The organism is Streptomyces coeruleofuscus, from assembly GCF_039532725.1.
Classification (GTDB): domain Bacteria; phylum Actinomycetota; class Actinomycetes; order Streptomycetales; family Streptomycetaceae; genus Streptomyces; species Streptomyces coeruleofuscus.
Map to the genome: position 1 here is coordinate 229,694 of NZ_BAAASE010000008.1, position 55,610 is coordinate 285,303.

The following is a 55,610-nucleotide window of genomic DNA, read 5'->3' on the forward strand; positions in this document are numbered from 1 at the left end:
TGAACGACATGATCCCCGCGAACCCGTCCCGGGCCAGGACGCGTTCCAGCAGCGCCCGGCACCGCACGGACTTGCTGGCGACCCGGACGGGCTTGCCCCCGGCGCGACGGACCAGATCGGCGGCGTTGGCGTCGAAGGCGTCCAGGTCCACGATCGCGAGTGGGGCGTCGAGATGGGCGGTGGCCCGGTCGTAACGGGCCCGGTCGGAGGCGCGCGCAGTCATGAACGCAGCCTGCCAGACAGGATTACCGCAGGGTAGGGGGACGTTCCGGGCAGATGCCCCGGGCTCGTGGACTGGTTCCCGTTCGCGCAGGAACAAGCCGTAGAGTGACGCGCACGTACGGCGGAGCGGCGCCGGCCGGACTTCGCGCTGGGATGACGCTCCATCCGTACGGGTATGTGTGCCCGGGACGAGTCAGTGCCGGGCCTCGGGCAGGACGACACGGCCCGCGCGGTACGCAGCGGCCCGGGTACGAGGAAACGGGGGGTGCATGAGCACGGAAGCGCAGCGTGCCTCTTTCCCCCCACGTCCCAGCACTCCACCGCGCCCTTCGCACCCCCCGACCTCGCCTGAGGACGCCCGGACGGCATCGTCCGACGCGGCCACGGGTGACAACCCGTCGGGCGAGGACGAGCGGGGGCGTTCCGGCGTGTGTGGGCCGAGTGCGGGGACGCGGCGCCCGTCGCCGGATCGGGACACGAACTCGTCGGGGTCTGCTGCCGCCGGGCAGGAAACGGCTGCTCGCGGTGGTGCCGCGGCCTCCGGCGGGGCCGATGGATCGAACGGCCGCCCTCGTTTCCCCAGCTTCGGCGACACGCTGGCCCGTCGTACCGAGCCCGCCGCACCCCGTCGTACCGAGCCCGCCGCACCCCGTCGTACCGAGCCCACCGCCCCGCCCCCGCCCCGCGCCTCCGACCGCTTCCCGGACACGCGGCCCGGCGTCGGCCGTGCGACGCGACCCGAGTCGAACAGGCCGTCCGCCCCGCCGGACGCCCCTCCGCGACCGCGTCACCTCCCCACGCCGGGCTCGTCCGGCCGGCCGGGGTACGCCCCCACGTCACGCCGTACCGGCGCCCCCGCCGAGAACTCCTCGGAGACGACCGCCCGCCTGCGTCCGGTCCCCGCCGACCCGTCAGCCGCCGAGCGAGCCGAGCGCCCGTCCTCCGAGCCTGCTGAATCCTTCGGCCGCCCCAGTCCCGCGCGGCCCGGTGTTCCGCCGCGCCCCTCGCGGGAGCCGCGGGCCGGTGCCGACGCCGACACCGCTGCCACCACCGGGCGTGGCATGCGCATGCCTTCGTCACCCGCCCCCCGGCCCGCCCCCGGCCGACAGCCCGCCCAGAACCCGGCCGACGTCTCTCCCGACCCGTCCCTCTCCTGGAGCGCCCCTCTGACCCCCGGTCCCGCTCCCGTCGGCACACGACCCGTCGTGTCCTTCGGGGAGCCCGAGGGATACGACGCCGACGCGCGACCCCGGCCGCTCGGGCGGCGCGGGGCGTCCCAGGCCGCCGCAGCCGCCGTCTGTCTCGTGCTCGGACTGGGGCTCATCTCGGGCGCGGTCACCGGGAGCTGGCTCCTGGGGGACTCGGGGGAGGAGGGCTCGCGCACCACCTTCACCGCGGCCGGCAGCCTCTGGCACAGCGTTCCCGTCGACCAGCTCTTCCCGCCCACCGTGCAGGGCCAGGGCGCCGGCCCCGGCGGTGCCGACCGCACCTGGACGCGTATCGCCGTCGCCCCGGACAGCGGCTGCAAGGACGCCTTCGACCCCCTGCTGCGCAAGGCCCTCGCGCCCGTCGGCTGCGAGCGGCTCCTGCGGGCCACCTACACCGACGCCACCGAGAGCTACGTGACCACCGTCGGCCTGCTCTTCACCAAGGCCGACGCCGCGGGCATGACCTCCCTCGCGAACCGTTTCCGCAAGGAGCGCCTGGACCGCCGCAGCGACCTGATGCCCCTGCCGTACGCCGCGAAGGACACGCCCGCCGCCGACTTCGGAGCGGAGCAGCGCGCCGCCTGGACGGTCTCCGTGCTGACCGAGGCCCCGGTCGTCGTCTACGCCGTCTCCGGCTGGGCCGACGGCCGCACCGTCGACGACCCGCAGCCCGCCGAGGACGCCATGGAGTCCGGCGCCACCACCGCCCCCGCCCAGGCCGGCCTCGGCAACGAGGCACAGGGTCTCGCCGACCGCGTCGAACGCGGCCTGCGCAAGAACGTCCGCTCGGCCACGGAGCAGCCGTCGTGAAAGCCGTCATGTCCCGCGCGGGCGGGTTCCTGAGTGTTCTCCTCGCCGCCGGTCTCGTCCTGGTCCCCTCCACCGCCGCACACGCCGACGGCATCCGCGCCCAGCAGTGGGCCCTGGAGGCCATGCACACACAGGAGGCGTGGCAGACCACCAAGGGCGAGGGCGTCACCGTCGCCGTCCTGGACACCGGCGTCGAGGAGGACCACCCCGACCTGACCGGCAACGTCCTCACCGGCGAGGACCTGGTCGGCTTCGGAGCCGAACCCGGCGACCGCGCCTGGGCCCGGCACGGCACCGCCATGGCCGGCATCATCGCCGGGCACGGACACGGCCCGGGCAACGCCGACGGCGTCCTCGGCATCGCCCCCGAGGCGAAGATCCTCCCCGTCCGCGTGATCCTGGAGGACGGCGACCCCTCCCGCGCCAAGGCCCGCAGCACCCGCGGCAACGCCCTCGCCGAGGGCATCCGCTGGGCCGCCGACCACGGCGCCGACGTCATCAACCTCTCCCTCGGCGACGACTCCGCCTCCGCGCACCCGGAACCCGGCGAGGACCAGGCCATCCAGTACGCCCTGAAGAAGGGCGTGGTCGTCGTCGCCTCCGCCGGCAACGGTGGCGAGAAGGGCGACCGCATCTCCTACCCGGCCGCCTACCCGGGCGTCGTAGCCGTGACCGCCGTCGACCGCTCGGGAACCCGCGCCCCCTTCTCCACACGCCGCTGGTACGCCACCGTCAGCGCCCCCGGCGTCGACGTCGTCATCGCCGACCCCGACCGCAAGTACTACGAGGGCTGGGGCACCAGCGCCGCCGCCGCCTTCGTCTCGGGCGCCGCCGCCCTGGTCAGGGCCGCCCACCCCGATCTGACACCGGCCCAGATCAAGTCGCTCCTGGAGGACACCGCCCGCAATGCCCCCGCCGGGGGCCGCGACGACTCCCGCGGCTTCGGCTTCGTCGATCCGGCCGCCGCCATCCAGGCCGCCGACCGGCTGAAGCCCCAGGGCCTCCGCTCGGCGTCGTACGGCGCGAAGTACTTCGGCAGCGGCCCGGACGCCACCGGCTCCGACGACGACACCGCCGACTGGGCCGCCCCCCTCGCGGGCGGCGCCGGCGGCGTCCTGCTGGTCGCGGCCGTGGTCCTGTGGCGCGGCCGCCGCGCGAGCCACGACGAGTTCTAGCGGCGGGCCCCAGGACCGCCCGCCGAGGCGGCGGCATCCGGCCGATAGGGTCGATGACCGTGGCGAACAAGAACATCCCCGACTCCGGCTTCTCCGACGACGACGGCTCCGCCGACCCCCGGCTGAGCGCGGCACTCGCCGCCTGGTCCGAGGACCGGGGGGCGGTGGGCCCGGTCCTCGACGCGCTCAAGGGCGCCCGGCTGCTCGTCCCCGTCGTGGCCGTGCTCGGCGAGGTCGAGGAGGACGAGCGGGGACTGCGCCGCGAGAAGACCAGCGACATGGCCGTACCGACGCTGAAGGCCGGGAACCGCACCGCGCTCCCCGCCTTCACCTCCACCGACTCGCTCGCCCGCTGGGACCCGGCGGCCCGGCCCGTCGCCGTACCGCTTCACCAGGCCCTCCAGGCCGCCGCGCACGAGAAGGCGGACACGGTCGTGCTCGACCTGGCCGGGCCCGTGCCCTTCGAGCTGACCGGCCCCGCCCTGCTCGCCCTCGCGGAGGGCCGTACGACCACCGACCCGCTCGCCGACCCGGCCGTCGTCGAGGCCGTACGCGCTGCCGTGGCCGCAGAGCCCGCCGTTCTGCGCGCCCACCTCGGACCCGGTCAGGCCGACGGCACCCTCGCCCTGGTCCTGGACCCGTCCGCCGCCCCCGCCGAAGCCGCCCGGGCGGTCGCCCGGCGCCTCGCGGACGACGAGACACTGAGGGCCCGCCTGGTGCGCGGCCTCGACCTGGCACTGCTGCCGGCCGGGGCGACGCCACCGGGCGAGCCCTTGTACGAACGCTGAGGAGCCTGTGCGGGCTAGCCGTAGACCGGGCCCGTGTACTTCTCGCCCGGGCCCTTGCCCGGCTCGTCCGGGACGAGTGACGCCTCGCGGAACGCGAGCTGGAGCGACTTCAGGCCGTCGCGCAGGGGTGCCGCGTGGAACGAGCTGATCTCGGTGGTGGACGCGTCCAGCAGACCGGCCAGCGCGTGCACCAGCTTGCGGGCCTCGTCCAGGTCCTTGTGCGTGTCGCCCTCCTCGGTCAGACCGAGCTTCACCGCGGCGGCGCTCATCAGGTTGACGGCGACCGTCACGATGACCTCGACCGCCGGGACCTCGGCGATGTCGCGGGCCATGGCGTCGAAGTCGGGGGACTCAGGAGGGGTCTCACTCATGCCCCACACGATAGGCGCAGGCGGGGCGTGCGCCGTACCAGGCCCCGGGGCGCCGCAATTAGCCGTTCCTGGCCAATGCTGGTAATCTCGTGTAACGACCGGTCGGACCCGTATGCCTAGCGGCCCACGAGCCCGACCCACAAGTGGAGGCTTTCGAACTCCCACCTGACCGCCCCCAGGGCGTCGGGTCACCGGTCAGACGGTCCCGTCCCAGCGGCGGCGATCCGTCCGAAAGCGCGCCCCGCGGTTCCCCGCGACGGTGCTCCGGTAGTTCGAGGAGCCCCGCCTGGGAATCGTCCGGGGCATTTTTTGTGCTTCGGCGCGGTTAGGTCTATCGAAAAGAGACGTTACGCGGCCGTCCGCCAGACCGTCGCGTGGTGCTACCGAGGAGGATCCATCAGCGCCGAGCCCCGCATCAACGACCGGATTCGCGTTCCCGAGGTGCGACTTGTCGGTCCCAGTGGCGAGCAGGTGGGCATCGTCCCCCTGGCCAAGGCACTGGAGCTTGCGCAGGAGTACGACCTGGACCTGGTCGAGGTCGCGGCGAACGCCCGTCCGCCCGTGTGCAAGCTCATGGACTACGGGAAGTTCAAGTACGAGTCGGCCATGAAGGCCCGTGAGGCGCGCAAGAACCAGGCGCACACGGTCATCAAGGAGATGAAGCTCCGGCCGAAGATCGACCCGCACGACTATGACACCAAGAAGGGTCACGTCGTCCGGTTCCTCAAGCAGGGCGACAAGGTCAAGATCACGATCATGTTCCGTGGTCGCGAGCAGTCCCGGCCCGAGCTGGGCTACCGACTGCTCCAGCGGCTCGCGGAGGACGTCGCAGACCTCGGTTTCGTCGAGTCGAACCCGAAGCAGGACGGCCGAAACATGATCATGGTTCTCGGTCCGCACAAGAAGAAGACCGAGGCGATGGCCGAGGCTCGCCAGGCGCAGGAGGCCCGCAAGGCTGAGGCGAAGGCCAACCCCGGCAAGTCGCAGAACGCCGCTGAGGCCGACCTCGCCGAGGACTCCTCCGAGGCTCCGGCCGAGGCGTCCGCCGACGCGTGATCCCGGGGGACGCGAGTCCCCGAGGACGTAACCGATACAAGAGCGACGCTCCACCGTGCCCGGTTTCACGACCGGGCATCGGAGCGCCACCACGAGGAGAGAACGGCGCTATGCCGAAGAACAAGTCGCACAGCGGGTCCAGCAAGCGCTTCAAGATCACCGGCTCCGGCAAGGTGCTCCGCGAGCGTGCCGGCAAGCGCCACCTGCTCGAGCACAAGTCGTCCCGTGTGACGCGTCGCCTCACCGGCAACGCCGAGATGGCCCCGGGCGACGCCAAGAAGATCAAGAAGCTTCTCGGCAAGTGACGTCCCGGCGCGTCAGCGCCGCACGTCAGGACCGGGACCCAATCGATACCGGGCCGTGTGAAGACCACCGCGGCCCCGCTACAAGGAGTTAAAAAGTGGCACGCGTCAAGCGGGCAGTGAACGCCCACAAGAAGCGCCGGGCGATCCTCGAGCAGGCCTCCGGCTACCGCGGTCAGCGTTCGCGCCTGTACCGCAAGGCCAAGGAGCAGGTCACCCACTCGCTGGTCTACAACTACAACGACCGCAAGAAGCGCAAGGGTGACTTCCGCCAGCTGTGGATCCAGCGCATCAACGCCGCTGCCCGCGCGAACGGCATGACCTACAACCGCTTCATCCAGGGTCTGAAGGCCGCGAACGTCGAGGTCGACCGCAAGATCCTGGCCGAGCTGGCCGTCAACGACGCCGGCGCCTTCGCCGCGCTCGTCGAGGTCGCCCAGAAGGCGCTGCCGAGCGACGTCAACGCCCCCAAGGCGGCCTGACGCCGGCTCCGAGCCGATGTGACGGAAGGACCCGCAGGCCGAGCGGCCTGCGGGTTCTGCTGTGCAGCCAGCTACTGAGAAAGCGAACGGAATGCCCCCCGCCACCCCCGAGCTCATCTCCCCCCGCTCCCCCCGCGTCGCCGCCGCGCGGCGGCTGGCGAAGCGGAACTTCCGGGGGAAGGAGCGGCTGTTCCTCGCGGAGGGGCCGCAGGCGGTCCGGGAGGCGGCCGGGCACCGGGCCGGGGACGCGGCCACGCTCGTGGAGCTGTTCGCCACGCTGGAGGCGGCCGAGCGGTACGCCGACATCGTGGGGGAGGCCCGGGACGCCGGCGCCCGGGTGCACCTCGCCTCCGAGCAGGTCATCGCCGACATCTCCACCACGGTCACGCCGCAGGGCCTCGTCGGCGTCTGCCGGTTCCTGGACACGCCCTTCGAGGAGGTCCTCGCGGCGCGCCCCCGGCTCGTCGCCCTCCTCGCCAACGTCCGTGACCCCGGCAACGCCGGGACCGTGCTGCGCTGCGCCGACGCCGCCGGTGCCGAGGCCGTCGTCCTGACCGACGCCTCCGTCGACGTGTACAACCCCAAGGCCGTCCGCGCCTCCGTCGGCTCCCTGTTCCACCTGCCCGTCGCCGTCGGCGTCCCCGTGGAGCAGGCGGTCGAAGGGCTGCGGGCCGCCGGTGTCCGGGTCCTCGCCGCCGACGGGGCCGGCGACCGCGACCTCGACGACGAGCTCGACAAGGGCACCATGGGCGGGCCGACCGCCTGGGTCTTCGGCAACGAGGCCTGGGGTCTGCCGGAGGAGACCCGCGCCCTCACCGACGCCGTCGTCCGCGTCCCGATCCACGGGAAGGCCGAGAGTCTGAACCTCGCCACCGCCGCCGCCGTATGTCTCTATGCGTCGGCGCGTGCACAGCGCGCCGCCGGAGGGTGCCGCTCCGTCACCGGGAACTAGTAGGGTGACCAGCTCAGGGACCCCTCTGCGGAGCCTTGGAGGTGGGGTACGGGGATGAGCGTCGGCACGAGCAGCGCACCAGGGGCCCAGGACGCCGGGAGCCCGCCCGCCGCGTCCCGGCCACCCGGTGATCTCGCCGGCCTCGGCATCGACCCCGACATGCTGCCCGACGGACTCGTCGTCGCCGACGAGCAGGGCCGGGTCGTCTGCTTCAACGCCGCCGCCGAGCGCATCACCGCCGTCCGCGCCCGGGACGCCCTCGGGCAGAGCCTGGAGAAGGCCCTGCCATTAGAGGATCTGGAGGGGCGACGCTGGTGGCAGCTGACCGACCCGTACGGCGGTCTCGCGATCCGGGTCGGACAGCCCGAGCGCAACCTCCTCCTCCCCGGCGGCCGTGAGGTGCTGGTCTCCGCGCGCTACGTCCGCACGCGGCCCACCGGGCCCCTGTGGCGCCTGGTCGTCACCCTGCGCGACACCGAGGCCCGCCGCCGCACCGAACGCAGCCACGCGGAGCTGATCGCCACCGTCGCCCACGAGCTGCGCTCCCCGCTCACCTCCGTCAAGGGCTTCACCGCCACCCTGCTCGCCAAGTGGGAACGCTTCACCGACGACCAGAAGCGGCTGATGCTGGAGACGGTCGACGCCGACGCCGACCGGGTCACCCGGCTCATCGCCGAGCTGCTCGACATCTCCCGGATCGACTCCGGCAGGCTGGAGGTGCGGCGCCAGCCCGTCGACATCGGCGCCGCCGTCGGACGGCACATCCAGGCCTACGTCGCCGCCGGGCAGCCCGCCGACCGGTTCCTGCTGCGCGTCCAGCAGCCGCTGCCCGACCTGTGGGCCGACCCCGACAAGATCGACCAGGTGCTCAGCAACCTCCTGGAAAACGCCGTGCGGCACGGCGAGGGAACTGTCACCATCGACGTCACGGCCACGGCGTCCCCCCGCGAGGGTGAGGACACCGGCACGTCGGTCACGGTGAGCGACGAGGGGCCCGGCATCCCGGAGGAGTCCATGAACCGCGTCTTCACCCGCTTCTGGCGGGGCAGCAAGCGCGGCGGCACGGGCCTCGGGCTCTACATCGTCAAGGGCATCGTCGAAGCCCACGGGGGCACCATCACGGTCGGCCGCGCGCCGGGCGCCGGCGCCGAGTTCCGATTTACGTTGCCCGTGGCGGCTCCGGCGTATCTCGCCTGAGGACCACGGGCGCATTCGTATACCTCCACCCCGTTAGACTCGGCCATTGGCACCTTTGTGTCCCGCAGACGGCCATCGGAGTCGGTGACGGGGACCTTCAGCCAGCCAATCGGAAGCACGGGAAGAGATGTCGGCACCGAATAAGTCGTACGACCCTGTAGAGGTCGAGGCGTTGAAACCGGAAGAGATCGAGCGCATGCGGGACGAGGCGCTCGCCGCCTTCGCCGCCGCGGACTCCCTCGACGCGCTCCACGAGGCCAAGGTCGCCCACACCGGCCCCGCCTCCCCGCTGGCCCTCGCCAACCGCGAGATCGGCGCCCTGCCCCCGCACGCCAAGGCCGACGCCGGCAAGCGCGTCGGACAGGCCCGCGGAGCCGTGAACAAGGGCCTCGCCGCGCGCCAGGCGGAACTGGAGGCCGAGCGGGACTCCCGTGTGCTGGTCGAGGAGGCGGTGGACGTCACGCTGCCCTACGACCGCGTACCGGCCGGCGCCCGGCACCCGCTCACCACGATGATGGAGCGGGTCGCGGACGTCTTCGTGGCCATGGGCTACGAGGTCGCCGAAGGGCCGGAGGCCGAGGCGGAGTGGTTCAACTTCGACGCCCTCAACTTCCTGCCCGACCACCCGGCCCGGCAGATGCAGGACACGTTCTTCGTGCAGGGCCCCAAGGGCACCGAGGAGTCCGGGTCCGGCGTCGTCCTGCGCACGCACACCTCCCCGGTGCAGGCCCGCGCCCTGCTCGACCGTGAGCTGCCGGTCTACATCGTCTGCCCCGGCCGGGTGTTCCGCACCGACGAGCTGGACGCCACGCACACGCCCGTCTTCCACCAGATCGAGCTGCTCGCCATCGACGAGGGCCTGACCATGGCGGACCTCAAGGGCACCCTGGACCACATGGTCCAGTCCCTGTTCGGCGAGGACATGAAGACCCGGCTGCGGCCGAACTACTTCCCCTTCACCGAGCCGAGCGCCGAGATGGACATGCTCTGCTACGTCTGCAAGGGCGAGTCCATCGGCAACCCCGACCGGCCCTGCCGCACCTGCTCGTCCGAGGGCTGGATCGAGCTCGGCGGCTGCGGCATGGTCAACCCGCGGGTGCTCACCGCCTGCGGCGTCGACCCCGAGAAGTACAGCGGCTTCGCCTTCGGGTTCGGCATCGAGCGGATGCTGATGTTCCGCCACAACGTCGAGGACATGCGAGACATGGTCGAGGGTGACGTCCGGTTCACCCGGCCGTTCGGGATGGAGATCTGATGCGGGTCCCGCTTTCTTGGCTGCGGGAGTACGTCGACCTGCCGGCGACGGAGACCGGCCGAGACGTCCAGGCCAAGCTCATTTCGGCCGGTCTGGAGGTCGAGACCGTCGAGCAGCTCGGCGCCGACCTCAAGGGCCCCCTGGTGGTCGGCCAGGTGGCGACCATCGAGGAGCTGACGGAGTTCAAGAAGCCGATCCGCTTCTGCACCGTCGACGTCGGACAGACCAACGGCACGGGCGAGCCCCAGGAGATCGTCTGCGGCGCCCGCAACTTCGCCGTCGGCGACAAGGTCGTCGTGGCGCTGCCCGGCGCCGTCCTGCCCGGTGACTTCCAGATCGCCGAGCGCAAGACCTACGGCAAGATGTCCCGCGGCATGATCTGCTCCAGCGACGAGCTGAACATGGGCGACGACGGCACCAAGGGCATCATCGTGCTGCCCCCGGAGACCGAGGTCGGCAAGGACGCGGTCGAGCTGCTGGAGCTGGTCGACGAGGTCCTCGACATCGCCGTCACGCCCGACCGCGGCTACTGCCTGTCCATCCGCGGTGTCGCCCGCGAGACCGCCATCGCCTACGGCCTGCCGCTGCGCGACCCGGCCCTGCTCGACGTGCCCGCCCCGAACGCTTACGGCTACCCGGTGCGGATCTCCGACCCCACCGGCTGCGACCGCTTCACGGCCCGCACGGTGACCGGCCTGAGCGCCGAGGCGCGTTCCCCGATCTGGCTCCAGCGCCGGCTCCAGAAGGTCGGCATGCGCCCGATCTCGCTCGCCGTCGACGTCACCAACTACGTGATGATGGAGCTCGGCCAGCCGCTGCACGCCTACGACCGCGGCCTGGTCCAGGGCACCATCGGCGTGCGCCGGGCCGAGCCGGGCGAGAAGCTCACCACCCTCGACGGCGTCGAGCGCACGCTGGACGCCGAGGACCTGGTGATCACCGACGACCGCGGCCCGATCGGGCTCGCCGGTGTCATGGGCGGCGCCAACACGGAGATCGCCGACCACGACAGCGTGGAGAACGCCACGGCGGACGTCGTCATCGAGGCCGCCCACTTCGACGCGGTGTCGATCGCGCGCACGGCCCGCCGCCACAAGCTGTCCTCCGAGGCGTCCCGGCGCTTCGAGCGCGGCGTCGACCCGCAGGCCGCCGCTGCCGCCGCGCAGCGCACGGTCGACCTGCTGGTCCTCCTCGCGGGCGGCACCGCCGAGGCCGGCGTCACCGAGGTCCTCGCGCCGACCGCGCCGCGCACCATCACCATCCCGGCGGACCACCCGGACAAGGTCGCGGGTGTCGCGTACGGCCGGGAGACCGTCGTACGGCGGCTCCAGGAGATCGGCTGTGACGTGTACGGGCAGGACGAGCTGATCGTCACCGTGCCGTCCTGGCGCCCCGACCTCACCGACCCGAACGACCTGGCCGAAGAGGTCATCCGCCTGGAGGGCTACGAGAACCTGCCCTCCACGCTGCCCAAGCCGCCGGCCGGCCGTGGCCTGACGCACCGGCAGCGGCTGCACCGCCGCGTCGGCCGGGCCCTGTCCGGTGCAGGGTACGTCGAGGCGCTGAACTACCCGTTCATCGGCGAGCAGGTCTTCGACCAGCTCGGCCTCGAAGAGGGCGACCCGGCCCGCCGTGTCGTCAAGCTCAGCAACCCGCTGAGCGACGAGGAGCCCGCCCTGCGCACGACGTTGCTGCCCGGCCTGCTGGCCGCTCTTCGGCGCAACGACGGCCGGGGGTCGCACGACCTCGCGCTGTTCGAGACCGGTCTGGTCTTCAAGCCGCGCGAGGAGCAGCGGATCGCCGCGGTGCTCCCCGTCGACCGCCGCCCGACCGACGAGGAACTCGCCGAGCTGAACGCCGCGCTGCCCGAGCAGCCGCGGCACGCCGCCGTCGTCCTCGCCGGCGCCCGCGAGCAGGCCGGCTGGTGGGGCAAGGGCCGCCCGGCCGACTGGGCCGACGCGGTCGAGGCGGCGCGTTCCGTCGCCCACGAGGCGGGCACCGAGCTGATCATCCGCAAGGGGCAGTACGGGCCGTGGCACCCCGGGCGGTGCGCCGAGCTGGCGATCGCCGTGGACGGTGCCGAGCGGGTCGTGGGCCACGCGGGGGAGCTGCACCCGCGCGTGGTGAAGGCACTGGGGCTGCCGGCGCGTACCTGCGCGATGGAGATCGACCTGGACGCGGTGGAGTCGGCCGGTGAGGCCACGGTGAAGGCGCCGCGGATCTCCACGTTCCCGGTCGCCACGCAGGATGTCGCCTTGGTCGTCGACGCGGTGGTTCCGGCGGCGGAGGTCGAGGAGACCCTGCGTGCCGGTGCCGGGGAGCTGCTGGAGTCGATCCGGTTGTTCGATGTGTACGAGAACGCCGAGCAGTTGGGCGAGGGGCGGAAGTCGCTCGCGTACGCGCTGCGGTTCCGGGCGGCCGACCGGACGCTGACGGTGGATGAGGCGTCGGCGGCCCGGGACGCGGCGGTTGCCCTTGCGGGAGAACGCGTAGGGGCCGAGTTGCGGAGTTAGCGTCGCGGGGGACTGCGTTGTTGTGCCGGCTGCGAGTTGGTGGTGGCTGGTCGCGCAGTTCCCCGCGCCCCCTACGGGGCGGGGCCGGCGGTGCCGTCCGCCCCGCCACGGAGTGTCGGGCAGGCGGCTGGGCGGACGGCGGAAGCGGGCCGCCGCACTGTACGAGGGGGAGCCGGCGGCCCGGCCGGCCTCTTTCGAGGCATCTCAGTCAACTGGCCGGCGACTGTGAGCGACAGTGCGCGCACAGTGCGGATTCGAGCACTCCGTTCACACCCCGTGTGAAGGCGGAGCCACTAATCTGGCGGCACCGAGCCACCGGGGGGCCCACATGCAGCCCAACACTCTGCTCGACGCGATCCTGGACGAGGCCGGGATCTCGCACGCGGGGCTGGCCGCACATGTCAACCAGGCGGGACGGGCGCGCGGCCTGTCCCTGAGGTACGAACACACCGCCGTCGCCCGGTGGTTGAAGGGGCAGCGTCCCCGGGGCCAGGTGCCCGACCTGATCTGCGAGGTGCTCGCCGCCCGGTTGCGGCGGCAGGTCACCCTCGACGACATCGGCCTGGGCGTGCCCGGGGAGCCGTCCGCTCCGCACACCGGCTCGCTGTCCGGCTTCGTCGAGCGGGCCACCGCCCTGTGGCGCTCCGACCAGCAGCAGCGTCCGCACATCCTGGGCGCGCCCGCGCTCACCGGCACGCCCGCCGTCATGCCGGTGTGGGAGTGGGAGAACCCGCCGGAGGACGTGGACGTCTCCCGCGGCGGCAGACACCGGGTCACCCCGGGCGACCTGGAGATGCTGCGGGCCGCCCGTACGCACTACGAGCAGATGTACCGCAAGGCCGGGGGCATCGCGACACGGGCGCGCATCGTCGGTTTCCTCAACGCCGAGGCCGCGCCGCTGCTGCGCGGCAGCTACACCGACGAGACGGGGCGTCAACTGCACCGGGCCACGGGCGGTTTGGTGGCCGTCGCCGGGATCTGCGCCTACGACTCCGACGCGCACGGCCTCGCGCAGCGCTACTTCCACCAGGCCCTGCGGCTCGCCAAGGCCAGCGGCGACCGGGGGCTCGGCGCCTACATCATCGCGCTGCTGGTCAACCAGTCGCTGTTCATGCGGGAGCACCGGCAGGCCGTCGCCTTCGCGGAGGCCGCGCTGCGGGCCGCCGGCAAGCACATCACCCCGGCGCTCGCCTCCGACCTGTACGCGATGCAGGCCAAGGCGTACGCGCATCTCGGCGACGGCACGAGCGCCCTGTCCTGCATCCGGCGGGCCGAGCAGGCCGCGTCCCGCATCCGGCGTGGCTACGAGCCCGATGAGACCGGCTATGTCCAGCCGGGGCTGGTCAACGTCCAGGTGGCGGAGGCGCTGCTGAGTCTCGGGGAGATCGCGGCCGCCGGGGAGCATGCCGCGGCCGCGGTCGACAACCCGGCGCACGACCGCGGCCGGGTGCACCGGCTGGCCATGCTCAGCACGATCGAGCTGCGTCAGGGCAACGCGGACAAGGCCGTGGCCATCGCCGTGCAGATGGCCGAGCAGGCCCGCGGCATGGAGTCCCAGCGGCTGCGCGACCGTTTGCGCGCGGTGCGGGAGCACCTGGTGCGCAGCGGCTGCTCGGGCACGGCCCAGGCCGCGGAACTCATCGACGGGGCACTGCGCGTACCGTTGTAGACCCGGGCGACGGGCGCCCGCGTCATCCCGAGCGACTTCCCGTGCGCCTGCTGTCACTCCATCCCTGCTGCGATATTGCCACTTACTCGACGGAAGGTGGCAGAACCGTGCAGTGGACGAAACACAACGAACAAACTGTGTACTCAAACCGCTGGTTCAGCGTCAATCTCGCGGATGTCGAACTGCCGGACGGCCGGCACCTCGACCACTTCCTCATACGGCTGCGGCCCGTTGCCGTGGCCACGGTCGTGAACGAGGCCAACGAGGTGCTGCTGCTCTGGCGGCACCGCTTCATCACCGACAGCTGGGGGTGGGAACTCGCGGCGGGCGTCGTCGAGGACGGCGAGGACATCGCCCGCGCGGCCGCCAGGGAACTGGAGGAGGAGACCGGCTGGCGGCCGGGACCCCTGCACCACCTCATGAGCGTGGAGCCGTCCAACGGGCTCACCGACGCCCGGCACCACGTGTACTGGGCGGACGAGGGCGAGTACGTCGGGCACCCCGTGGACGACTTCGAGTCGGACCGCCGGGAATGGGTTCCCCTCAAGCTCGTCCCCGACATGGTCGCCCGCGGGGAGGTCCCGGCCGCCAACATGGCGGCCGCGTTACTGCTGCTGCACCATCTCAGGCTCGGTCAGGACACGTTGCCCTGAGCTAGGGTCTGTCGTTTGGATCAGGCCGCAGGAAATCGACGGTGCTGTTCAGCGCCGGTGAGCGGGGTCTGGTGCGTGCAGCTGCAAGGCGGAGGAGGGCGTCGACGCGGAGCGTCGGCAACCGACGACAACGCGGCAGATGCGCGTGCCAGACCCCGCGTCTGCGGTGTGATCCAAACAACAGGCCCTAGCGTCCCAGTGCCTGCCAGATCGCCACGACGAGGGCACCCACGGCGGTGAGGGCGGCGACCGCGGGCAGCGGCCAGCGCGCGTGTTCCAGTGAGTTGATCCGGGTGTTGAGCTCGTCGAGTTCCTTGGCGGTCTCCTCGGTGCGGTGGCTGAGCAGTGCCAGCCCGCCCTCGACACGGGCGTACGCCACGTCGAGGCGGCGTCGTAACTCTGCGAGTTCTCCATGAACGACCGGATGCTCGGGATCGACGGTCACGAGTCCGCTCCTTTCCGTAGTCGTTGCGCATCCCTTGCATGCGCACTGGGAGTCAACTCGCCTGGTGGACGCCTGGGGAGAGTGTGCGACGGGCATATGCGAGCCCGGCGCGCACACGGTGTGTGAATGCCACGGGCCCGGCACCCATTCCGGTGCCGGGCCCGTAGGTTGGCCGGATTCTGACCGTCAGTAATCAGCCTCGGGGGTACTCGTGGCGCATGACGAAGTGGCAGAAGAACGCGGCGTACGCGCTGGCGCTCTACGCACTGTCGGTCGTGGTGCTCCGGTTCTCCTCCGGCGGGCAGGGGTGGGGCACGGCGCTGCTGCTCGCTCTCGTGACCACTCCGCTCGCCCTCTGGATGGGCTGGCTGCGCAGCCGCCTCGACGAGCAGGCGGCCGAATGGGGACGCCGCCGGTTCCGGCCGTGGCCGGAGGAGCGGCGGCGCTGAGATGCCGGTGTCAGCCGGGCGGTCAGTCGTACGTGTAGAAGCCCGACCCCGTCTTGCGGCCCAGCCGGCCCGCGTCGACCATGCGCTGGAGGAGCGGGGGAGCGGCGTACAGGGGCTCCTTGTACTCCTCGTACATCGACTGGGCCACCGAGGCGACCGTGTCCAGGCCGATGAGGTCGGAGAGCTTCAGCGGGCCCATCGGGTGGGCGCAGCCCATCTCCATGCCGTTGTCGATGTCCTCGCGGCTGGCGATGCCCGTCTCGAACATCCGGATCGCGGAGAGCAGGTAGGGGATCAGCAGCGCGTTCACCACGAAGCCGGAGCGGTCCTGGGCGCGGATCGCGTGCTTGCCCAGCATCTTCTCGGTGAACACCTGGGCCCGGCTCAGCGTGCCCTCGGACGTGGTGAGGGCCGGGATCAGCTCGACGAGCTTCTGCACCGGTGCCGGGTTGAAGAAGTGGATGCCGATGACCTGGTCGGGCCGGGAGGTCGCCACCGCCAGCTTCACCAGCGGGATGGAGGAGGTGTTGGAGGCCAGGATGGCGTCGGGCCGGGTCACGACCTGGTCGAGCACCTGGAAGATCTCGGTCTTGACCTGCTCGTTCTCGACGACGGCCTCGATCACCAGGTCGCGGTCGGCGAACTCGCCGAGGTCCGTGGTGAAGCTCAGGCGGGCCTGCGTGGCCTCCAGCTCCTCCTCGGTGATCTTGCCGCGCTCGGCCGCCTTGGCCAGGGAGTTGAACAGCCGGGTCCGGCCGATCTCCAGGGCCTCGCCGGTGGTCTCGGCGACCATGACGTCCAGACCGGACCGGGCGCACACCTCGGCGATCCCCGCGCCCATCTGACCGCAGCCCACGACTCCGACGCGTGCAATGTCTCCCGCTGGGGTGTCCGTCACATCGTCCCTTTCGCCGCTGATCCGCTTCCGGGCAGGTGCTCCGGATTCCGGTGCCTGCTCCGTTCGTGCACGTTACTCCCAAGTATCGATGATCGATCGCGGGGGTCGGGTCCGCTTCGGGCATGCTGGGCGCGGAGCGATCCGCGACCGGGCGGATCCGCGGCTTTTTGGGGCATGCGGATGGGACGAGTGTCACGCAGGGCGTTCGCGGTGGCGGCGCTGTCGGCTTTCACGATGATGCCTCCGGCGTCGGCCGCGCCCAAGCGGGACGGCGGTGGTGACGGCAAGGGCGGCGGCCGGGCGGCCTCCGGGATGCGAGGCGTGTGGCTGGCCACCGTGGCCAACCGCGACTGGCCGTCGAAGCCGGGGCTGAGCGCCACCCGGCAGCGGGCCGAGCTGATCACCCACCTCGACAGGGCGGTCCGCGACGGGCTCAACACCGTGATCTTCCAGGTCCGGCCCACGGCGGACGCCCTGTGGCCCTCGCCGTACGAACCGTGGTCGCAGTACCTCACCGGCACCCAGGGCAAGGACCCCGGCTGGGACCCGCTGGGCACGGCCGTGGAGGAGGCCCACGCCCGCGGTCTGAAGCTGCACGCCTGGTTCAACCCGTACCGGGTCGCCGGCCACGCCGACCCGGCCCGGCTCGCCGCCGACCACCCCGCCCGGAGGAACCCGGACTGGGTGGTGACGTACGGCGGGAAGCTCTACTACAACCCCGGGCTGCCCGAGGTCCGGGGCTTCGTGCAGGAGGCGATGCTCGACGCGGTGGCGAAGTACCCCGTGGACGGCGTCCACTTCGACGACTACTTCTACCCGTACCCGGTGGCGGGCCAGACCTTCGACGACGACACGGCCTACGACGAGTACGGCGCCGGCTTCCCGGACCGGGCCGCGTGGCGGCGGGACAACATCGACAAGCTGGTCCGGGAGACGGCGGACCGCATCAAGCAGGTCCGGCCCGGCACCCCCTTCGGCATCAGCCCCTTCGGCGTGTGGCGCAACGCCGCCACCGACTCGCGCGGCTCGGACACCCGGGCGGGCGTGCAGACGTACGACGACCTGCACGCGGACACGCGCAAGTGGGTGCGCGAGAGCTGGATCGACTACATCGTCCCGCAGCTGTACTGGAACATCGGCTTCGCCGCCGCCGACTACGCGAAACTGGTGCCCTGGTGGGCGGAGGTCGCGCGCGGCACCTCGACGCGGCTCTACGTGGGGGAGGCGCTGTACAAGGCCGGTGACCCGGCGCAGCCCGCGGCCTGGCAGGACCCGGCCGAGCTGTCCCGGCACCTGACGCTGGCCGGGAGGCACGCGCAGGTGCGCGGGCACGTCTTCTTCGCCGCCAAGGACGTGGCGGCCGATCGGATCGGGGCGATGGCGAGGGTGGTCGCCGACCACTACGGGCAGTCGGCGCCGCCGCGCTGAATCACGGCCCGGTCGTGGTCTCCCGGTGCCGGATCTCGGTGTCGGGTCCCGGTGAGCACACGCCCTCGTGCCCGTCCTCGAACCGGACGCGGTACGGCGGGTTGCCCTCCTGGCCCAGCACTTCGACGATCTCGCCGACCTTGTCGTGCTGACCGACCACCCTGCCGTGCTGGACAAGCTGGTCGCCCACGGTTGCGCGCATCTGGGGCCTCCTCACGAGGTGTGGAGCAGCGGTCCGTGGCCTTTGAGTCTACGGCCGGGGGCGCCACTCGGCAGGGGCCGTGCGCGCCCCGCTCAGCCGCGCGCCCGTTGTGTGACGGCGATGCAGACCAGCACCGCCGCGGCTGTCAGCGGGGCGGCCACCGTGAGGTGCTCGCCCAGCAGCAGCACCGACCACACCAGTGTGAGCAGGGGCTGAGCGAGCTGCAACTGGCTGGCCTTCGGGATGCCGACGGCCGCCATGCCCCGGTACCAGACGACCAGTCCGAGGAACTGCGAACCCGCCGCGACCCAGAGCAGCCCGGTGACGCTGTGCGCGGTGAGGTGCACGGGCTCCTGCGCCAGCGCGAACGCGGCGACGGGCACGGTCAGCGGCAGGCACAGCACCAGCGCCCAGCCGATGACGTGCCAGCCCGGCATGACCCGGGCCAGCCGGCCGCCCTCGGTGTAGCCGGCCGCGCACACCAGCAGAGCCACGAAGAGGTACACGTCGGCCGTGCTCAGCGCGCCGCCGCTCTGCTGCACGGTGAAGGCCAGCACCGCCGCCGCGCCGGCGAGGGCCGCCGCCCAGAAGGTGCGCGAGGGACGGGTGCCGACGCGCAGGGCGGAGAAGAGGGCGGTGGTCAAGGGGAGCAGTCCGACCACGACGGCGGCGTGCGCGGTGGTCGAGGTCTCCAGTGCGAGCGTGGTGAGCAGCGGGAAACCGAGCACGACACCGGCCGCGACGACGCCGAGGCCGAACCAGTGGCGGCGGGCGGGCAGCGGCACCCGCAGTGCCAGCAGAGCACCGCCCGCGATCACCGCGGCCAGGACACTGCGGACGGCGACCAGCGACCAGGGCCCGAAGCCCTCCAGACCCCAGGCGGTGGCGGGGAAGGTGAGGGAGAAGGCGATGACGCCCAGGGCGGCCTGGAGGGTGCCGAGACCGGGCCGGTCCCGCTCCGCGGCGACTGCTATCCGTGATGCGGTAGTAGCGCTACTCTGTACTCTCATGCAAGAGCGTAGCAGCGTCGGTGAACTGGCGGAACAGTTGCGGCGAGAGCTCGACCGCTACTCGCCAGGTGGAAAGCTGCCGTCGAGTCGGGCCCTGGTCGAGCGGTTCCGGGTGAGCCCCGTGACCGTGTCGCGGGCGCTGGCGCAGCTCGCCGCCGAGGGGCTGGTCGTCACCCGGCCCGGCGCTGGCGCGTTCCGCGCGCAGGCCCGTACGGCACCGGCCCCCGCCGGGGACACCTCCTGGCAGGAGGTCGCGCTCAGCGCCGACGGTGCCGCCGATCTCGTACCGCGCTCGGTGGACGCCTCCGGGGTGCTGGTCTCGCTGGCCGCCCCGCCGCCCGGCGTGATCGAGTTCAACGGCGGCTATCTGCACCCGTCGTTGCAGCCGGAGCGCGCGATGGCCGCCGCCCTGTCACGCGCCGGACGCCGTCCCGGCGCCTGGGGACGCCCGCCCGTGGAGGGGCTGCCGGAGCTGCGGGAGTGGTTCGCGCGGGGCATCGGCGGGTCCTTCACGGCCGCCGAGGTGCTGGTCACCGCGGGCGGGCAGTCCGCGCTCACCACCGCCCTGCGCGCCCTCGCCCCGTCCGGCGCCCCCGTCCTCGTCGAGTCGCCGACCTACCCGGGCATGCTCGCCATCGCCCGTGCCGCGGGCCTGCGCCCGGTGCCCGTCCCGGTCGACGCGGACGGCGTGAAACCGGCGTTGCTCGCCGACGCGTTCCGGGCCACCGGCGCCCCGGCCTTCGTCTGCCAGCCGCTGTTCCAGAACCCCACCGGTGCCGTGCTCGCGCCCGAGCGGCGCCGCGAGGTGCTGCGCATCGCCCGCGCGGCGGGCGCGTTCGTCGTCGAGGACGACTTCGTGCGGCGGCTCGTGCACGAGGACGCGGGGCCGCTGCCGCGCCCGCTGGCCGCCGACGACCCCGACGGTGTCGTCGTCCACGTCTGCTCGCTGACCAAGGCGACCTCGCCGAGCTTCCGGGTGAGCGCCCTGGCCGCGCGCGGACCGGTCCTGGAGCGGCTGCGCGCCATCCAGGTCGTCGACACCTTCTTCGTGCCCCGGCCCCTTCAGGAGGCGGCACTGGAACTCGTCGGCTCGCCCGCCTGGCCGCGCCATCTGCGAGCGGTGTCCGCCGAGTTGAGAACGCGCCGGGACGCGATGACCGCCGCCCTCGCGCTGCACCTGCCGGAACTCGCCCTGCCGCACGTGCCGTCCGGCGGCTACCACCTGTGGCTGCGCCTGCCGGACGGGACGGACGAGCCGGCCCTCGTGGCGGCCGCCTTGCGTGCCGGCGTCGCCATCACCCCCGGCCGCCCCTACTTCAGCGCCGAGCCGCCGGCGCCGCACGTCCGGCTGAGCTTCGCGGCGGTCGCCGGGACCGGGGAGATCGCGGAGGGGGTACGGCGGCTGCGCGCGGCCTGTGACGAGGTGCTGGGATAAGCGTTCGACGCATGGCCCGTGACCTGCGAGCATCCCGTCATGACCGACACGCCGAGCCTGCCCGAGGGCTACGAGATCTCCACCGACCCCGCCCGTGTCGACGCCGAGCGGGTCCACCACTGGCTGTCCACCGACGCGTACTGGGCGCTGGGCCGCCCGCGCGACAAGCAGGACCGGGCGATCGAGGGGTCGCTCAACTTCGGCGTGTACGAGACGGCGTCGGGCGAGCAGGTGGCGTACGCCCGGGTCATCACGGACCGGGCGACCTTCGCGTGGCTGTGCGACGTGTACGTCGCCCCGTCGGTGCGTGGCAAGGGTGTCGGCAGCGCGCTCGTCGCGGCCGTACGGGACGAGCTGCGGGAGTACGGGGTGCGGCGGGTCCTGCTCGCCACGCACGACGCGCACGGCGTCTACGAGAAGCTCGGGTTCGCGGCACTGGAGCGGCCCGAGCACTGGATGGCTCTCATCTTCGGCCAGTGAAGGTCGGTGCACCCTGGGTAACTCCTGGGTAACACCTCTTGACCTGCGCACTTGCGGCACCCACCATCGCCGCATGCCACTTCGGGTCACGTTCGTCGCCGCCGCGCGCAGCTCCCCGCTGCTCGCCGAGCGCTTCGAGGACGACCGGCCGCTGGACCAGGCCGGCTGGGGTGAGGTGGAGCGCGTCGCCCACGAGCTGCTGCCGCTGGCCGCGGCCGAACTGCGCTACTGCTCGCCGACCCCGCGCAGCCGTGCGACGGGGGAGGGGCTCGGGTACGCGCCGCTCGTGCAACTCGGCCTGCGGGACTGCGGCATGGGCCGGTGGCGGGGGCTGACCCTGGGCGAGGCGATGGCCCGGGAGCCGGAGGCGGTGGACGCCTGGCTCGCCGACCCGCGCGCCACACCGCACGGCGGTGAGTCGCTGGTGGACTTCATCACCCGCGTCGGCGGCTGGCTGGACACCCGGCCCGTCGAGGACGGCTGCCGGGTCGTGGCGGTCGCCGAGCCGTCCGTGATCCGCGCCGCCCTGGTGTACGCCCTGAAGGCACCGCCCTCGACGTACTGGAACATCGACGTCCGCCCGCTGTCGACGACCTCCGTGACGGGCCGTGCGGGGCGCTGGAACCTGCGCTTCGACGGGGTGTCGGCTCAGGCTTCGCGGGCGTAGCCGGCTCGGACCGGCTCGGGCGTGGCGTGCGCAGCCGGTCCAAACGCCGCGTGCGCAGCCGGTGTCAGACCTCGCGGTCGTAGCCGGTGCGCAGGACGAGGTCCTTGGCCGGACCGCGTACGTGCCACACCGTCCGCCAGTGGTCCGCGTCGCGGACGGTGAACTCGCCACGGTAGAGGTCCGCCGCGCAGGGGTGGTCGGCGACGTGCCGCCCGGATGTCAGGTCCAGGTCGTGGAACGGCCGCCCGTCCGCGAACCGCACGTCCGCCGTGCCGCCCGGGCCCGGCAGGAACCGCAGCGTCCGCTCGGCGGGCCGGGCGACGCCCTGCCAGACGAAGGTGCCGGACTCGTGGTGCAGCAGCCCGCCGTCCTCCTCCGGGGAGAAAACGGTGGTTCCGGAGAACTCCCCCTGCTCGCCGCTCGCGAGATCCCGCACCGACCGGGCCACGCGCCAGCGCCCGGCCAGGTACGCCAGCACGTCCGGCACTGGCCAGAACTCGCCCATCCCTTACCGCTCTCCGTCCCAGCCGTTGCTGCGCGACCCATTGACGCGCATCCGCCTCCTCCCTATCTTGCCGTTCGAAGTGCTGATCAATGTCTGATATTTCGAACACTCCTCTATCAGAGAGCCGCGGAGTATCCATGCCACGCACCGCCCGCACCCGATGGAGAGTCGGCCTCACGGCCACGGCCCTCCTGACGGCAGCAGCCCTCGTACCGGCCCCCGCGCACGCCGAGGACGTCACCGACTACGCGATCACCGTCGACCCGTCCGCCAAGGGCGCGGCGATCGACGACACGATGTACGGCGTCTTCTTCGAGGACATCAACCGGGCCGCCGACGGCGGTCTGTACGCCGAGCTCGTGCAGAACCGCTCCTTCGAGTACTCCACCGCCGACAACGGCTCCTACACGCCCCTGACCTCGTGGGCGGTCGGCGGCACGGCTGAGGTCGTGAACGACTCGGGCCGCCTCAACGAACGCAACCGCAACTACCTCTCCCTGGGCGCCGGTTCCTCCGTGACGAACGCCGGCTACAACACCGGCATCCGGGTCGAGCAGGGCAAGAGGTACGACTTCTCCGTGTGGGCCCGCGCCGAGAGCGGCAGCACGCTCACCGTCTCCCTCAAGGACACGGCGGGCACGCTGGCGACCGCCCGGCAGGTGGCCGTCAAGGGCGGCTGGGCCAAGTACAAGGCCACCTTCACCGCGACCCGCACCAGCAACCGCGGCCGCCTCGCCGTGGCCTCGGCGAACGCCGCCGCGCTCGACGAGATATCGCTCTTCCCGCGCGACACCTACAAGAACCAGCCGAACGGCCTGCGCAAGGACCTCGCCGAGAAGATCGCCGCCCTGAAGCCCGGCTTCGTGCGCTTCCCCGGCGGCTGCCTGGTCAACACCGGCTCCATGGAGGACTACAGCGAGGCCTCGAACTGGCAGCGCAAGCGCAGCTACCAGTGGAAGGACACCATCGGTCCGGTCGAGCAGCGCGCCACCAACGCCAACTTCTGGGGCTACAACCAGAGCTACGGCCTCGGCTACTACGAGTACTTCCGCTTCTCCGAGGACATCGGCGCCATGCCGCTGCCCGTCGTCCCCGCCCTGGTGACCGGCTGCGGCCAGAACAAGGCCACCGACGACGACGCCCTGCTCAAGCGCCACATCCAGGACACCCTCGACCTCATCGAGTTCGCCAACGGCCCGGCGACCTCCAAGTGGGGCAAGGTCCGGGCGCAGATGGGCCACCCCAAGCCCTTCCACCTGACCCACCTCGGGGTCGGCAACGAGGAGAACCTCCCCAGGGAGTTCTTCGCCCGCTTCCAGCAGTTCCGGGCCGCCATCGAGGCCGAGTACCCGGACATCACCGTGATCTCGAACTCGGGCCCGGACGACGCCGGCACGACCTTCGACACCGCCTGGCAGCTCAACCGCGAGGGCGACGTCGACATGGTCGACGAGCACTACTACAACAGCCCGAACTGGTTCCTCCAGAACAACGACCGCTACGACTCCTACGACCGCAAGGGCCCCAAGGTCTTCCTCGGCGAGTACGCCTCCCAGGGCAACGCCTGGAAGAACGGCCTCTCCGAGGCCGCCTTCATGACCGGCCTGGAGCGCAACGCGGACATCGTCAAGCTGGCCTCCTACGCCCCGCTGCTCGCCAACGAGGACTACGTCCAGTGGCGGCCGGACATGATCTGGTTCAACAACCGGGCCTCCTGGAACTCGGCGAACTACGAGGTCCAGAAGCTGTTCATGACCAACGTCGGCGACCGCGTCGTCCCGTCGAAGGCCACGACCACGCCGGACGTCAGCGGCCCGATCACGGGGGCGGTCGGCCTGTCCACGTGGGCGACCAGCGCCGCGTACGACGACGTGAAGGTCACCTCGGCGGACGGCTCGACCCTGCTGAGCGACGACTTCTCCGGTGACGCCTCGAAGTGGACCACCAGCGGCCGGGGCAGCTGGAGCATCCAGGACGGGCAGTACGTCCAGACCGACACCGCCGCCGAGAACACCATGGTCACGGCGGGCGACCCGGCCTGGAAGGACTACGACCTGCATGTGAAGGCCACCAAGAAGTCCGGCAAGGAGGGCTTCCTCGTCGCCTTCGGCGTCAAGGACACCGGCAACTACTACTGGTGGAACCTGGGCGGCTGGAACAACACCCAGTCCGCGATCGAGCAGGCCGTGGACGGCGGCAAGGGCACGCTGATGACGAAGGCCGGGTCGATCGAGACGGGCCGCGCCTACGACATCGACATCAAGGTCCGCGGCCGCCAGGTCACCCTGTTCCTGGACGGCAAGGAGTGGGGCAGCTTCAAGGACGACAAGCCGGCCGAGCCGTTCCGCCAGGTCGTCACCAAGGACGCCAGGACCGGTGACCTGATCGTCAAGGTCGTCAACGCCCAGTCCGCCGAGGCCCGCACGGCCGTAGACCTGGGTGGCGCGAAGGTCGCCTCCACGGCCCGCGTGACCACGCTGGCCGCGGAGGAGGACGCCGTCAACACGGAGACGGACACGCCGGTGACGCCGGTGACGTCCACCTTCCGGGGCGTGGCCGCGAAGTTCACCTACACCTTCCCGGCGAACTCCGTCACCTTCCTGCGGATCAAGCAGAGGTAGCGGGACCCGCGTGGGCCGCCGCCCCCGACGCGGCGGCCCACGACGTGGCGCGTCATCCGTGGCAGAGCCCGTCGCGGGACCCGGTCCCCTTGGCCTGGGCGGGCGTCACGCCGGGACGGGCGGACCGCCACCGGCCGATGTGCTCGATCCGCAGCGCGCCGCGCGCCTCGGCGGGCAACGCGGCGAACACCGCCCGGCCATGTCGCTGTAGTGGGTCGGCGGCCGTCGTCGTGTGGGCGTACCCACTCCTGGGCCGCCGCCGCGTCCTTGTCCTTGCGAGCCGACGCGCCCTCGGCACGCGCCTGCCCGAGGGCACGCGGCCCCTTCACCGAGGAAGCCTCCCCACTTCCTCGAACGGGCGTGCGCCGCATCCGTATGCTCCGGGCATGAGACTCTTTCGGCCGCGCGGCCGGATCAGCGGTGGGCAGTCGAAGCGATCCCCCATGGCCCAGGCCATCGCCCTCTACGAGGCCGGGCGCTATTCCGAGGCGGAGGCCGAGGCCCGCGCCGTGGCCGCGGCCCGGCCCCGGCTGCGCGACGACGTGCACGCACCGCTCGCGCTGGGCATCGCGGCGCTGGCGACGGGCGCCCAGGGCCGCCACGCCGAGGCCGTCACGGCGTACGACGCACTGGTGCCGGTCTTCGGCAGGGTATTCGGCGCCGAACACCCGCAGACCCTGAAACTGCGCTCCGACCGCGCCCAGGAGCTGAGCGCGCTCGCCCGGTACACCGAATGCGAGGCGGAGTGCGCGGCCGTCGCCCAGGCGGCGACCCGCGGCACGGGGCCGGAGATGCCGCGGATAACGGCGGCCGCCCGCAACGGGCTGATCTATGCCCTCAACGCACAGGGCCGCCATCCGGAGGCCGAGACGCTCGCCCGTGAGGCCCTCGCCGCCCATCGCGCACCGGACCGGTTCGGTCTGGTCCTGCGGCTCGGCCTGGCCCGCAGTCTCCAGGGCCAAGCCCGCCACGAGGAGGCTCTCGCCGAGGCGGAGCGCGCCGGCGAACTGCGCCGCGGCCTGCCCGAGGCCCAGCGCCGCCCGGAGGCCGGCGCCGTCGAGCTCGCCCTGGCCACCGCCCTTCAGGGCCTGAGCCGCGGCACCGAGGCCCGCACCCGCGCCGTGGCCGCCCTCGACGCCTGCCTGTCCGCCTTCGGCCCGCACCACTACCGCACCTCCGAGGCCCGGGCACTGCTCGACCGCATCGACAGCGCCTGACAGGACGACTCCGGGATTGCATAAACGTGCAGCGAAACGTATAGTCATGCCCTCTAAGGAGGAGGTTCCATGGCGGTACGTGCGGCAGTGGCCGGAGCGAGTGGATACGCGGGCGGGGAACTGCTGCGTCTGCTCCTGGCGCACCCCGAGGTCGAGATCGGTGCCCTGACCGGCAACTCCAACGCGGGGCAGACGCTCGGTGCGCTCCAGCCGCACCTGCTGCCCCTGGCCGGGCGAGTGCTCCAGGACACCACCCCCGAGGTTCTCGCCGGGCACGACGTCGTGTTCCTCGCGCTGCCCCACGGGCAGTCCGCCGCCGTCGCCGAGAAGCTCGGGCCGGACGTGCTGGTGATCGACATGGGCGCCGACTTCCGACTGACGGACGCCGCCGCCTGGGAGCGGTTCTACGGCTCGCCGCACGCCGGAACCTGGCCCTACGGCCTTCCCGAACTGCCGGGCGCCCGCGCCGCGCTGGAGGGGTCCAAGCGCGTCGCGGTGCCCGGTTGCTACCCCACGGCCGTGTCGCTGGCGCTCTTCCCGGCGTACGCCGCAGGGCTCGCCGAGCCGGAGGCCGTGATCGTCGCCGCGTCCGGCACCTCCGGCGCGGGCAAGGCGCCCAAGCCGCACCTGCTGGGCAGCGAGGTGATGGGCTCGATGTCCCCGTACGGCGTCGGCGGCGGGCACCGGCACACCCCCGAGATCACCCAGAACCTCAGCGTGGCCGCCGGCGGGCCGGTCTCCGTCTCCTTCACGCCGACCCTCGCGCCGATGCCCCGCGGCATCCTCGCCACGTGCAGCGCGAAGGCGACGGACGGAGTCACCGCCGAGTCCCTGCGCGCCGCCTACGAGAAGGCCTTCGCCGACGAGCCCTTCGTGCACCTGCTGCCCGAGGGCCAGTGGCCCGCCACGGCGTCCGTCTACGGTTCGAACGCCGTTCAGGTGCAGGTCGCGTACGACACGGCCGCCGGACGGATCATCGTGATCAGCGCCATCGACAACCTCACCAAGGGCACCGCCGGCGGTGCCGTCCAGAGCATGAACATCGCCCTGGGGCTCGACGAGACCACCGGACTGACGACGATCGGAGTTGCGCCGTGAGTGTGACGGCAGCGAAGGGATTCACGGCGGCGGGCATCGCCGCCGGGATCAAGGAGAACGGCAACCCCGACCTGGCCCTCGTGGTCAACACCGGTCCCCGCCGCGCCGCCGCCGGCGTCTTCACCTCCAACCGCGTGAAGGCCGCACCGGTGCTGTGGTCCGAGCAGGTCGTCAAGAGCGGCCAGGTCTCCGCCGTCGTCCTCAACTCCGGCGGCGCCAACGCCTGCACGGGCCCGAAGGGCTTCCAGGACGCGCACGCGACGGCCGAGAAGGTCGCCGAGGTCCTCGGGCGGGGCGCCGTCGAGGTCGCCGTCTGCTCGACCGGCCTGATCGGCATCCTCCTGCCGATGGACAAGCTGCTCCCGGGTGTGGAGAAGGCAGCCGCTTCTCTGACTGAGCACGGCGGTGAGAAGGCCGCCATCGCCATCAAGACCACCGACACCGTCCACAAGACGTCCGTCGTCACCAAGGACGGCTGGACCGTCGGCGGCATGGCCAAGGGCGCGGGCATGCTCGCCCCCGGCCTCGCCACCATGCTCGTCGTCCTCACCACGGACGCGGCCCTGGACAACGACGTACTCGACAAGGCCTTGCGGGCGGCCACCCGTACGACCTTCGACCGGGTCGACTCCGACGGCTGCATGTCCACCAACGACACCGTGCTGCTGCTCGCCTCCGGCTCGGCCGAAGTCACCCCGGAGTACGAGGAGTTCGCTGAGGCCGTCCGGCAGGTCTGCGACGACCTCGGGCAGCAGCTCATCCGCGACGCCGAGGGCGCCAGCAAGGACATCAAGGTCGAGGTGATCAACGCCGCGACCGAGGACGACGCCGTCGAGGTGGGCCGCTCCATCGCCCGCAACAACCTCCTCAAGTGCGCGATCCACGGCGAGGACCCCAACTGGGGCCGGGTGCTGTCGGCGATCGGCACGACGAGCGCCGCCTTCGAGCCGGACCGGCTCAACGTCGCCATCAACGGCGTCTGGGTGTGCAAGAACGGCGGCGTCGGCGAGGACCGCGACAAGGTCGACATGCGCTACCGCGAGGTGCACATCGTCGCCGACCTCGCCGCCGGTTCCGAGACCGCCACCATCTGGACCAACGACCTCACCGCCGACTACGTCCACGAGAACAGCGCCTACTCCTCATGAGCAGCCCGACGCGGAAACACACCGCCCTCCCCAAGGCCCAGATCCTCATCGAGGCGCTGCCCTGGCTGGTCCGGCACAACGGCAAGACGGTCGTCATCAAGTTCGGCGGCAACGCCATGGTCGACGAGGACCTGAAGGCCGCCTTCGCCCAGGACGTGGTCTTCCTGCACCACGCCGGACTCAAGCCCGTCGTCGTGCACGGCGGGGGCCCGCAGATCAGCGCCGCCCTCGACCAGCACGGCATCGTCAGCGAGTTCAAGGCGGGCCTCAGGGTGACCACCGAGGACGCCATGGACGTCGTACGGATGGTGCTGGCCGGTCAGGTGCAGCGCGAGCTGGTCGGGCTGCTCAACCAGCACGGCCCGCTCGCCGTCGGCCTGACGGGCGAGGACGCGCACACCATCACCGCCACCAAGCACCAGCCCGAGATCGACGGCGAACTCGTCGACATCGGGCGGGTGGGCGAGATCACCGCGATCGACACGGGCGCGATCGAGGCCCTGCTCGCCGACGGCCGCATCCCGGTCGTCTCGTCGATCGCCCGCTCCCAGGACGACGGACATGTCTACAACGTCAATGCTGATACGGCGGCTGCGGCACTCGCTGCTGCACTGGGCGCCGAAACCCTCATGGTCCTCACGGACGTCGAGGGACTCTACGAGGACTGGCCGAACAGCGACGAGGTGATCAGCCGCCTCACCGCCTCCGAGCTGGAGCGGCTGCTGCCGGACCTGTCGTCCGGCATGGTGCCGAAGATGGAGGGCTGCCTGCACGCCGTACGGGGCGGCGTCACCACCGCCCGGGTCATCGACGGCCGGGTGCAGCACTCGATCCTGCTGGAGATCTTCACCGACGAGGGGATCGGCACGATGGTCGTGGCCGACGAGAAGCCCGAGGGACCGGGCGGACAGGGGGAGTCGTGAGCAACCAGGAACTGACCGCGCGGTGGCAGGGCGCGCTCATGAACAACTACGGCACCCCGAGGCTCCCGCTCGTCCGCGGCGAGGGCACCAAGCTCTGGGACGCCGACGGCAAGCAGTACCTGGACTTCGTCGGCGGCATCGCGGTCAACGCGCTCGGCCACGCCCACCCGGCCGTCGTCGAGGCAGTGAGCCGGCAGATCGCCTCCCTCGGACATGTCTCCAACCTGTTCGTCGCCGAGCCGCCGGTCGCGCTCGCCGAACGGCTGCTCCAGCTCTTCGGCCGCGACGGCAAGGTCTATTTCTGCAACTCCGGCGCCGAGGCCAACGAGGGCGCCTTCAAGATCGGCCGGCTCACCGGGCGGACCCACATGGTCGCGACCCAGGGCGGCTTCCACGGCCGCACCATGGGCGCCCTCGCGCTCACCGGCCAGCCCGGCAAGCGGGAACCCTTCCTGCCCATGCCCGGCGACGTCACCCACGTCCCGTACGGCGACGCGCAGGCGCTGGCCGCCGCGGTGACGGACGAGACGGCCCTCGTCGTCATCGAGCCGGTCCAGGGCGAGAACGGGGTCGTGGTCCCGCCCGCCGGCTACCTCAAGGCCGCCCGGGCCATCACCGCCGCCACCGGCGCGCTGCTCGTCCTCGACGAGGTGCAGACCGGCGTCGGCCGGACCGGCCACTGGTTCGAGTACCAGGCCCACGAGGGCGTGCTGCCCGACGTCGTCACCCTCGCCAAGGGCCTCGGCGGCGGACTGCCCCTCGGCGCGACCGTCGCCTTCGGACGCGCCGCCGAACTGCTCCAGCCCGGCCACCACGGCACTACCTTCGGCGGCAACCCCGTCGCCTGCGCCGCCGGGCTCGCCGTCCTCGACACCATCGAGAACGAGGGATTGCTCCAGAACGTCAAGCGGCAGAGCGAGAAGTTGCGGGACGGGATCGAGGCCCTCGGTCACGAGTTGATCGATTTCGTCCGGGGCGCGGGTCTCCTCCTGGGTATCGTGCTCACCGAGCCGCTCGCGCCCCAGGTGCAGCAGGCGGCTCAGGACGCCGGCCTCCTGGTGAACGCGCCCGCTCCCGACGTCGTACGGCTCATGCCGCCGCTGAACATCGGTGACGACGAGGTGGACGCCTTCCTCCGGGCGCTGCCCGGCGTCCTCGACGCAAGCGCAGCCGACGGGGACGGACGAACCGGGGAATGAGACGACGATGAGCCAGGCGCAGGACCACGAGCAGCCGGGGGCGAACGGGCCCGCCGTGCCGCAGACCCGCACCGCACGCCACCGCCGGATCGTGGACATCCTCAACCGGCAGCCCGTGCGGTCGCAGAGCCAGCTGGCGAAGCTGCTCGCCGACGACGGGCTGAGCGTCACGCAGGCAACGCTCTCCCGGGACCTGGACGAGCTGAACGCGGTGAAGATCCGCAACGCCGACGGCGACCTGATCTACGCGGTGCCGAGCGAGGGCGGTTTCCGCACGCCGCGCGCTCCGCTGGGCGGGTCGGCGAAGGAGGAGCGGATGCGGCGGCTCTCGCAGGAGCTGCTGATCTCCGCGGAGGCCTCGGCGAACCTCGTGGTCCTGCGGACTCCTCCGGGGGCCGCGCAGTTCCTGGCCTCGGCGATCGACCAGGCCGAGCTGCACGACATCCTGGGGACGATCGCCGGTGACGACACGTTGCTGTTGATCAGCCGGAACCCTGACGGGGGTCAGGCGCTGGCCGACCATTTGCTGAGGCTGGCGCAGAACGGGCACTGAGCACGCCGTGGGGGTTGCCGGCGGTGGTCGTGTGCGGGTGCGCTGTGGCTGGTCGCGCGGTTCCCCGCGCCCCTGGGGGCATCCGCCTCAGCCGCCGCTCACCCCAGCCGCGCCGCCAACCCCCCAGTGCAGCGCACCTCATCGCCGGCCGTGATCAACAGGGCCTCAACCCCGGGCAGCGACTCCAGCCACGCCAGCCCCTCCCGCGAACCCATCGCGAACGCCGCCGTGGCCCAGCAGTCCGCCCACGTCAGCCGGGGCCCCACCACCGTCACGGCGACCAGATCGGTCACCGCGGAACGCCCGGTCCGCGGGTCGACGATGTGCGCACCCCGCTCCGCGGTCCCGGACGTGGCCACGGCCAGCTCGTCCACTCCGGCCGCGGAGATCACCGCCGCGAGACCTCCCGGCCGCAGAGGATCCGAGATCCCGACCCGCCACGGCCGCTGCGCACCCGGAACGCCGAGCAACTGCACATCGCCGCCTCCGTTGACGCTCACCCCGGTCACGCCGGGCATCGCCGCCAACTGCCGCGCCGCCCGCTCGACCGCCCAGCCCTTCACGATGCCGGTGGGATCGAGGCGGCCCCCGTACGAGGTGCTGAACCAGCCGGCGCTCAGCCGCTCCGCCTCGGCCGCCAGCTCCAGGACCTCGGCGACCTCGGGATCGCACTCACCGACCGTCAGCCGACCGCGTTGCAGCCGGGAGACCTGGCTGTCCTCGCGGTACGTGCTGAACACCTCGTCGACCCGGTGCAGCCCGGCGACGGCCTCGTCCACCGCCGCGCGCACCGCGTCGGGTTCCCCGCCGCGGACGTCGAAGGAGAAGACGGTCCCCATCGTCTCCTCCGCGTGACGTACCGCGGCGGGAGCCTGTGCGGAGTCGGCCACCGTGTCAGCCACCGGCCTGGTCCAGCGCCGACTGGAGGGACTGCTTGTAGCCGGCGCTGGTGTAGGTGGCTCCGGAGACCGCGTCGATCTGCGCGTTCCCGGCCGCGACCGCTGCCTGGTTGAGGCGGGGCACGGAAGTGGAGGTGATCTGGTCGCTGCGGCCGCCCTTGGGGGCCTGGACGGCTTCGGCCTTGGTGATTTTCCCGCCGGCGACGGTGATGCGGACCTGGACCGGGCCGTACTGCGTCTGCGCCACGCTGCCGGTGAGGGTCTGAGTCTGGGCCTGGCCGCCACCGGAGCCGGCCGCCTGGGACGAACCGCCCCCGGAGCCGGCGGCCTGGGAGGAGCCGCCCCCTGCCGGAGCCTTGTCCAGAGCCGACTGGAGCGACTTCTTGTAGCCGGCGCTGGTGTAGGTGGCGCCCGAGACCGCGTCGATCTCCGCGCTCCCCGCCGCGACGGCCGCCTGGTTGAGGCGGGGGACGGAGGTGGAGGTGATCTGGTCGCTGCGGCCGCCCTTGGGGGCCTGGACGGCTTCGGCCTTGGTGATCTTGCCGCCGGCGACGGTGATGCGGACCTGGACCGGGCCGTACTGCGTCTGCGCGACATCGCCGGTCAGGGTCTGGGCGTTGCCCGAGCCCTGCGCGCCGCCGGACGAGGCCTTGGCCTTGTCCAGGGCGGACTGGAGGGACTTCTTGTAACCGGCGCTGGTGTACGTCGCCCCGGACACGGCGTCGATGTCCGCGCTCTGGGCGGCGACCGCCGCCTGGTTGAGGCGGGGCACGGAGCTGGCGGTGATCTGGTCGCTGCGGCCGCCCTTGGGGGCCTGGACCGTCTCGGCCTGAGTGATCTTGCCGCCGCTCATGGTCAGGCGTACCTGCACCGCGCCGTACTGCGTCTGCACCGCGTCACCGGTGACAGCGCCGTTCACGCCGCCCTGCGGGGCCTGCCCTGCCGCCGCGGGCGGGAGCTGACCGCCCGCGGCCTGGGCGGAGCCCGGGTCGGAGGCCGGCTTCAGTGACAGCAGCAGCACGATCCCGGAGACGGTGGCTGCGCCGGCGAGCACGGCACGCCGGACGGGGTGAGACTTCCTCATCGTTTTCCAAGCTCCTGAAGGGCCGTTGATGTCCCGTCGCTCACATCTCGAACGACTCGTGATGGATACGGCGGGCGGGGACTCCCGCGCCGCGCAGTGCCTCGTACACCGACTGCGCGAAGCCGGGCGGCCCGCACATGAAGACGTCGTGGTCGCCGATGTCCGGGATCTTCCGCTGGAGTGACTCCGCGGAGATGTCGGGGCGTTCCCCGTCGGGGCTGTTGACCGCGTACATCAGCCGGGCCCCGCGCTCGTCGGCGATCTTGGCGAGCTCGCTCCACAGGGCCAGGTCCTGGGTGCTGTTGGCCCGGTAGAGCAGCGTGATGTCGCCGGAGGCGCCCGGCAGGGTCTCGAACAGGGCCCGCATCGGGGTGATGCCGACACCGCCCGCGACCAGCAGTACCTTGCCGCGGCTGCGGCGCTGCGCGGTCATCGCGCCGTACGGGCCCTCCGCCCACACCTTGGTGCCGGGCGTGAGCTCGCGCAGCCGGGAGGTGTGGTCACCGATCGCCTTGACGGTGATCCGCAGCATGTCCGGGCGGGGCGCCGCCGACAGGGAGTACGGGTGCGAACTGAAGCGCATGCCGGGCGCCTTGAACCGCCAGCGGAAGAACTGGCCCGCCTCCGCGCCCATCCGGTGCAGCTTGCGCCCGCCGATCAGCACGGACACGATGCCCGGGGTCTCCTCGATGACCGCCTCGACCCGCATCCGGTGCCGCAGGTTCAGGCGGATCGGGGTGAGGATCCGGTACCAGAGGACGAGCGCGGTCACCACGCCGTACAGCCCGTACCAGAAGGTCTTGGCGGCGGGCTCGACGGCGAACTCGTTGCCGGTGGTGATCTGGTGCCAGAACGTCATGTACACCGACGCGTACGTCAGCAGGTGCACGTGGTACCAGGTGTCGTACCCGATCAGACGGCGGACGCCGCCGATCGAGAGGATCCCGATGACGAACAACAAGCCCGTGCCGATGGCGGCCTTGCCCATGTCCGGCAGTTGGTTGACGGAGTCGATCGTCTGCTGGACGACGGCACCGAGCCCCTTGCCCGCCTGGAGGGCGTAGCCCCACATGGTGAGGAAGACGTGGGCGAGGACCAGGCAGAGCGTGTACCGGCCGGTCATGGCGTGCCAGCGGGCGACCCGGTCGGTGCCCACCCGCCGCTCCAGCGCGGGCACCCGTGCCATCTGGAGCACGACGAGCGCCATGAGGTAGCCGGCGAGCAGGCCGGTGATCCGGCCCGCGGCCAGGATCTTGCTCGAGGTGTCCGCGAGGGACGGTGTGTTGTCCCACCACAGCCACAGCACGGCCGCCGCACCCGCCCACAGGGCGATCAGCAGCGGTACGGCCGGGGAGCGGCGCGGGCGGATGCGGCGCATCGTCTGGCGGCGGGCGGCACGGCCGCCTGCGAGCGTGGTGGTCACGGTTCCTCCGTGGGGACTTGACCCTTGGCCCACAGATACGTGCCGGGACACGGGAGTGTTCAGCCGTGCACCGAGTCGTGTGCTTACGGGAGTGACCGGCGGTAACCCGAACAGGTTCCCCAGCGGCCTCCCGGGCCAAGGCCTGTCTGGTGGACAGGCCCTAGGGGGTGTCCGCAAAGTCCCGCCTGCCCCGCGACGCCCGGCACGCTCCCCCACTGCCTTAAGGGCGTGGGAGGTGCCCCCACTCGCCGCACCGGGCGACCACCCGCGTACAACCAGTACGCGGGCGTCCGCCCGGCACTCCCCCAGCCCTCGGCCGGGGGTACCCCCAGAGCACGCACCGAACGCCGCGGGGCCCGCCCTCCGGGCGGACGACGGGACTTTACGGACACGCTTTAGTAGCGGGTGACGGCGGTGGTCCCGCTCGCCGTCCCGACGGCGATGTGCGGGCGCTTCGCCGGGTCGGCCCAGCGGAGGATCGTGCGCATGGCGCGCTTCGGCACGGACACGCAACCGGCCGTCGCCCCACGCCCGTTGACATGGAGGAAGATGCCCGCGCCGCGTCCCCGCACGGGACGCCCGTAGTTGAAGCCGATGACGAGCGCGTGTGCGTACCGCTCGCCGTAGGTGATCAGGTGCTCGGACTCGGAGGCCCGGCAGTCGGCCGCGCGGGGCTCGGTCCAGCGGTTGTAGGAGCGGGAGTCGTTGTCCTGGCACCACCAGGAGTCCCGGTGCACCCGGCGGTACCCGTACGCCGTCCCGCGCGGCGCCGCCTTGATGCCGAAGGCGTACGGCAGGCCGTAGAGGCCCGTGGGTGTCGTGTTCGTGCCCTGCTTGCGCGACGCGCCCTCGGCCAGCCCCTTCACTCCGAAGCGCGCGGGCGCGGAACCCGCCTTCACCCACCGCCCGTCCCTGAGGTCCCACCAGGTGACCGTGCCCCTCGTCGAGGCCGTCCCGGGGGCCACCGCGGTGATCAGCTGGGTGCCGCCGCCGGTGTCCGTCATCCGGGCCGGCAGGGGAGACGAGGGGGCGGGCGGCCCGGCGCCGAGCACGACGAGACAGGAGACGGCGAGGGCGACGGCACCGGGGCGCATGCCTCAGACCGTAGAGGGCGGCAGCGGCAACGGCAGCCCGGGTAGTCCGTCCAGGCTCGTCGCGATGTGCTCCTTCTTGGTGAAGTAGGCACTGAGCGAGGCGTCGTCCTCGCGGGCGAAACGCTTGCCGTGCAGGTCGCGGTCCGTCTCGTACGCCATGAAGGGCACGGCGTAGCCGCAGGTGTCGCGGACGAGTTCGGCTGTGACGACGATGATCGCGCGCAGCCCGTGCTGTGCCGGGTCGATGTCGGGGAAGTGGCCGAGCAGCTCCCCGAAACGGGGGTCGTCCCGGAAGACCGGCTCCCCGCGGCCGTGCACCCGGACGATGTTCGGCGGGCCCTGGAAGGCGCACCACATCAGGGTGATCCGCCCGTTCTCCCGCAGATGGGCGATGGTCTCGGCGTTGGAGCCGGCGAAGTCGAGGTAGGCGACGGTGTGGTCGTCGAGGACCACGAAGGAGCCCTTGAGGCCCTTGGGGGAGAGGTTGACCGTGCCGTCGGCGGACAGGGGAGCGGTGGCGGTGAAGAAGACCGGCTGCGCCTCGATGAACGAGCGGAGCCGGCCTTCTATGCGTTCATAGGTCTTTCCCATGTCTAAAGATTATGGGAGATGACCTTTCGGTTGCCTAAGAAATTGCGGGATCCGGTCACCTCTGCCGGACCCCGCCCCCGGGCGCCTGCCCGTGGCCGCCCCGGCCGGCGCTCACGCGGGGCGGCCACGGCGCCTGTCACCTCACTTGGTGAGCGTGCAGGCGGCCAGGGAGTCGAGACCCGCCGGACGCTCGGCCGTGCGGCCGATGGCGGTGGCGATGCGGTTGATCGCGGCGACGCGCTTGTCCTCCAGCGGGCCGAGGATGGCGTTCTGGACGAAGTTCGGTCCGCCCTGGCCGACGGTGTCGACGAGGCGCTTGTTGGCCTCCTCGATCTGGGTGTTCAGATCGCCGAGGTTGCGGTCGACCTCGGCCTGGGCGGAGGCCGGGACAGCCGGCAGCTGGGAGGCGACGTCCGGGCAGGTGATCGAGCCGGCGCCCGCGTTCCCCGCCTCGCCCGCGCCCGCGTCCTCTCCGGCGCCCGCACCGGCTTCCTCGCCCGCACCCGCTTCGGCGCCCGCGCCGGCCTCGGCACCTGCCCCGGCTTCGGCGCCCGCGCCGGCTTCGGCGCCGGCCTCCTCGCCGGCGCCCGCCTCTCCGCCCGCGGCCTCGCCCGCTCCGGCACCGCCGTCGGCGTTGAGCTGGCAGGCGGCGAAGGCCTCCAGGCCCTCCGGCTTCTCGGCGGCACGTCCGATGGCGGTCTCGATGCGGTTCAGGGCGGCGACGCGCTTGTCCTCCAGCGGGCCGAGGATGGCGTTCTGGACGAAGTTCGGTCCGCCCTGGCCGACGGTGTCGACGAGGCGCTTGTTGGCCTCCTCGATCTGGGTCTGCAGATCGCCGAGATTGCGGTCGACCTCGGCCTGCGCCGAGGCGGGGATGTCCGGCAGCTCGCCGGTGACGTCCGGGCACGTGATCGTGCCGGGACCCGCCAGCGTCCGGGCGTTCGTCGCGCCGCTGTCCGGCGTCTCCCCGGCGAGGGCGAAGCCGGCGATCACCGTGCCGGACAGTGCCACCGCGGCGGCGCCGCCGATGAAGCCGACGCGACGCTTGTTGTACTTCGGAAGAGCCCTGGACATGCGGATGCCTCACTAGGGGTCGGGGGTGTCGTCGGTGTTTCAAAACGCGGCGCCTGCGTTCGGCGAGAGGTACGAGTAAGCGGTTTCGCGCGTTCAAAGGATCTTCAAATTCATCTCGGCATGGCCGGAATCAGGCCCTCGATCCGAGGTGCATTGACGAATCATGCGGAGGTCTGCATAATCATGCAGGCCAGTGTTCGCAGTATGAGGGGAAGAACCCGTGACCGAGCGCGTCGTACTCGCCTACTCAGGCGGTCTTGACACCTCCGTCGCCATCGGCTGGATCGCCGAGGAGACGGGCGCCGAGGTCATCGCGGTCGCGGTGGACGTCGGCCAGGGCGGCGAGGACCTGGACGTCATCCGCAAGCGCGCCCTCGCGTGCGGCGCGGTGGAGGCCGAAGTGGCCGACGCCAGGGACGAGTTCGCCGAGGAGTACTGCCTCCCGGCGATCAAGGCCAACGCCCTCTACATGGACCGCTATCCGCTGGTCTCCGCCCTGTCCCGGCCGGCGATCGTCAAGCACCTCGTCGCCGCCGCCCGCAAGCACGGCGCCACGACCGTCGCCCACGGCTGCACCGGCAAGGGCAACGACCAGGTCCGCTTCGAGGCCGGCATCGCCGCCCTCGCCCCCGGCCTCAAGTGCATCGCCCCGGTCCGCGACTACGCCATGACCCGCGACAAGGCCATCGCCTTCTGCGAGGACAAGGGCCTGCCGATCGCGACCACCAAGAAGTCGCCGTACTCCATCGACCAGAACGTTTTCGGCCGCGCCATCGAGACCGGCTTCCTCGAGGACATCTGGAACGCGCCGATCGAGGACATCTACGAGTACACGCAGGATCCGGCCGTCGCCCGCGAGCCCGACGAGGTGGTCATCTCCTTCAAGGAGGGCGCCCCGGTCGCCGTCGACGGCAGGCCCGTCACCGTGCTCCAGGCCGTCCAGCAGCTCAACGAACGCGCCGGAGCCCAGGGCATCGGCCGGATCGACATGGTCGAGGACCGGCTCGTCGGCATCAAGTCGCGTGAGGTGTACGAGGCTCCGGGCGCGATCGCCCTGATCACCGCCCACCAGGAGCTGGAGAACGTCACCGTCGAGCGCGAGCTCGCCCGCTACAAGCGGGGCGTCGAACAGCGCTGGAGCGAGCTGGTCTACGACGGCCTGTGGTTCTCCCCGCTCAAGCGCGCCCTGGACGGCTTCGTCAACGAGGCGAACCAGTACGTCACCGGCGACATCCGGATGACCCTCCATGGCGGCCGCGCGGTCGTCACCGGCCGGCGCTCCGAGCAGTCGCTGTACGACTTCAACCTCGCGACCTACGACACGGGCGACACCTTCGACCAGTCCGCCGCCAAGGGCTTCATCGACATCTACTGCCTGTCGTCGAAGATCGCGGCACAGCGTCACCTGCGGGCGTAGCCCGACGGGAACCCGGCGCGGGCATATAAAGGTCTGCGTCACATCCACACCTCTCTAGGAGCAACGCAAGTGAGCAGCAACAGCGGTGACGTACGGCTCTGGGGCGGCCGTTTCGCCGACGGTCCCGCCGAGGCCCTGGCCAAGCTGTCCGCGTCCGTCCACTTCGACTGGCGGCTCGCGCCGTACGACATCGCCGGTTCACGTGCGCACGCGCGCGTGCTCCACAAGGCGGGCCTGCTCACCGAGGACGAGCTGACCCGGATGATCGCCGGGCTCGACCGGCTGGAGGCGGACGTCGCCGACGGCTCCTTCGTGGGCACCATCGCCGACGAGGACGTGCACACCGCCCTGGAGCGCGGCCTGCTGGAGCGGCTCGGCCCCGACCTCGGCGGCAAGCTGCGCGCCGGCCGCTCCCGCAACGACCAGGTCGCGACCCTCTTCCGCATGTACCTGCGCGACCACGCCCGCGTCATCGGCGGCCTGATCGCCGAGCTCCAGGACGCGCTGATCGGCCTCGCGGAGGCCCACCCGGACGTGGCGATGCCCGGTCGTACGCACCTCCAGCACGCCCAGCCGGTCCTGTTCGCGCACCACGTCCTCGCCCACGTGCAGTCCCTGTCCCGGGACGCGGAGCGGCTGCGCCAGTGGGACGCCCGCACGGCGGTCTCGCCCTACGGCTCGGGCGCGCTGGCGGGCTCCTCCCTGGGCCTGGACCCGGAGGCGGTGGCGAAGGACCTCGGCTTTGAGCACGGCAGCTCGGGCAACTCCATCGACGGCACGGCTTCCCGGGACTTCGTCGCCGAGTTCGCGTTCATCACGGCGATGATCGGCGTCAACCTCTCCCGGATCGCCGAGGAGGTCATCCTCTGGAACACGAAGGAGTTCTCCTTCGTGACCCTGCACGACGCGTTCTCCACGGGCTCGTCGATCATGCCGCAGAAGAAGAACCCGGACATCGCCGAGCTGGCGCGCGGCAAGTCCGGCCGCCTGATCGGCAACCTCACGGGCCTGCTGGCCACGCTCAAGGCCCTCCCGCTCGCGTACAACCGCGATCTCCAGGAGGACAAGGAGCCGGTCTTCGACTCCATCGACCAGCTGGAGATCCTGCTCCCCGCCTTCACCGGCATGATGGCCACGCTCACGGTCCACCGCGAGCGCATGGAGGAACTGGCCCCCGCCGGCTTCTCCCTCGCCACGGACATCGCCGAATGGCTGGTCAAGCAGGGCGTACCGTTCCGGGTCGCCCACGAGGTGGCCGGTGAGTGCGTGAAGGTCGCCGAGGCCGAGGGCAAGGAACTGGACGAGCTGACGGACGAGCAGTTCGCGAAGATCTCGTCCCACCTGACTCCCGAGGTCCGCACGGTCCTGAACGTCCCCGGAGCCTTGGCCTCCCGCAACGGCAGGGGCGGTACGGCCCCGAGCGCGGTCGCAATCCAGCTGGCAGAGGTGAAGGCGGACGTGACGGCTCAGCACGAGTGGGCTACGGCCAAGAAGAAGAGCTAAGGGGAGCGGACCCAAGGGGCGCGGGGAACTGCGCGACAAGCCACAGGCGACCCGCATCCGCCACAACACAGCACGCCCCGAGCTTCTGAGGCGAAGGTCATCGGGGGGTTACGTTGGTCATCAGCAGCCGACCGAACGGAGCCCGCGATGCCCTTCGCCCGCCTGGCCTCAGCAACGACCCCCACATGCCACATCGGCCTGGGCCTCGCCGCCGTCGGACGCCCCGGCTACATCAACCTCGGCCGGGACGAAGACCTGGGAGAAGACCGCAGCGTCGAGACGCTGCGCACCCGCACCCACGAACTCCTCGACGCCGCCTACGCCCAAGGCGTCCGCTACTTCGACGCCGCCCGCTCCTACGGCCGATCGGAGGAGTTCCTCGCCGACTGGCTGAACACAAGGCCCGGCCTCGACGACATCGTCGTCGGCAGCAAGTGGGGCTACACCTACACCGCCGACTGGTCCACCGACGCCGAGACGCACGAGGTCAAGGACCACACGCTGCCCACCTATGAACGGCAGCGCGCCGAAACCGACGCCCTGCTCGGCGACCGGCTCGACCTCTACCAGATCCACTCGGTGACCCCGGACAGCCCGGCCCTCACCGACAAGGAACTCCACGCGAAGCTCGCTGAAGCCGCCGCCCAGGGACTCACCATCGGCTTCTCCACCAGCGGTCCCGCCCAGGCGGACGCGATCCGCGCCGCCCTCGCCGTGACGGTCGACGGCGACCCCCTCTTCCGTACCGTCCAGTCGACGTACAACGCGCTGGAGACCTCCGCCGCACCCGCCCTCGCCGAGGCCCACGACGCCGGGCTCACGGTGATCGTCAAGGAGGGCATGGCCAACGGGCGGCTCGCGGGGCCGCACGCGCCGGACGTCCTGAAGGGGATCGCCGAGGAGTCCGGGCTGGGGTGCGACGCCGTCGCCCTGGCGGTGATCCTCCGGCAGCCCTGGGCCGGCGTCGTCCTCTCCGGCGCGGCCACCACCACCCAGCTCGCCTCCAACCTGCACGCGGCGGTCGTCGACCTCGACGACCACCAGCTGACCCGCCTCGCCGCGCTGGCCGAGGACCCGAGGGCGTACTGGGAGCGGCGCGGGCAGCTGCCCTGGCACTGATCACCACCTCTCCGTCAACCGACAGCCGTGATTCACGCATGCCCCGCGTGAGACATTGATGTCTCATATGGAGTATGGTTGTCTCATGGCTGTCGATCCCGACCACGTGCTGCGCAGCGCCGCGGCCCTGCTGACCCACAAAGCCACCGCGACCATGGACGAGGTCGCCAAGGCCGCCGGGATCAGCCGCGCCACGCTGCACCGCCACTTCGCCGGGCGTGACGCCCTCGTCCGCGCGCTGGAATCGCTGGGCATCGCGGAGTGCGAGGCCGCGCTGGACGCCGCCCGGCTCGACGAGGGCACGGCCAGCGAGGCCGTCCGCCGGCTGGTCGGGGCCATCGAGCCCGCCGCCGGACTCCTCGGGTTCCTCTACACCGAGAACCAGCTCTTCGAGGGCGAGGAGCAGAACCCGGGCTGGACCCTGATCGACGACCGGATCTCCGCCCTGTTCCGGCGCGGCCAGCTCGGCGGCGAGTTCCGCATCGACCTCACGCCGGCCTGGCTCACCGAGGCGCTCTACGGCCTGCTGGCCTCCGGCGCCTGGATGGTGCAGAGCGGCAAGGGCGCCCCCAAGGACTTCCAGCACATGATCGTCGAGCTGCTGCTCGGCGGCGCACTACGGAGAGAGGAATCATGACCAGCACCTTGCAGCCGGCTGAGACGGCCGAGGCGGTGAAGCGCCCGGGCCGCTGGCTCGCGCTCGGCGTCCTCGTCCTCGCCGTGCTGCTGGTGGCCGTCGACGCGACCGTCCTCGGTCTCGCGACCCCCTACATCAGCGAGGACCTGAAGCCCTCCGGCACGCAGCTGCTGTGGATCGGCGACGTCTACTCGTTCGTCATCGCCGGTCTGCTCGTCTCCATGGGCAGCCTCGGCGACCGTATCGGCCGCAAGCGGATCCTGCTGGTCGGTGCCACGGCGTTCGGCGCGATATCCGTGTTCAACGCCTACGCCACGACACCGGAGATGCTGATCGTGGCGCGGGCGCTGCTCGGCGTCGCCGGCGCGACCCTGATGCCGGCCACGCTCGCCCTGATCCGCAACCTCTTCCACGACCCGCGCGAACGCAGCTTCGCCGTCGGCATCTGGGGCGCCACCGCCTCCGCGGGCACGGCCGTCGGCCCGATCGTCGGCGGGTTCCTGCTGGAGCACTTCTGGTGGGGCTCGGTCTTCCTGATCAATCTGCCCGTGATGGCCGTCCTGGTCCTCGTCGGCGTCAAGCTGCTGCCCGAGTCGCGCACCGCGAACCCCGGTCCCTGGGACCTGGCCAGTGTCGTGCTGTCGCTGGTCGGCATGGTCGGTGTCGTGTACGCGATCAAGGAGGCCGCCACGCACGGCTTCGCGTGGAGCACCCTGGCCGCGGGCCTGCTGGGCGTGGCCGCCCTCTACGGGTTCGTACGCCGCCAGCTCACGCTTCCGGCCCCGCTGCTGGACATGCGGCTGTTCCGCAACCGCGGCTTCAGCGGCGCGGTGCTGGCCGACCTGCTGACCATCCTCGGTCTGTCCGGGCTGGTGTTCTTCCTCTCCCAGTACCTGCAACTCGTCCAGGGCAGGCGCCCGTTCGAGGCGGGCCTGGCGGAACTGCCCGCCGCGATCGGCGCGGTGGTGGCCGGTCTGGTCGCGGGGCGCGCGGCCCGGCGCTTCTCGGTGCGGGCCGTCGTCTCCGGGGGGCTCGCGGCGATCGGCCTCGCCCTGGCCGCGCTCACGGTGATCGACCAGTCCACCGGCTACCCGCTGCTCGGGGCCGCGCTGCTGGTGGTCGGCGTCGGAGCCGGTTTCTCGTTCACCGTGACCGCCGACGTGATCCTCTCCGGCGTGCCCAAGGAGCAGGCGGGTTCGGCGTCCGCCGTGTCCGAGACGGCGTACGAACTCGGCGCGGCCCTCGGCATCGCCGTGCTCGGCTCCATCGTGACCGGCGTCTACCGCGACTTCACCGGCCCGGCGGGCACTCCGGCCGCGGCGCACGAGTCCTTGGGCGGCGCGGTCGAGGCGGCCGCGGGCATGCCCGCGCACACCGCCGAGGCCATGCTGGACGCGGCCCGCACGTCCTTCGTCGACGGCCTGGCCCTCGCGGCGGGCGTCGGGGCGGCGGTCCTGCTGGCGGCGGCGGTGGCGGCGTGGTTCCTGCTGCGGGGGCAGCGGCTGGAGAGCGGGGCGGAACACTCCTAGGCGTATGGCCCGGGCCTGCCACCACCCCTGCTCAGCCCCGTCTTTAAGCCCGTTTTCGCCCTCGCCTGATGGTCTTGGCTCCGTACCCGACGTCGTTCCCCACGGCCGAAGGAGCCACCGATCATGACACGTCGTACGAAGAAGGCGATCGTCACCGTCTCCGTCCTGGCCGCCGCCGGGCTCGCGGGTGGCGGTGTCGCACTCGCCGCCGACGGTGACGAGACGCCCCGCGAGCAGGTCAGGTTCGTCGTCGAGGAGGGCACCTCGTCCGGCGGGGGCGCGGCGGGCGACGAGGACTGCCCGTGGAAGGACGGCGGCACCGCCCCGAGTGGCACCGCCCCGAGTGGCACCGCCCCGAGCGGCGGCGACCCCGCCTCGGAGCTGTGACCGTGTCCACCGCCCCGGCCGCCATGACCCCCGACGGCAAGCTCCTGGAAGAGGCCCTCTTCGAGGTCAAGCGGGTGATCGTCGGCCAGGACCGCATGGTGGAGCGGATGTTCACCGCCGTGCTGGCCCGCGGCCACTGCCTGCTGGAGGGCGTGCCGGGCGTCGCCAAGACGCTCGCCGCGAAGACCCTGGCGCACGTCGTGGGCGGACGGTTCGCCCGGCTCCAGTTCACGCCCGACCTCGTCCCCTCCGACATCACCGGCACCCGGATCTACCGGCCCTCCCAGGAGACCTTCGACATCGAACCCGGCCCGGTCATCGCCAACATCGTCCTGGCCGACGAGATCAACCGCGCCCCCGCCAAGGTCCAGTCCGCCCTGCTGGAGGTCATGGGCGAGCACCAGGTCTCCATCGGCGGCACCACGCTCCCCGTCCCCGAACCCTTCCTCGTCCTCGCCACCCAGAACCCGATCGAGTCCGAGGGCGTCTACCACCTCCCCGAGGCCCAGCGCGACCGCTTCCTGCTCAAGGTGGACGTCGCCGCGCCCAGCGAGTCCGAGGAACTCGCCATCCTCTACCGGATGAGCGTCGACCCGCCCAGGCCGCGTTGGGTCCTCACCCCCGAGCGGCTGGTCGCGCTCCAGCGGACCACCGACGAGGTGTTCGTGCACCACGCCGTCGCCGAGTACGCCGTACGGCTCGTCTGCGCGACGCGTGAACTCGCCGGGCCGGAGCGGCGGCTGGCCCACGGCGCCGGTCCGCGCGCCACCCTCGGCCTGGTCGCCGCCGCCCGCGCGCTGGCCCTGCTGCGGGGCCGCGGCTACGTCCTGCCCGAGGACGTGAGCGACCTGGCGCACGAGGTCGTCGGGCACCGACTGGTCCTCTCCTTCGACGCGCTCGCCGACGGAATGACCGGGCCGCAGATCGTCGACGAGGTGCTCGCCTCGGTGGAACGGCCGCGGATCAGCCCTCGTCAGGCGGCCGAGGAGGCGGCGGCATGACCCCGGCTCTGGGCGAACTGACCCCCGAGCAGGCGCTGCGGCACCTGGAGCTGCTCTTCACCCGGCACCCCGACGGCCTGCTCCAGGGCGACCACCCGTCCCTCGTGCCGGGGCCCGGCGACGAGGTCGCGGAGACCCGGCCGTACGTCATCGGTGACGACGTCCGCCGGATGGACTGGAACGCCACCGCCCGCACCACCGTCCCGCACGTCCGCCTCACCCTCGCCGACCGCGAACTCACCACCTGGATCGTCCTCGACGCCTCCGCCAGCATGGACTTCGGCACCGCCCGGATGGAGAAACGGGACCTCGCGGTGGGCGCGGCGGCCGCCGTCGCCTTCCTCACCGAACGGGCCGGCAACCGCCTCGGCGCCGTCTTCGCCGGACAGGGCCCCGGGGACCATCCCCCGGGAGGCGGACCGTACGGCGGCCGGCGCATCCCGCCCCGCACCGGCCGCCGCCACCTGCTCGCGATCCTGCGGACCTCCCTCGAACGCCCGCGCGTCACCCCCGGCCCCCCGGCACACCACCTCGCCGACGCCCTCCACAGCCTGCGCGTGCTGCCCGCCCGCGGCCTGGTCGCCGTCGTCTCCGACTTCCTGGAGACCGGCTGGGAACAGCCCCTGAAGATCCTCGCGCGCCGGCACCAGGTCCTCGCCGTGGAGATCGTCGACCCGCGCGAACTGGACCTGCCGCCCGTCGGGCTGCTCACGGTCGTCGACCCGGAGACGGGACGCAGCCGCGAGGTCTCCACGCACACCCGGGGCCTGCGGGAGCGCTACGCACGGGCCGCGCTGGAGCAACGGGCACTGATCCGGCAGTCCCTCCGCGGCGCGGGCGCCGCCCATCTGCGGCTGCGCACCGACCGGGACTGGGTCCGCGACGTCGTCCGGTACGTCGAGACGCAGCGGCGCCGGGCCGGCGGCGGGACGGCATGAGGGAGGCACGATGAGTCTGCGCTCACCCGGGTGGCTCCTGCTGCTCGTGCCGCTCGCGGGCCTGGTCGCCGCGTATGTACTGGTCCAGCGCCGACGCAGCCGCTACGCCGTCCGCTTCACCAACCTCGACCTGCTCGACAAGGTCGCGCCCAGCCGGCCCGGATGGCGCCGGCACCTCCCCGCCGCCGTCTTCTGTGCCACGCTCGCGCTGCTGGTGCTGGGCTTCGCCCGGCCGACGGCCGACGTACAGGTCCCCCGGGAGCGGGCCACGATCATGATCGCCTTCGACACGTCCGGCTCCATGGAGGCCACCGACGTCGACCCCACTCGCTTCGTGGCCGCCCAGCGCGCCGCCCTCGCGTTCGTCGACCGGCTGCCCGAGCGGTTCAACACCGGACTGGTCTCCTTCAGCGGCTCGGCCACGGTCGCGGTGCCGCCGACCACCGACCGCGTGGTGCTGCGCTCGGCCATCGAGCAGCTCACCCTCGGCCAGGCCACGGCGATCGGCGACGCCGTCATCGCCGCCCGCGACGCCATCCGCGCGCTCGACCGGCAGGCCGAGTCCGAGCCACCGCCCGCGCACATCGTCCTGCTGTCCGACGGTGCCAACACCTCCGGCCGCTCGGTCGAGTCGGCGGCCGAGGAGGCGGCCGGCGACCGCATCCCGGTCTCGACGATCGCCTACGGCACCGAGGACGGCGTCGTCGACCTCGGCGGCGGCCGCATCCTCCAGGTCCCCGTCGACGGCCCGACTCTGGAGAACCTCGCCTCCCGCACCGGCGGCGACTACCACGAGGCCGCCACGGGAGAGGAACTCCAGGCGGTCTACGAGGACATCGGCAGCTCCGTCGGCTACCGCACCGAGGAGCGCGAGATCTGGCAGTGGTTCGTGGCCGCCGGCCTGGTCACGGCACTCGTGACGGCCGCGCTGTCCCTGCTGTGGTTCTCGCGGCTCCCGTGACGAAGGAGGTACGACCGTGCCCGACCCGCATCCCCGCTCCGGCCTGGGCGAGCCCCGCGGCCCGTCCTTCCTCCCGGGCCGCCCGCGCGAGCACACCGAACCCCTCGGACCACCGGCCCCACCGCCCTCCCGCACCACACAGCACCCTCCGCCCACGCGCCCGGCCCGCACCCCCCGCCCCCTGGCCGCCGCCGTTCTGGCCGCGGTCCTCGCGGGCGGTCTGGCCGGGTACGCCGCCGGGGCACTCGGCGACGACGACCCCGTACCCGCCTCCGCACCGGCCGCCCGCGCCCCGGGCGACCTCCAGGCCGTCGCCGCCCGGGTGCTGCCCAGCGTGGTCTCCGTCCGGGCGGACCGCGGCCAGGGCTCCGGATTCGTCTTCGACGAGCGGGGCCGCATCCTCACCAACGCTCATGTGGTGGAAGGCAGTTCACGCGTGTCCGTCGAGCTTCAGGACGGCCGTCGGCTCAGTGCCGAGGTGATCGGCGACGACCCCGCCCACGACGTCGCCGTACTGGAGCCGGAGACGTCCCGCGGCCTGCGCGCCGCCGACCTCGCCACCGGCACCCGCCCGGCCGTCGGCGACACCGTCCTGGCCATCGGCTCCCCGCTCGGCCTGAGCGGCACCGTCACCTCCGGCATCGTCAGCGCGCTGGACCGCTCCGTCCGGCTCGGCGAGGGCAGCGGGGGAGGACCGCGGAGGGCGCTCCAGACCGACGCCTCGATCAACCCGGGCAACTCCGGCGGACCGCTGGTCGACAACGAAGGGCGCGTCATCGGCATCAACACGGCCATCGCGACGTTGGACCAGAACAGAGGCGGCTCCATCGGCATCGGCTTCGCGATCCCCGTGGGCGACGCGGTGGAGGCCGCCCGGACCATCATCGACGGTGGCTGAAGGGGGCCGCGCCCATGCGACTGCTGGTCGTCGAGGACGAGGAAGACCTCGTCGTCGCCCTCAAGGTGGGCCTGATCAGGGCCGGCTACGCGGTCGACGCCGCCCCCGACGTCGGCACCGCCACCGAGAAGCTCACCGTGAACGACTACGACCTGGTCCTGCTGGACCTCAACCTGCCCGACGGCGACGGCTTCTCCGTCTGCCGCGCCGTCCGCGCCACCCCCGGTGGCCCCCGCATCCTGATGCTCACCGCCCGCGACCGCCTCGCCGACCGGGTACGCGGCCTCGACGAGGGCGCCGACGACTACCTCGTGAAACCCTTCGCGCTGCCCGAGCTCCTCGCCCGCATCCGCGCCCTGCTGCGCCGCGAGGACGGCGGCACCTCCGTCGTCGAGGTCGGCGAGCTCCGCCTGGACACCGCCCGCTTCGAGGCGTACCGAGGGGACCGTAGGCTCCCGCTCACCCCCAAGGAGTTCGGCGTCCTGCACTACCTGATGACCCGCCCCGGGCGTGTCGTCCCGGCCGAGGAACTGCTCGAACACGTCTGGGACGAACACGCCGACCCGTTCACCAACACCGTCCGCGTCACCGTCGGCTCGCTGCGCCGCAAGGTCACCGGGGAGGACGATCCGCTCATCGAGACGGTGATACGGCAGGGCTACCGCCTGAAGGAGACGCCGTGACGACGATGCTCCGGCCGCTCAGGACCCGGATCCGGCTGCCCGCCTTCACGCACACCATCCGCTTCCGCCTCACCGTCCTCTACTCCGGCCTCCTCTTCCTCCTCACCGCCCTCGTCCTCGGCGCCACCTACTTCGCGGTCGAGCGCAGCGGCGAGGCCCACCCGGTCAGCAAGCAGTTCCGCGCCGAGAAGTACGTCAACGGCGTCTACATGGGTCAGTTCGACGCCGTGAAGCTCCAGGAGGTCGAGGCGGCCGTCAACTACGAGACCCTCGGCAACCTGCGCAACTTCTCCTTCATCGTGCTCGGCGCGCTCGCCGTGGCCAGCCCCGTCATCGGCTGGATCCTCGCCGGACGCGCCCTGCGCCCCGTCCGCGCGATCTCCCGCACGGCAGCCGAGATCCAGGCCAACGACCTCTCCCAGCGCATCCGCCTCACCGGCCCCAAGGACGAGCTGCGCGACCTCGCCGACACCGTCGACTCCATGCTCGACCGCCTCGACGAGGCCTTCCGCGCCCAGCGCCAGCTCATCGACGACGCCTCCCACGAACTGCGCAGCCCGCTGGCGATCATCCGAGCCAACGTCGACGCCGTACTGACGGCGGAGGACTCGGGCGAGGAGGACCGCCGTACCGCCGCCCGCAGCGTCGACCGGGCCACCACCCGCATGACCCGCCTGGTCGAGGACCTGCTCGCCACCGCCCGCCGCAGCGCCCCCGCCCTCGCCGACGCCGACGTCGACCTCGCGGCGGCCGCCGGAGAGGCCTGCGAGGAGTTCGCCCCGCTCGCCGCCGAACGCGGCCAGCTCCTGCACCGCCGTCTCGCCCCCGGTCTCACGGTCATCGGCGACCACGACGCCCTGCGCCGGGCGGTGGGCAATCTGCTGTCGAACGCGGTACGGCTGGCCCCACCGGGTTCCCGCATCACCGTCGCGGCCGGCCGGGACGGCTCCTGGCTGTGGACGGCGGTACGGGACGAAGGCCCGGGGATAGGCGACGACGACCGGGCGAGGGTCTTCGACCGCTTCTGGCGGGCCAAGGGCAACGGCGGCGGCCGGGACCGCCACGCCGGCCTGGGCCTGGCGATCGTCAGACAGATCGTGGAATCGCACGGCGGCCAGGTCCGCCTGTTCTCACGGGTGGGGGAGGGCTCTACGTTCGTCCTGTGGTTCCCGGCTTCGGGGGACGGTCAGACGAATGGCGGCCCGCCGGAGAACGCGCCCCTGTAGGGGCGGGACTGCCGACCAGCCCCCACGGCCAAAGAACTACGCCGCTTCCTTCGCCTTGCTCGCGTACATGTCCACGTACTCCTGCCCGGACAACCGCATGACCTCAGTCATCACCGAGTCGGTCACGGCCCGCAGCACGTACCGGTCCCGGTCCATGCCCTCGTACCGGGAGAACTCCATGGCCTCACCGAACCGGACGGTGACCTTCCCCGGCCGGGGGAGACCCGCCCCACCCGGCTGAAGCCTGTCCGTACCGATCATCGCGAACGGCACCACCGGCGCCCCCGTCATCAGCGTGAGCCGGGCAATGCCGGTCCGGCCCCGGTAGAGACGCCCGTCGGGCGACCGCGTCCCCTCCGGGTAGATCCCGAACACGCGCCCCTCCTCCAGGACCCGGCGCCCGGTCATCAGCGCGGCGACCCCGCCCCGGCCACCGTCACGGTCGACGGGGATCATGCCGACACCGGTGAAGAACCAGGCCATCAGCCGGCCCTTGAGGCCCTTCCCGGTCACGTACTCGTCCTTGCCGATGAAGAAGACCTGACGGTCGCAGACCAGCGGCAGGATCATCGAGTCGATGAACGTCAGGTGGTTGCCGGCCAGGATGACCGGACCGTCGCCGGGAATGTGCTCCGCACCTTCCACCTGAGGGCGGAACATCAGGCGCATGATCGGGCCGAGCACTGCCTTGATGAGCGCGAAGCGGGACAACGGGCCCTCCGTGTCAAGGGATGCGGTATGAGTCTGTGCAGGTGAGGACGATACTCGGGGTTCCGGGGGTCGCGCACATCGGGCACGGGACTTAACCAAGGTCTTACGCATCGTTGACGCGTGTTTACCTGCGGTGACCCGCTGTGGGTGATCCGTAACCCGGCCGCCACATGTGACGGACGTCGCTCCCCGGACGTATCGGACGCGTTCCCAGAACCGCCGCACCGAATCGCCGGGACGTGACGGACCCGGCGAGTCGCCGACGAGCCGTCAGTTCCTCGCTCCCACCAGCCACTACGACATCCGACGTCACCCACGTGTTCCGCCCGGCGTCTCCCACCCGTCATGTACGCGCCCGTACGATCGGCCCGCACTGACGAGCCGACGGCAGGGAGGGCGCTCATGGGAACGCAGAGGCCGAACGAGGAGACGAGCGGAACGGGACGGCGGGCCCTGCTCGGCGCGGCGGTCCTCGGCGCCGGGGGAGCGGTCCTCGGCATGACCGGCACGGCGAGAGCCGACAGCGCCCGGCGCGGCGGGCACGGCGGGCATGGCGGGCTGAAGAGCCTGCCCAAGCCGACGATCGTCGGCCACCGCGGGGCCAGCGGCTACCGCCCGGAGCACACCTTCGGCTCGTACCAGCTGGCCCTCGACATGGGTGCCGACATCGTCGAGGCGGGCGACCTGGTGCCGACGAAGGACGGTCACCTCGTCTGCCGGCACGAGCCGGAGATCGGCGGCACCACGGACGTCGCCGACCACCCCGAGTTCGCCGACCGCAAGAAGACCAAGCTCCTCGACGGCGTCTCCACCACCGGCTGGTTCACCGAGGACTTCACGCTCACCGAGCTGAAGACCCTGCGGGCGATCGAGCGCATCCCGGCCAACCGCCCGCACAACACCCTCTACAACGGCCGCTGGGAGATCCCCACCTTCGAAGAGGTCCTGAAGTGGCAGGACGAGCAGACCCGCAAGCGCGGCAAGCAGGTGTGGATCTACCCCGAGCTCAAGCACCCCACCTACTTCCGCAAGCAGGGCCTCCCCCTGGAGGAGCGGGTCGCCAAGCTGCTGCGCAAGTACCGCAAGGACCGGCGCACCTCCCCGGTCATCCTCCAGTCCTTCGAGCCGACCAGCATCGAGCGCCTCGACCAGCTCGTCGACAACCCCTTGGTCGTCCTGCTGTCCTCGGCGGACACCCGCCCCTGGGACTTCGTCGAGACGGGCGACCCCCGCACGGTCGCCGACCTGGTCAAGCCCGCCGGCCTGCGGGAGATCGCCTCCTACGCGCAGGGCATCGGCCCGACCCTCGACCTGATCGTCCCGCGCGACGCCAAGGGCAATCTCACGCAGCCCACGACGCTCGTCGCGGACGCGCACAAGGCGGGCCTGATCCTGCACCCGTGGACGCTGCGCAACGAGAACCCCTTCCTGCCCGCGAACTTCCGCAAGGGCACCGACGCGGACGCCTACGGTGACGTGTTCGGCGCGTACAAGGCCTACTTCGCGACCGGTATCGACGGCGTCTTCACGGACCAGCCCGACACGGGCGTGCTGGCCCGCGAGGACTTCGTCAGCGGCTGAGCGTCAACATGTGAGCCCACACCCCCCGGTCGAGTGAGCTTCGGCTGCCCGGGCAACCCGTGGCCCGGGCGGCCGCGTCGCTCCGCATATGACGCATGACCTGGTCACCGCGCTCCGCCCGCTGCTCACGGCCGAGGCCTCCGCGGAGGCATATGCCGCCGGGGCCGAGCCGGGCGACCTGGAGCAGGCGGTCTGGCTCCGCCTGCTGGAGCGCGTCGACGCCGAGGGGCCGCCGCCCGACCCGCACCAATGGCTCCGCCGGGCCGTCCGCTCGGAAGCGCGCCGCACCCGCCGTACGAGCCGCCTCGAACGGCCGTACGGCGTCGAACCCGCTGATGACGGAGACCGCGGCCCCGAGCAGCTCGCCCTCGCCGCCGCCCGCGGCCGTGCCCTGCGCGCGGCCGTACGCCGCCTCCCGGGCCGCTGCCCCCGGCTGGTGGAGGCCCTGCTCTCTCCCGAGGACCTGACATACCGGGAAATCGCAGGGGAGTTGGGTATCTCACAGGGGAGTCTTGGTCCGGAACGTTCCAGATGCCTGGGATGTCTGCGCAGATTGCTCACACCGGAGGTTGCGGCCCGCTGAGGAGGGGGATAGGAGTGAGGAACGACAGGTGATCAGATGAGCGGGAGGCGTGCGCACATGGGCATGAGCGTGACCATCTCTGCGGCGACCGAGCAGGACGCGGAGCAGATCTTCAGGCTGCAATACCTGTGCTTCCAGACGGAGGCGGCGCTGTACGGCAACTACCGCATCGACCCGCTCGTCCAAACCCTCGACTCGGTCCGCGAGGAGGTCGCCCGCGACTGCGTCTTCGTGGCCCGGCTCGGCGAGGAGGTCGTCGGCTCGGTCCGCGGCTCGGTGACCGAGGACGGCGCCGCCGCCATCGGCAAGCTCTGCGTCCACCCCCGCCTCCAGGGCCACGGCATCGGCGCCCGCCTCCTCAGGGCGGCCGAATCGGCCCTCGCGGACCAGCACGGCGCCAAGCGCTTCCGCCTCCACACCGGTCACCGCAGCGAGGGCCACCTCCGCCTCTACCGCAAGGTGGGCTACGAAACGGTGGGCACGTCCCAGGGCGCGGACGGCATCCCGATGATCGTCCTGGAGAAGCCGGCGGGCGCGTACGCAGCGACAGCTTGATGGCTTAATTCAGGGCGCGGGGGAATGCGCGAGCAACCACACACGGCCCGCGGCCGCCTGATCACCTCAGGCGGCATCCCCATCCCGCGAACGCGAAGCCCGCAGCCAGTAAATCGCCGACACCGGCAACAGGATCGGGATGAACAGATAACCCATCCCGAAGTCCGACCACACGGTCGCATCCGGAAACGCCGACGGCTCGATCAACGTCCACGTCCCCACCGTCAGCACACCCACCAACTCGGCGACACAGCACGCCAGCGCAGCCTTACGCGCCGTCTCCCCGCCCCGCACCAGCGAGTACGTGATGAACCCGTACACGACACCCGCCACGGCGGACAGTGAGTACGCCAGCGGCGCCCGGTCGAACTCCGTCGCGATCTGATACGCGGACCGCGACACCGCGCCCACGACCATCACCCCGTACAGCCACACCAGCAGCGTGCCCGGCCCGCTGATCAGCCGCCGCCGGCTCACCTCAGCCTCCCCAGATGTCATAGAGCCGCACCTCCAGCACAGCCAGCACCACACCGCCGGCGGCGACCGTCACCGAACCCCACCGGGTGCGCTCCGCCAGTGACATGAACCCCGCCGCCGGGACGCACGCGAACGCCCCGAGCAGATACGCCACGAAGATCGTCGTGCCCTGCTCCGGCTTCTCGCCCCGCGCCAGCAGCACGATCCCCGCCACCAGCTGGATCAGCGTCAGCAGCGTGACCACGGCCATCCCGATGAAGTGCCAGTCCTTCGTCGGCTGGTCACGGTAGGCGGCCCAGCCGCACCAGGCGGCGAGCAGCAGCGCGGCGACGCCGGTCACCAGCGTCAGGGCATCAAGCATGCTGCGACCTTATTACGGCCGAAAAGGCCCGATGCCTGCGGCCCTGGCCGGCACCGTAGGGTCGAGGGCATGAAGATCCACGCGCACGCCCTGCTGTTCGACAACGACGGAACCCTGGTCTCCTCCCTCGCCTCGGTGGACCGCTGCTGGACGCGGTGGGCCACGGAGTACGGGATCACGGCCGAGGAGTTCGCCCGGGTCGAGCTGCACGGCCGGCCGGCCGCCGAGATAGCCGCCGACCTGCTGCCCGCCGACGTCGTGCCGGAGGCCGTCGCGCGGATCGAGGACCTGGAGGTGGAGGACGTGCCCAACGGCGGTGTGCACCTGCTGCCGGGGACCCGCGCCTTCCTCGACGCCCTGCCCGCCGAGCGCTGGGCCGTCGTCACCTCCGCCACCAGGCGGCTGGCCGAGGCCCGGCTCGACGCCGTCGGCATCCTGCCCAAGACGCTCGTCGCCGCCGACGACGTCACCCGCGGCAAGCCCGCCCCCGAGCCCTACCTGCTCGCCGCCCGCACCCTCGGCGTCGACCCCGCCCGGTGCGTCGTCTTCGAGGACGCCCCCGCGGGTCTGACGGCCGGCCGGGCCGCCGGCATGACCACCGTGGCGTTGGCCACAACCCACCAGGCCGACGAGCTCCAGGCCGATCTGGTGGTCGAGAACCTGTCGGCCTTGTCCGCACTGGTCACCGAGCAGGGTGTGGAGATCTCCCTCCGAGGCTGACGGGATCCGGTCGTGTCCGGACCCTGTCCACCACTGTCCAGCATCCGGACAGCGACGGCCGGTCAGGACCGTACGCGTGTTTTACTGACGGCATGACCACGACGAGCGACCGCATCCCCGCGACCGAGGCGACCATGACGCCCGGTGCTCGTTGTATGTGTCGAATGTGCGCCTTCTAGAGGGCCCCCGCACCACCCCCTGAGCTCGCGCCCCGAAGCGAGACCGCGGCATGTCCGCACGCCCTGAGCCGTGCGTGACACCAAGCCGCCCGCGCACATGTTCTCTCCGGTTCCCCGCCCCAGCGAGAACCGTGTCGCGTCCCTGAACGAATGCACCTGTGCCCGGGCACACCCACGCCCGCGCACTCGACAGTGACGGAAACCCACGTGATCACCACAACGGACCTGACCAAGGTCTACCGTTCGCGCGGCCGCGAGGTCACCGCCCTGGACGGCGTCGACCTGCACGTCCGCGAAGGCGAGGTGTACGGCGTCATCGGCCAGTCCGGCGCCGGCAAGTCCTCGCTGATCCGCTGCGTCAACCTCCTGGAGCGCCCCACCTCCGGCACCGTGACGGTCGCCGGACAGGACCTCACCGGCCTGGCCGGCCGCGGCTCACGCGCCGGAAGGGAACTGCGGCAGGCGCGCAGCCGGATCGGCATGGTCTTCCAGCACTTCAACCTGCTGTCCTCCCGGACCGTCCAGGACAACGTCGAACTGCCGCTGGAGATCCTCGGCAAGTCCGGCAGGGAACGCTCCCGCAAGGCACTGGAGCTGCTCGACCTGGTCGGCCTCGCCGACAAGGCGGGCGCCTACCCGGCCCAGCTCTCCGGTGGCCAGAAGCAGCGCGTCGGCATCGCCCGCGCCCTGGCCGGCGACCCGAAGGTGCTGCTGTCCGACGAGGCCACCAGCGCCCTCGACCCGGAGACCACCCGCTCGATCCTGACGCTGCTGCGCGACCTGAACCGGCAACTCGGCCTGACCGTCCTGCTCATCACGCACGAGATGGACGTCGTGAAGTCGGTCTGCGACTCGGCCGCGCTCATGGAGAACGGGCGCATCGTCGAGTCGGGCACCGTCAGCGAACTGCTCGCCACTCCCGGCTCCGAACTGGCCGCCGCGCTGTTCCCGCTCGACGGCGAGGCCTCCGGCGAGGACCGCACCGTCGTCGACGTCACCTTCCAGGGCGAGAGCGCGACCCAGCCCGTCATCTCGCAGCTCGCCCGCA

General features: G+C 71.9%; 57 protein-coding genes and 1 pseudogene (2 of these 58 running past the window's edge). 41 read left to right on the plus strand and 17 right to left on the minus strand.

The genetic code is table 11. The annotated features are described in order from the left end of the window. Positions 1–223, minus strand: partial view of an amino acid deaminase/aldolase gene (locus ABFX81_RS29575; protein WP_346138909.1) — the start only. Its footprint begins 980 nt before the window's first position; only the first 223 of its 1,203 coding nucleotides appear in the window; it begins with the start codon at positions 221–223; its stop codon lies beyond the left edge, outside the window. Positions 224–1,427: 1,204 nt separating this feature from the next. Between ABFX81_RS29575 and ABFX81_RS29580 the strand changes: the two genes are divergently transcribed. The 3 genes from ABFX81_RS29580 to ABFX81_RS29590 are packed head-to-tail and all read left to right on the plus strand — an operon-like array spanning position 1,428 to position 4,203. Continuing rightward, positions 1,428–2,240, plus strand: coding sequence for a hypothetical protein (locus ABFX81_RS29580; protein WP_086855446.1), 813 nt, complete (start codon positions 1,428–1,430; stop codon positions 2,238–2,240). An 8-nt stretch (positions 2,241–2,248) separates the two neighbouring features. After that, positions 2,249–3,415: a type VII secretion-associated serine protease mycosin gene (mycP, locus tag ABFX81_RS29585; RefSeq protein WP_086855449.1), complete on the plus strand. Its 1,167-nt coding sequence runs from the start codon at positions 2,249–2,251 to the stop codon at positions 3,413–3,415. A 59-nt stretch (positions 3,416–3,474) separates the two neighbouring features. Then, complete coding sequence (locus ABFX81_RS29590; protein WP_086855448.1) at positions 3,475–4,203, plus strand: SseB family protein; 729 nt, start codon at positions 3,475–3,477, stop codon at positions 4,201–4,203. A gap of 14 nt (positions 4,204–4,217) precedes the next feature. Here ABFX81_RS29590 and ABFX81_RS29595 read toward each other — a convergent pair whose 3' ends face one another. After that, a complete protein-coding gene (locus ABFX81_RS29595) occupies positions 4,218–4,574 on the minus strand; it encodes a DUF1844 domain-containing protein (RefSeq protein WP_086855445.1) in 357 nt (118 codons plus the stop codon). 396 nt (positions 4,575–4,970) lie between these two features. On the opposite strand from ABFX81_RS29595, the gene infC reads away from it, so the two are divergent. The 9 genes from infC to ABFX81_RS29640 all read left to right on the plus strand — a co-directional run bounded on the left by infC (position 4,971) and on the right by ABFX81_RS29640 (position 14,653). Next, positions 4,971–5,630, plus strand: a complete 660-nt coding sequence (gene infC, locus ABFX81_RS29600) for a translation initiation factor IF-3 (protein WP_086855447.1) — start codon at positions 4,971–4,973, stop codon at positions 5,628–5,630. Positions 5,631–5,740: 110 nt separating this feature from the next. Beyond that, positions 5,741–5,935, plus strand: a complete 195-nt coding sequence (gene rpmI / locus ABFX81_RS29605) for a 50S ribosomal protein L35 (RefSeq protein ID WP_059419477.1) — start codon at positions 5,741–5,743, stop codon at positions 5,933–5,935. A 95-nt stretch (positions 5,936–6,030) separates the two neighbouring features. Further along, positions 6,031–6,414, plus strand: a complete 384-nt coding sequence (gene rplT / locus ABFX81_RS29610) for a 50S ribosomal protein L20 (protein WP_003989074.1) — start codon at positions 6,031–6,033, stop codon at positions 6,412–6,414. A gap of 91 nt (positions 6,415–6,505) precedes the next feature. Further along, entirely contained in the window at positions 6,506–7,366 is an 861-nt protein-coding gene (locus ABFX81_RS29615) for a TrmH family RNA methyltransferase (protein ID WP_193504495.1), read from the plus strand. 54 nt (positions 7,367–7,420) lie between these two features. Next, on the plus strand, positions 7,421–8,563 hold the full coding sequence (locus ABFX81_RS29620; protein WP_086850713.1) for an ATP-binding protein: 1,143 nt from the start codon (positions 7,421–7,423) through the stop codon (positions 8,561–8,563). Between the two features lie 127 nt (positions 8,564–8,690). Further along, positions 8,691–9,818: a phenylalanine--tRNA ligase subunit alpha gene (gene pheS, locus ABFX81_RS29625; protein WP_086850711.1), complete on the plus strand. Its 1,128-nt coding sequence runs from the start codon at positions 8,691–8,693 to the stop codon at positions 9,816–9,818. Continuing rightward, complete coding sequence (pheT, locus tag ABFX81_RS29630; protein ID WP_086850709.1) at positions 9,818–12,331, plus strand: phenylalanine--tRNA ligase subunit beta; 2,514 nt, start codon at positions 9,818–9,820, stop codon at positions 12,329–12,331. The genes pheS and pheT overlap by 1 nt, the downstream gene beginning before the upstream one ends. A 328-nt stretch (positions 12,332–12,659) precedes the next feature. Further along, entirely contained in the window at positions 12,660–14,000 is a 1,341-nt protein-coding gene (locus tag ABFX81_RS29635; RefSeq protein WP_346138910.1) for an NsdA family TPR-like regulatory protein, read from the plus strand. Positions 14,001–14,107: 107 nt separating this feature from the next. Next, a complete protein-coding gene (locus ABFX81_RS29640; RefSeq protein WP_086848493.1) occupies positions 14,108–14,653 on the plus strand; it encodes an NUDIX hydrolase in 546 nt (181 codons plus the stop codon). Between the two features lie 187 nt (positions 14,654–14,840). Here the strand turns inward: ABFX81_RS29640 and ABFX81_RS29645 are convergent, their stop codons facing one another. Then, positions 14,841–15,098, minus strand: a complete 258-nt coding sequence (locus ABFX81_RS29645) for a hypothetical protein (protein ID WP_010045250.1) — start codon at positions 15,096–15,098, stop codon at positions 14,841–14,843. A 218-nt stretch (positions 15,099–15,316) separates the two neighbouring features. Between ABFX81_RS29645 and ABFX81_RS29650 the strand changes: the two genes are divergently transcribed. Then, the gene (locus ABFX81_RS29650; protein ID WP_086848497.1) at positions 15,317–15,547 is read left to right on the plus strand and encodes a hypothetical protein; all 231 of its coding nucleotides are present in this window, start codon (positions 15,317–15,319) and stop codon (positions 15,545–15,547) included. A 22-nt stretch (positions 15,548–15,569) separates the two neighbouring features. On the opposite strand, the gene ABFX81_RS29655 is transcribed toward ABFX81_RS29650, so the two are convergent. After that, a complete protein-coding gene (locus ABFX81_RS29655) occupies positions 15,570–16,445 on the minus strand; it encodes a 3-hydroxybutyryl-CoA dehydrogenase (protein ID WP_086848499.1) in 876 nt (291 codons plus the stop codon). Positions 16,446–16,625: 180 nt separating this feature from the next. On the opposite strand from ABFX81_RS29655, the gene ABFX81_RS29660 reads away from it, so the two are divergent. After that, positions 16,626–17,873 carry a family 10 glycosylhydrolase gene (locus ABFX81_RS29660; protein ID WP_086848523.1) on the plus strand — a complete coding sequence of 416 codons (1,248 nt, stop codon included), beginning with the start codon at positions 16,626–16,628 and terminating at the stop codon, positions 17,871–17,873. 1 nt (position 17,874) lies between these two features. Here the strand turns inward: ABFX81_RS29660 and ABFX81_RS29665 are convergent, their stop codons facing one another. Both ABFX81_RS29665 and ABFX81_RS29670 read right to left on the minus strand, forming a co-directional pair. Beyond that, entirely contained in the window at positions 17,875–18,075 is a 201-nt protein-coding gene (locus ABFX81_RS29665; protein ID WP_010045242.1) for a DUF1918 domain-containing protein, read from the minus strand. A gap of 92 nt (positions 18,076–18,167) precedes the next feature. Then, the gene (locus ABFX81_RS29670; protein ID WP_086848501.1) at positions 18,168–19,085 is read right to left on the minus strand and encodes an EamA family transporter; all 918 of its coding nucleotides are present in this window, start codon (positions 19,083–19,085) and stop codon (positions 18,168–18,170) included. Between ABFX81_RS29670 and ABFX81_RS29675 the strand changes: the two genes are divergently transcribed. The 3 genes from ABFX81_RS29675 to ABFX81_RS29685 all read left to right on the plus strand — a co-directional run bounded on the left by ABFX81_RS29675 (position 19,084) and on the right by ABFX81_RS29685 (position 21,667). Further along, positions 19,084–20,520: an aminotransferase class I/II-fold pyridoxal phosphate-dependent enzyme gene (locus ABFX81_RS29675; RefSeq protein ID WP_086848503.1), complete on the plus strand. Its 1,437-nt coding sequence runs from the start codon at positions 19,084–19,086 to the stop codon at positions 20,518–20,520. The two genes, ABFX81_RS29670 and ABFX81_RS29675, sit on opposite strands and share 2 nt — an antisense overlap. Positions 20,521–20,559: 39 nt before the next feature. Further along, a complete protein-coding gene (locus tag ABFX81_RS29680; RefSeq protein WP_086848525.1) occupies positions 20,560–21,000 on the plus strand; it encodes a GNAT family N-acetyltransferase in 441 nt (146 codons plus the stop codon). 73 nt (positions 21,001–21,073) lie between these two features. Further along, positions 21,074–21,667: a histidine phosphatase family protein gene (locus ABFX81_RS29685; RefSeq protein ID WP_086848505.1), complete on the plus strand. Its 594-nt coding sequence runs from the start codon at positions 21,074–21,076 to the stop codon at positions 21,665–21,667. A gap of 64 nt (positions 21,668–21,731) precedes the next feature. Here ABFX81_RS29685 and ABFX81_RS29690 read toward each other — a convergent pair whose 3' ends face one another. Continuing rightward, the gene (locus ABFX81_RS29690) at positions 21,732–22,172 is read right to left on the minus strand and encodes a DUF6314 family protein (RefSeq protein ID WP_086848507.1); all 441 of its coding nucleotides are present in this window, start codon (positions 22,170–22,172) and stop codon (positions 21,732–21,734) included. 137 nt (positions 22,173–22,309) lie between these two features. Here ABFX81_RS29690 and ABFX81_RS29695 point away from each other — a divergent pair, with 137 nt between their 5' ends. Further along, complete coding sequence (locus ABFX81_RS29695) at positions 22,310–24,793, plus strand: alpha-L-arabinofuranosidase C-terminal domain-containing protein (RefSeq protein ID WP_086848509.1); 2,484 nt, start codon at positions 22,310–22,312, stop codon at positions 24,791–24,793. Positions 24,794–24,845: 52 nt separating this feature from the next. Here ABFX81_RS29695 and ABFX81_RS29700 read toward each other — a convergent pair whose 3' ends face one another. After that, on the minus strand, positions 24,846–24,983 hold the full coding sequence (locus tag ABFX81_RS29700) for a hypothetical protein (RefSeq protein ID WP_346138912.1): 138 nt from the start codon (positions 24,981–24,983) through the stop codon (positions 24,846–24,848). Between the two features lie 196 nt (positions 24,984–25,179). On the opposite strand from ABFX81_RS29700, the gene ABFX81_RS29705 reads away from it, so the two are divergent. From ABFX81_RS29705 to ABFX81_RS29730, 6 genes are all read left to right on the plus strand, one after another. Beyond that, positions 25,180–26,010, plus strand: coding sequence for a tetratricopeptide repeat protein (locus ABFX81_RS29705; protein WP_086848511.1), 831 nt, complete (start codon positions 25,180–25,182; stop codon positions 26,008–26,010). 69 nt (positions 26,011–26,079) lie between these two features. Next, positions 26,080–27,108, plus strand: a complete 1,029-nt coding sequence (gene argC / locus ABFX81_RS29710; protein WP_086848513.1) for an N-acetyl-gamma-glutamyl-phosphate reductase — start codon at positions 26,080–26,082, stop codon at positions 27,106–27,108. Then, complete coding sequence (argJ, locus tag ABFX81_RS29715) at positions 27,105–28,256, plus strand: bifunctional glutamate N-acetyltransferase/amino-acid acetyltransferase ArgJ (protein ID WP_086848515.1); 1,152 nt, start codon at positions 27,105–27,107, stop codon at positions 28,254–28,256. Before argC ends, argJ begins: the two co-directional genes overlap by 4 nt. Further along, a complete protein-coding gene (gene argB, locus ABFX81_RS29720; RefSeq protein ID WP_086848517.1) occupies positions 28,253–29,179 on the plus strand; it encodes an acetylglutamate kinase in 927 nt (308 codons plus the stop codon). Before argJ ends, argB begins: the two co-directional genes overlap by 4 nt. Then, positions 29,176–30,378 (plus strand): acetylornithine transaminase, encoded by a 1,203-nt coding sequence (locus ABFX81_RS29725; RefSeq protein ID WP_086848519.1) that lies wholly within the window; start codon positions 29,176–29,178, stop codon positions 30,376–30,378. The genes argB and ABFX81_RS29725 overlap by 4 nt, the downstream gene beginning before the upstream one ends. A gap of 7 nt (positions 30,379–30,385) precedes the next feature. After that, positions 30,386–30,931, plus strand: a complete 546-nt coding sequence (locus ABFX81_RS29730; protein WP_086561825.1) for an arginine repressor — start codon at positions 30,386–30,388, stop codon at positions 30,929–30,931. A 98-nt stretch (positions 30,932–31,029) separates the two neighbouring features. Here ABFX81_RS29730 and ABFX81_RS29735 read toward each other — a convergent pair whose 3' ends face one another. The 6 genes from ABFX81_RS29735 to ABFX81_RS29760 all read right to left on the minus strand — a co-directional run bounded on the left by ABFX81_RS29735 (position 31,030) and on the right by ABFX81_RS29760 (position 37,096). Continuing rightward, a complete protein-coding gene (locus tag ABFX81_RS29735) occupies positions 31,030–31,833 on the minus strand; it encodes an FAD:protein FMN transferase (RefSeq protein ID WP_346138913.1) in 804 nt (267 codons plus the stop codon). Further along, positions 31,826–32,914 (minus strand): FMN-binding protein, encoded by a 1,089-nt coding sequence (locus tag ABFX81_RS29740; RefSeq protein ID WP_086848521.1) that lies wholly within the window; start codon positions 32,912–32,914, stop codon positions 31,826–31,828. The genes ABFX81_RS29735 and ABFX81_RS29740 overlap by 8 nt, the downstream gene beginning before the upstream one ends. A gap of 40 nt (positions 32,915–32,954) precedes the next feature. Further along, complete coding sequence (locus ABFX81_RS29745) at positions 32,955–34,337, minus strand: ferredoxin reductase family protein (RefSeq protein WP_346138914.1); 1,383 nt, start codon at positions 34,335–34,337, stop codon at positions 32,955–32,957. A 395-nt stretch (positions 34,338–34,732) separates the two neighbouring features. Continuing rightward, the gene (locus ABFX81_RS29750) at positions 34,733–35,431 is read right to left on the minus strand and encodes a L,D-transpeptidase family protein (protein WP_346138915.1); all 699 of its coding nucleotides are present in this window, start codon (positions 35,429–35,431) and stop codon (positions 34,733–34,735) included. 3 nt (positions 35,432–35,434) lie between these two features. After that, positions 35,435–36,022: a pyridoxamine 5'-phosphate oxidase family protein gene (locus ABFX81_RS29755; protein ID WP_086854069.1), complete on the minus strand. Its 588-nt coding sequence runs from the start codon at positions 36,020–36,022 to the stop codon at positions 35,435–35,437. Between the two features lie 141 nt (positions 36,023–36,163). Beyond that, positions 36,164–37,096: a hypothetical protein gene (locus ABFX81_RS29760; protein ID WP_086854068.1), complete on the minus strand. Its 933-nt coding sequence runs from the start codon at positions 37,094–37,096 to the stop codon at positions 36,164–36,166. A 220-nt stretch (positions 37,097–37,316) separates the two neighbouring features. Here ABFX81_RS29760 and ABFX81_RS29765 point away from each other — a divergent pair, with 220 nt between their 5' ends. From ABFX81_RS29765 to ABFX81_RS29820, 12 genes and pseudogenes are all read left to right on the plus strand, one after another. Further along, positions 37,317–38,513 (plus strand): argininosuccinate synthase, encoded by a 1,197-nt coding sequence (locus ABFX81_RS29765; protein WP_086854067.1) that lies wholly within the window; start codon positions 37,317–37,319, stop codon positions 38,511–38,513. A gap of 69 nt (positions 38,514–38,582) precedes the next feature. Next, positions 38,583–40,016, plus strand: coding sequence for an argininosuccinate lyase (gene argH / locus ABFX81_RS29770; protein WP_086854066.1), 1,434 nt, complete (start codon positions 38,583–38,585; stop codon positions 40,014–40,016). A gap of 147 nt (positions 40,017–40,163) precedes the next feature. Next, positions 40,164–41,135, plus strand: coding sequence for an aldo/keto reductase (locus ABFX81_RS29775; RefSeq protein ID WP_086854065.1), 972 nt, complete (start codon positions 40,164–40,166; stop codon positions 41,133–41,135). A gap of 85 nt (positions 41,136–41,220) precedes the next feature. After that, positions 41,221–41,772, plus strand: a complete 552-nt coding sequence (locus tag ABFX81_RS29780) for a TetR/AcrR family transcriptional regulator (protein WP_346138916.1) — start codon at positions 41,221–41,223, stop codon at positions 41,770–41,772. Further along, on the plus strand, positions 41,769–43,301 hold the full coding sequence (locus ABFX81_RS29785) for an MFS transporter (RefSeq protein ID WP_346138917.1): 1,533 nt from the start codon (positions 41,769–41,771) through the stop codon (positions 43,299–43,301). Before ABFX81_RS29780 ends, ABFX81_RS29785 begins: the two co-directional genes overlap by 4 nt. A gap of 123 nt (positions 43,302–43,424) precedes the next feature. Continuing rightward, positions 43,425–43,688, plus strand: a complete 264-nt coding sequence (locus ABFX81_RS29790) for a hypothetical protein (RefSeq protein WP_086853486.1) — start codon at positions 43,425–43,427, stop codon at positions 43,686–43,688. 2 nt (positions 43,689–43,690) lie between these two features. After that, complete coding sequence (locus ABFX81_RS29795; RefSeq protein WP_346138918.1) at positions 43,691–44,689, plus strand: AAA family ATPase; 999 nt, start codon at positions 43,691–43,693, stop codon at positions 44,687–44,689. Further along, positions 44,686–45,627 (plus strand): DUF58 domain-containing protein, encoded by a 942-nt coding sequence (locus ABFX81_RS29800; RefSeq protein WP_086853488.1) that lies wholly within the window; start codon positions 44,686–44,688, stop codon positions 45,625–45,627. Before ABFX81_RS29795 ends, ABFX81_RS29800 begins: the two co-directional genes overlap by 4 nt. A gap of 10 nt (positions 45,628–45,637) precedes the next feature. Next, positions 45,638–46,588 (plus strand): VWA domain-containing protein, encoded by a 951-nt coding sequence (locus tag ABFX81_RS29805; protein WP_086853490.1) that lies wholly within the window; start codon positions 45,638–45,640, stop codon positions 46,586–46,588. 16 nt (positions 46,589–46,604) lie between these two features. Then, positions 46,605–47,486: a S1C family serine protease gene (locus tag ABFX81_RS29810; RefSeq protein ID WP_346138919.1), complete on the plus strand. Its 882-nt coding sequence runs from the start codon at positions 46,605–46,607 to the stop codon at positions 47,484–47,486. A 14-nt stretch (positions 47,487–47,500) separates the two neighbouring features. Continuing rightward, complete coding sequence (locus ABFX81_RS29815; RefSeq protein WP_086854281.1) at positions 47,501–48,169, plus strand: response regulator; 669 nt, start codon at positions 47,501–47,503, stop codon at positions 48,167–48,169. Between the two features lie 5 nt (positions 48,170–48,174). Next, positions 48,175–49,389: pseudogene (locus ABFX81_RS29820) on the plus strand (sensor histidine kinase); the annotation flags it as partial. 42 nt (positions 49,390–49,431) lie between these two features. Here ABFX81_RS29820 and ABFX81_RS29825 read toward each other — a convergent pair. Then, positions 49,432–50,106: a 1-acyl-sn-glycerol-3-phosphate acyltransferase gene (locus tag ABFX81_RS29825; protein WP_086854280.1), complete on the minus strand. Its 675-nt coding sequence runs from the start codon at positions 50,104–50,106 to the stop codon at positions 49,432–49,434. Between the two features lie 402 nt (positions 50,107–50,508). Between ABFX81_RS29825 and ABFX81_RS29830 the strand changes: the two genes are divergently transcribed. The 3 genes from ABFX81_RS29830 (at position 50,509) to ABFX81_RS29840 (ending at position 52,825) form a co-directional block, all read left to right on the plus strand. Continuing rightward, positions 50,509–51,687 (plus strand): glycerophosphodiester phosphodiesterase family protein, encoded by a 1,179-nt coding sequence (locus ABFX81_RS29830; protein WP_086854279.1) that lies wholly within the window; start codon positions 50,509–50,511, stop codon positions 51,685–51,687. A gap of 88 nt (positions 51,688–51,775) precedes the next feature. Next, positions 51,776–52,270 (plus strand): sigma-70 family RNA polymerase sigma factor, encoded by a 495-nt coding sequence (locus tag ABFX81_RS29835; RefSeq protein WP_086854278.1) that lies wholly within the window; start codon positions 51,776–51,778, stop codon positions 52,268–52,270. 57 nt (positions 52,271–52,327) lie between these two features. Further along, on the plus strand, positions 52,328–52,825 hold the full coding sequence (locus ABFX81_RS29840; RefSeq protein WP_086854277.1) for a GNAT family N-acetyltransferase: 498 nt from the start codon (positions 52,328–52,330) through the stop codon (positions 52,823–52,825). 66 nt (positions 52,826–52,891) lie between these two features. On the opposite strand, the gene ABFX81_RS29845 is transcribed toward ABFX81_RS29840, so the two are convergent. Further along, positions 52,892–53,323: a hypothetical protein gene (locus tag ABFX81_RS29845; RefSeq protein ID WP_086854276.1), complete on the minus strand. Its 432-nt coding sequence runs from the start codon at positions 53,321–53,323 to the stop codon at positions 52,892–52,894. Then, positions 53,304–53,663 carry a hypothetical protein gene (locus tag ABFX81_RS29850; protein ID WP_059422850.1) on the minus strand — a complete coding sequence of 120 codons (360 nt, stop codon included), beginning with the start codon at positions 53,661–53,663 and terminating at the stop codon, positions 53,304–53,306. The genes ABFX81_RS29845 and ABFX81_RS29850 overlap by 20 nt, the downstream gene beginning before the upstream one ends. Positions 53,664–53,732: 69 nt before the next feature. On the opposite strand from ABFX81_RS29850, the gene ABFX81_RS29855 reads away from it, so the two are divergent. Both ABFX81_RS29855 and ABFX81_RS29860 read left to right on the plus strand, forming a co-directional pair. Continuing rightward, a complete protein-coding gene (locus tag ABFX81_RS29855; RefSeq protein WP_346138920.1) occupies positions 53,733–54,383 on the plus strand; it encodes an HAD family hydrolase in 651 nt (216 codons plus the stop codon). A 386-nt stretch (positions 54,384–54,769) separates the two neighbouring features. Beyond that, positions 54,770–55,610 carry the 5' portion of a methionine ABC transporter ATP-binding protein gene (locus ABFX81_RS29860; RefSeq protein WP_346138921.1) on the plus strand. It continues 194 nt past the right edge of the window, so only the first 841 of its 1,035 coding nucleotides appear in the window; the start codon lies at positions 54,770–54,772; its stop codon lies beyond the right edge, outside the window.

Coding starts and splice junctions, on each gene's coding strand:
- ABFX81_RS29840 (WP_086854277.1), top strand. CDS start 52,328: ATGGGCATGAGCGTGACCATCTCTGCGGCGACCGAGCAGGACGCGGAG.
- ABFX81_RS29780 (WP_346138916.1), top strand. CDS start 41,221: ATGGCTGTCGATCCCGACCACGTGCTGCGCAGCGCCGCGGCCCTGCTG.
- pheT (WP_086850709.1), top strand. CDS start 9,818: ATGCGGGTCCCGCTTTCTTGGCTGCGGGAGTACGTCGACCTGCCGGCG.
- ABFX81_RS29855 (WP_346138920.1), top strand. CDS start 53,733: ATGAAGATCCACGCGCACGCCCTGCTGTTCGACAACGACGGAACCCTG.
- ABFX81_RS29785 (WP_346138917.1), top strand. CDS start 41,769: ATGACCAGCACCTTGCAGCCGGCTGAGACGGCCGAGGCGGTGAAGCGC.
- ABFX81_RS29595 (WP_086855445.1), bottom strand. CDS start 4,574: ATGAGTGAGACCCCTCCTGAGTCCCCCGACTTCGACGCCATGGCCCGC.
- ABFX81_RS29760 (WP_086854068.1), bottom strand. CDS start 37,096: ATGTCCAGGGCTCTTCCGAAGTACAACAAGCGTCGCGTCGGCTTCATC.
- ABFX81_RS29815 (WP_086854281.1), top strand. CDS start 47,501: ATGCGACTGCTGGTCGTCGAGGACGAGGAAGACCTCGTCGTCGCCCTC.
- ABFX81_RS29740 (WP_086848521.1), bottom strand. CDS start 32,914: ATGAGGAAGTCTCACCCCGTCCGGCGTGCCGTGCTCGCCGGCGCAGCC.
- ABFX81_RS29635 (WP_346138910.1), top strand. CDS start 12,660: ATGCAGCCCAACACTCTGCTCGACGCGATCCTGGACGAGGCCGGGATC.
- ABFX81_RS29790 (WP_086853486.1), top strand. CDS start 43,425: ATGACACGTCGTACGAAGAAGGCGATCGTCACCGTCTCCGTCCTGGCC.
- ABFX81_RS29670 (WP_086848501.1), bottom strand. CDS start 19,085: ATGAGAGTACAGAGTAGCGCTACTACCGCATCACGGATAGCAGTCGCC.
- ABFX81_RS29750 (WP_346138915.1), bottom strand. CDS start 35,431: ATGCGCCCCGGTGCCGTCGCCCTCGCCGTCTCCTGTCTCGTCGTGCTC.
- ABFX81_RS29800 (WP_086853488.1), top strand. CDS start 44,686: ATGACCCCGGCTCTGGGCGAACTGACCCCCGAGCAGGCGCTGCGGCAC.
- ABFX81_RS29690 (WP_086848507.1), bottom strand. CDS start 22,172: ATGGGCGAGTTCTGGCCAGTGCCGGACGTGCTGGCGTACCTGGCCGGG.
- ABFX81_RS29650 (WP_086848497.1), top strand. CDS start 15,317: ATGACGAAGTGGCAGAAGAACGCGGCGTACGCGCTGGCGCTCTACGCA.
- ABFX81_RS29805 (WP_086853490.1), top strand. CDS start 45,638: ATGAGTCTGCGCTCACCCGGGTGGCTCCTGCTGCTCGTGCCGCTCGCG.
- ABFX81_RS29665 (WP_010045242.1), bottom strand. CDS start 18,075: ATGCGCGCAACCGTGGGCGACCAGCTTGTCCAGCACGGCAGGGTGGTC.
- ABFX81_RS29775 (WP_086854065.1), top strand. CDS start 40,164: ATGCCCTTCGCCCGCCTGGCCTCAGCAACGACCCCCACATGCCACATC.
- ABFX81_RS29620 (WP_086850713.1), top strand. CDS start 7,421: ATGAGCGTCGGCACGAGCAGCGCACCAGGGGCCCAGGACGCCGGGAGC.
- mycP (WP_086855449.1), top strand. CDS start 2,249: ATGTCCCGCGCGGGCGGGTTCCTGAGTGTTCTCCTCGCCGCCGGTCTC.
- ABFX81_RS29845 (WP_086854276.1), bottom strand. CDS start 53,323: ATGACATCTGGGGAGGCTGAGGTGAGCCGGCGGCGGCTGATCAGCGGG.
- ABFX81_RS29615 (WP_193504495.1), top strand. CDS start 6,506: ATGCCCCCCGCCACCCCCGAGCTCATCTCCCCCCGCTCCCCCCGCGTC.
- ABFX81_RS29730 (WP_086561825.1), top strand. CDS start 30,386: ATGAGCCAGGCGCAGGACCACGAGCAGCCGGGGGCGAACGGGCCCGCC.
- ABFX81_RS29685 (WP_086848505.1), top strand. CDS start 21,074: ATGCCACTTCGGGTCACGTTCGTCGCCGCCGCGCGCAGCTCCCCGCTG.
- argB (WP_086848517.1), top strand. CDS start 28,253: ATGAGCAGCCCGACGCGGAAACACACCGCCCTCCCCAAGGCCCAGATC.
- ABFX81_RS29830 (WP_086854279.1), top strand. CDS start 50,509: ATGGGAACGCAGAGGCCGAACGAGGAGACGAGCGGAACGGGACGGCGG.
- ABFX81_RS29680 (WP_086848525.1), top strand. CDS start 20,560: ATGACCGACACGCCGAGCCTGCCCGAGGGCTACGAGATCTCCACCGAC.
- ABFX81_RS29695 (WP_086848509.1), top strand. CDS start 22,310: ATGCCACGCACCGCCCGCACCCGATGGAGAGTCGGCCTCACGGCCACG.
- ABFX81_RS29835 (WP_086854278.1), top strand. CDS start 51,776: ATGACGCATGACCTGGTCACCGCGCTCCGCCCGCTGCTCACGGCCGAG.
- ABFX81_RS29675 (WP_086848503.1), top strand. CDS start 19,084: ATGCAAGAGCGTAGCAGCGTCGGTGAACTGGCGGAACAGTTGCGGCGA.
- pheS (WP_086850711.1), top strand. CDS start 8,691: ATGTCGGCACCGAATAAGTCGTACGACCCTGTAGAGGTCGAGGCGTTG.
- ABFX81_RS29755 (WP_086854069.1), bottom strand. CDS start 36,022: ATGGGAAAGACCTATGAACGCATAGAAGGCCGGCTCCGCTCGTTCATC.
- argC (WP_086848513.1), top strand. CDS start 26,080: ATGGCGGTACGTGCGGCAGTGGCCGGAGCGAGTGGATACGCGGGCGGG.
- ABFX81_RS29705 (WP_086848511.1), top strand. CDS start 25,180: ATGAGACTCTTTCGGCCGCGCGGCCGGATCAGCGGTGGGCAGTCGAAG.
- rpmI (WP_059419477.1), top strand. CDS start 5,741: ATGCCGAAGAACAAGTCGCACAGCGGGTCCAGCAAGCGCTTCAAGATC.
- ABFX81_RS29660 (WP_086848523.1), top strand. CDS start 16,626: ATGGGACGAGTGTCACGCAGGGCGTTCGCGGTGGCGGCGCTGTCGGCT.
- ABFX81_RS29850 (WP_059422850.1), bottom strand. CDS start 53,663: ATGCTTGATGCCCTGACGCTGGTGACCGGCGTCGCCGCGCTGCTGCTC.